The following is a 57,671-nucleotide window of genomic DNA, read 5'->3' as shown; positions in this document are numbered from 1 at the left end:
TGGAGAAACTGGTGATATAACGATTACGACTAAGCAGTTAGTTCTGCGAGATGGAACATTGGTATCGACTGACACTCTTGGCGCAAGCGATGCTGGTGATATCACGATAACTGCCTCAGAATCTGTCACGTTGAGTGGTACATCAACGGTTAATATTGGAACCCTTTCATTTGAGTTGGGCAGCGGAATAGTAGCTTCGACTGAGGGTTCTGGTGATGCTGGGAATATCACCATTTCAACAGGGACATTAACGGTGCAGGATGGTGGGAGCATCTCAGCGTTAACGGGTGATGGGAGTGGCGATGCCGGAAATTTAACTATTCGTGCAGCCAAAGTAGAAGTGAGTGGAGAATCAGCACCCGGAACATTTGATTCTAGTAGCAGCCGTTTATCTGTTCAGAGTAGCGGAACTGGAAATGCAGGAATTTTGACCCTTGAAACTGAACAGTTAATGATACGGGATGGAGGCAATATTTCTGCTTTAACAGTTGATGGAAGTGGCAATGGGGGTGTTATCAATATCCGTGCTAAAGACATTGAATTAATCGGTACAACAGCAGATGGTGTAGATGCCAGTGGATTATCCGCTGGTGTGGGTGAGGAGGCTACAGGAAATGGTGGCATTATAACCGTTGAAACGGAGCGGTTAACGGTACGAGATAGCGCCCAGATATCCTCCTCTACTTCTGGTAACGGCAATGCAGGTGCTGTGACTATTCAGGCTGAGGATATTGAACTGATTGGTGCGACAGCAAATGGTTCTAGTGGATTTTCAGCGAATGTTGGTGAAAATGCTACAGGTTCTGGGGGAAATGTAGTTGTTGAAACTGGGCGCTTAATCCTTCGGGATGGTGCTAAGATATCCTCCTCTACGGACGGGCAAGGTGATGCGGGTTCTGTAACTGTTCAGGCTGAGAATATTGAACTGATTGGGACGAGAACAGATGGTATATTGCCTAGTGAATTTTCGGTTGGTGTTAGTAAAGATACGACAGGAAATGGCGGAACTGTAACCGTTAAAACTGAGCGGTTAATAGTACGAGATGGCGCCCAAATATCCTCCTCTACGTTAGGTCAAGGTAATGCAGGTGCTGTGACTATTCAGGCTGAGGATATTGAACTGATTGGGACGAGAACAGATGGTATATTGCCTAGTGGATTTTCGGCTAGTGCGGTTGAAAGTACAGGAAATGGCGGAACTGTAACCGTTGAAACGGAACAGTTAATGGTACGAAATGGCGCCCAGATATCCTCTTCTACATTCGGTCAAGGTAATGCAGGTTCTATTACTGTTCGCGCTTCCGATATGGAACTAATTGGCACAAGTGAATCTAAATTTACCCGTGAAAGTGGCTTATCGACTCAGACGTTCGGTGCTGGCAATGGGGGAAATATAACGGTTGAAACAGAACGCCTAATTCTGCGGGATGGGGCAAAAATAGCATCGGGGACTGCTGTTGATCCTTTTGCCGAAGTAACTAATGTTGAAAGTGGTAGAGGAGGAACTATTCTCGTGACTGCTTCAGAATTCGTGGAACTAATTGGCACATCGTCCAACCCATCTCCTACTGCCACCAGTATATCCAGTGCAGTGGGTGTAAACAGTACGGGTACTGGGGGAGATGTCATTGTCAACACTGGGCGGTTGACTATCCGCGATGGGGCAGAACTATCAGCCGCTACCGCAGGTATTGGTGATGCGGGTTCTGTGAATGTTCACGCCACAAATGTGGAACTAATGGGTTCTTCATCTGATACTTTATTCCCCAGTCGCCTGTCGGCTGAAGCCCGTTTCCCAACGACCATTGGCAATGGGGGAAGTGTCACAGTTGAGACTGAGCAATTAACCCTTCGCGATCGCGCTCAAATCAATGTCAGTAATCAAGGCATCGGAAATGCAGGTATTCTCAATATTACCGCGAATACTCTGAATCTGGACAACCAAGGCACACTCACAGCAGAAACAAATGCAGGTGAGGGAGGTGACATTACCCTGCAAGTCCCGGAATTATTAATGATGCGCCGCAATAGCCTGATTTCGGCGGAGGCTCGTGGCGAAGGGAATAGCGGTAATATTGGGATCAATACTCAATTTGTGATTGCTATCCCAGAAGAAAATAGCGATATCATTGCTAGTGCTTTTCGAGGTGGTAATATTGAAATCACTGCTCAAGGTATCTTTGGTACAGAATTCCGAGAACGTCTTACCCCTTTAAGCGATATTACCGCCACGGGGACTGTCACCTTTAATTTGCCTGATGTTGATCCCAATCGCGGCTTATTGCAATTACCCACCGGGTTAGTTGACCCGACGAGACTGATTGACCGTTCCTGTAATGCGGGGGGTGCAGCGTTAGCTAGTAGCTTTATTTTCACAGGGCGCGGCGGTATTCCACCAAGTCCCCTGGATGTTCTGGAGAGTGATGCGATTGTCAGTAATTGGGTGAGTTTAGATGAAGAGATTCCAACCCAAACTTATCCAGAATCGGTAACTCCTAATTCAAGTCAACCTCGGCAAATTATTGAAGCCCAAGGGTGGGTTAAATTAGCAAATGGGCAGATAATTTTGGTAGCGGAATCTCCCACCGTAACACCTCAGGGGAATTGGCAAAACCCAAAGGGCTGTAAAATACCTGAATGAAAATTTCCTGATTAAAAACGTTAAAAATTTGATAAGCCTATGAGATTCATTAGTCCGAAAACTGACTTTGCATTCAAAAAAATATTTGGCTCCAATGAGAGTAAGGATATTCTTATTTCCTTTCTCAATGCCATGATATACTCGGGCAATTCGGTTATCCAAGATTTAGAAATTATCGACCCCTATAGTGCAGGTAGTGTAGTTGATTTAAAAGATAGTTATCTGGATGTTAAGGCAGTCTTGGAAGATCAAACGACTGTGATAATTGAGATGCAAATTTTGAATGTTGATGCGTTTGAGAAACGAATTATTTATAACTTGTGCAAAACCTACACGAATCAACTTAAGGCAGGACAAGGATATTCTTATCTCAATCCGGTTATCGCTTTAACTATCACTGATTTTAAACTGTTCCATTCAACGGATAAAGTCATTAATCGTTGTCACTTTCAGGAAGAATCTGGACAGTTCTCTTATCAAGAGCATGAGTTAAAGCTGGTGTTTGTGGAACTGCCCAAATTTACGAAGAAGCTGGAAAATTTGGAGACGGTGATCGATAAGTGGATTTATTTTATAAAAGAAGCACCAAATTTAGAAGTCATTCCTGACAATATGAGGGAAATACCAACGATAGAGAAAGCCCTAAATATAGCGAACCAAGCGAGTATGAGTGTTGAAGAATTGGAAAGAATACAAAAACAGGAAATGTTCTTGGAAGACAGACGAGGTGAGTTGAGTTTAGCGAAGAGGGAAGCAAGAGAAGAAGGACGCGAAGAAGGACGCGAAGAAGGGCGCGAAGAGGGACGAATAGAAGGTGAAAGAAGCTTGCTCTTGCGACAACTTAATCGCCGTTTTGGAGAACTCCCATCTGAGGCTGTCTCATCAATTGAAGCCTTGAGTTCTCAAGATTTAGAACGTTCAGCAGAAGCCGTGTGGAATGTCAATACCCTTGAGGATTTGCTCAACTGGCTGCAAAATAACTCTAACTAAGCCATAGCGCGGCTAACTGTGGTTACACTGCTGGGTAAACCCCCTGTGATTGAGATCCGGATGGGAGATGAGAGTCAACTGCATAAGTCAGTTACTCATGAGAGATAGAACAGAGTGAAGCTTACAAGCTTACCAGTAAGTAACACGAAAAGGACAAAAGCCATGAACATCCCCCTCAAAATCACCTTCGTGACCCTAGCTACAACAGCCACAGCATCGACATTGTTAGGGTTCTGTCCAGTTAGCCAAGCCGAAACCCGGCAAGTAACCATCTGTCGTCCCGTCCAGAAAGTGCGGGTTGTGCAAGACGCAGCTGCTCACCCAGCTGCTTACCGAGATGGCTACCGGGAGGGTCAACAAAGTGCTAGCAAAGACGAACCTTTTGAACCTCGAACGGCGGGAGGTGAATTTGCTCGTGGGTTTGAGGATGGTTATTACGGTCGTCCCTTTACAGGTCAGCAATACGAAGTACAGGATCGCACGGAAACTTACACCACTCAACAATGCGATACCGTCACCATTGAAGAGGATTAGCCACTCTCTACAACTAGAATCCGCGATCGCTGTTTTTGTCTAGTGCAGCTTGGCGGAAAAATCTATCAATTTACATTTGCACTAGGCTAACACTCATCTTTCTACATCCGATTAAGTGTAACTAAAATGAATTATTTCCCCACCCTAATCAGCATGACAGCCGCTGTAGCCATCATACAGCCTCAAATCGTGGCGGCTTTACCCTTCTCTGAAATCAACCAGATTGCTCAAGAGATTACCGTGCAAATCGAAACTTCTGGACGTATTGGTTCAGGGGTAATCATTAACCAAGACGAGAATACCTACTCCGTTCTCACCACCCAATCCGTCGTCCAAGAGATTAAACCTGATCAGCCCGCTTATATTACCACCTCTGATGGTGAAGTTCATACCCTCGAATTCCGCACCCTACAAAAACTGCCCCAAGTCGATTTAGCCGTAGTCCAATTCACTAGCGATCGCACTTATAAGTTAGCAGCAATCGGAGACTCTGATCGCATCACTCAAGGCAGTGTCGTTTATGTAGGCGGATGGTCTCAACCTGGAGGCGCGATCTCCCAAAGCATCTTTGAGATTACTGATGGTAAGATTTCTAGCCGCTTACCGGAACCATTAGACAATGGTTATGCCTTAATTTATACCAACCTGACTCGGACGAGTATGACCGGTAGTCCACTGTTAAATGAAAAAGGACGCTTGGTGGGAATTCATGGTCGCGTTGAGAGCGATTCCCAGGAAGAACCCAGTGCAACTAAACCAGGTTTTAACTTAGGAATTCCCTTAAAAACCTTTTTAGATCTGGCTCCATCCATTAATTTAAGTCTTAATTTACCCCCCCTATTAACGGATGACCCGCCGCTTGTTTCCCAAACCACGTCAACCAACTATACAACCCTGCGTGACTTATTGGCAGATCAACAGTGGCAACAGGCTGACGACTTGACCTTTGATGTCATGCTAGCTGTTGCCGGGATGAAAGTGACAAACCTAGGTAGGGACAGCCAACTCGATATTGAACAAGTTCCCTGTGAAGATTTAAAAATCATTGATGCACTTTGGCTTAAATACAGCAATGGACAGTTTGGCTTCAGTGTACAGAAAAATATTTGGGAAAGCCTTGAAAGTCATGATCCACCCACCTGGACAACCTATGATCGCTTTGGTGATCAGGTCGGATGGCGATCAAATGGCTCATGGCTCAAAACCAATCAATTTGTCACCTTTGATCTCTCGGCACCACCGGGGCATCTTCCCGCAGCGATAACGGAAATGCAAGGACAATTTCTTTCGCAATATCATTTTTCTCAAGGCTGCGAGGGAGGAGTGTTATGTGGTATTGGTGAGGTGGTCAAACATGGAAAAGGTCTACTGTTTTCTCACGCCGCCGCTTGCAATTTAGAATGAGTCGTATCCCTAACTCACATTAGATATGAATAAGCTGTCCGCCATCTAAGGTCATGTTCGTTGCATACTTAGACAGACATGACATCAACTATCAAATTAAAGGCATGGCAGCTTATTTAGTCCTCTTTGATCTGAGATTTACGAATGGGGATTTCGATATATTTTTTAAGCCTCCAGATAGCAGAGGATAATGCATAGGTAGTTGGATTATTTGAGCTAAAATTTTATAGGATTCCGAAACAATTAGGTAGAGGCGTGCCATGGCAGGTCTCTACACTGGTAAGGACTGACCCCTATCTTCCGTTAAAATCGCGTGTCTTCAACCCATCCCCAAACGTTCCCGTTAATCCTCGGTATTACTGGTGCCTCTGGTTTAATCTATGCAGTACGTGCCGTGAAGTTTCTCTTAGAAGCCGACTATACCATCGACCTCGTGGCATCAAAATCAGCCTATATGGTTTGGCAAGCTGAACAAAATACCCGTATGCCTCCAGAACCCGAACAGCAGGCGCAATTCTGGCGTCAGCAAGCAGATGTACCCACAAAAGGCAAGCTAATTTGTCATCGCTGGGGGGATGTGGGTGCAACTATTGCCAGTGGTTCGTTCCGGACGTTGGGAATGGTGATTATTCCCTGTAGTATGAGTACGGTGGCAAAAATTGCTAACGGTTTGAGTTCAGACTTATTAGAACGGTCAGCCGATGTGCAGTTAAAAGAAGGGCGTCAACTGATCATTGTACCCCGTGAAACACCATTTAGCTTAATTCATCTGCGTAATCTCACCACCCTCGCTGAAGCCGGGGTCAAGATTGTGCCAGCCATTCCCGCCTGGTATCACCATCCTCAAACCATTGAAGATTTAGTGGATTTTGTGGTAGCGCGTACCTTTGACCAACTTAATATTGATTGTGTTCCCCTAACGCGATGGCAAGGCGGTTTTCGGGAAACGCTTTGACCCTTTGCTTGGTTCAGGAAATCGGGTTTGTAGGGGCGGGTTTCAAAATTATTGTTTTTTACTTCACCTAGATGTAACTCAACCCGCACCGATGAAATTAGCCACAGCCCCTTTAGTTCACAAGAGCTTAGGGATGTTTCTTGGTGGAATCCAGACGAGGCAAAAGACGTTATTGGCGGATTCCTGAATACCTCAGACTGGGCTACTCTGCACTCCTACTCTCTAACTTAAGGCTGGTGGGTTGAGCGAAGTCGAAACCCACCCTACAGTATATTAAGGGTTTCGGCGATGTCAAAATGCTTATTTCAGTGCCATTTTACTCTGATACCGTGGTTCGTGCCAAAACGCGATAAACATTCACCGTTTGCTGTTTCCCTTTCAAGGCTAAAGCACCCCAGGATTCAACCTCAAATTCCCCTTGCAGATGATCCAGGGTTTGTTGACCAATGAGAATCCGACAGGGAGTCGGTTGACGCTGTTTCTCACAACTCTCTAGCCGGGAGGCAATATTAACACTATCGCCAATTACGCCATATTCTAAGCGGTCTTTCCCTCCTAAACTGCCCACCACAACCGGACCGGTAAAAATGCCAATCCGCATTTGAATCACCGGTAAACCTCGGTGTTGCCAATCCCAGTTCATCGACTCCAGGCGATCGCTAATCGCTAACGCACAGTCTACCGCCGCTTTGGCATCTTCGGCGACTTCGGTTCTGTGCAGGCGTGACATAGGTACACCAAACGCCACCATCACCCCATCCCCGGTAAACTTATTCACAATCCCCTGACGCTGGAGGACTTCACGAGTCACCACTCCCAGAATTTCATTTAACCATTCCAACAACGCCTCTGGGGTCATCTTTTCCGATATGGTGCTGAAATCTTTAATATCGGCAAAAAACATCGTGGCGGTGAGGCGAATCCCCGGTAACTTGCCAGATTTTAGCAAGCGATCGCGACCTTGCCAAAGGGCTTGAGCGACTTCCGGAGAAGTATTCTGTCCCAACAGTTTCATCACGATGCGCTGCTGTTGATGGGCTTCATAAGACCGATGGGTGACAAAAATCGCCACCGTTAACCCAAATCCGAATGCTGGCGCTGCAAACGGAACCCAGCCACCTTGGGTCAATAGGTAAAAACAAGCACTGGATAACACCCCCAAACTACCCGCGACTCCAATAATTAACGCCAAGGGATGATACGTCACCCGTCCTAATATCCCCCCGATCGCAATCCAGCCAATAATCCACAAGATTTCCTCCAGTTCTGACCAAAACCAGAATAAAGGACGTTCACCCGTCGCCGCATCCAGAAATTGACTGACCATTTGAGCCTGCATTAACACCCCAGGCATTTTCGCATTTTTTTCCAAGGCGGGACTAAAGGGTGTGGCGAATAAGTCTTTGAGACTGGGTGCAGTGGAACCAATAATCACAATTTTGTCCTCCACCCAACTCGGATCAACCGTTCCGGCTAAAACATCGGTTAAGGATACTTGTCGCGCTACCTGATAAGGAGAGCGATAATTAAGTAAGACTTGGAACCCGCCCACATCTCCCTTTTGATATCCTCCTGCATCTTCCGTTAAGGGTGACAACGTAGCCTCACCAAGCTGAGGAATGTCTGGGTTATTGGGACTGGGTTGTAGTTCAATCCCACGGGGTTCTAGATAAGCGAGTGCCAAAAGTAGGGGAAATGAAAACAGTACGCCGCTTTCATTCTCCGCCAAATACAAATTGCGACGAACCACATCATCCGGGTCAAGGGGTATATCATTAAAACCAATACGTTCTGGCGATACGTCTGGCGGCGGTGGTGTTCCGGCGCGGATATCAATATTTTGAATTGCAATTAAATTCGGTTGTTGCAGTTGTTTCACGAACTGCTGATGACCTGGTTCTACAGGAAGATTGCGATACAAATCCAAACCAATAACGGCGGGTTCAGCGGCTTGCAGTCGGCGTAATACCTGGGCTAAAACCTGATCCGAGATGGGCCACCGATTTTGAATTTCTAGGTCTTGTTCTGTAATCGCGACAACCAAGATCCGAGGATCAGGTTCCGTTTCTAGAGGTCGTAAGCGGACAAACTGATCATACGCCGCCAGTTCTAGCGGTTCTAGTCCGCCGAAATGTCGCACGCCCAGAAGGGTAATGATCACAGCAATGGTCGAAACGCCCACGACTCGCAGATGTGCCAAATCGGGTAACGCTGTACTAACCGTTCGAGGGATGCGAAAAATCATAGGCATAAATCTCTAAGCTTCTCGGAAGCCGCTGGACAGCAATGGAGAGATTACTCAAACCCGAAGATGCCTTCACGTTGTCCAACTGACTATGGCAGCATAGCCCTTACCGCATTATGCCACAGTTTGTAGTAGGCACTTTAGTGCCTCAAGCGAGTCAATCGCTTACGACAAACGCTTAAGTAGCATGATATTTATTTTTAGTTAGATAGATATACCTAGAATAGGTTATAGAAAAATTAGGTGTGGTAAATTTTTGGAAGATAGCCAACTCTATACCAGGATAAATTCATTTCAAATTGTATCATTTTCATGCTGTCTAGAACTGTAGGCAAAATTTCCACTATATTTCTTGAGCAATTTTCTCAGCTTTATTACTCCAGGATTAACTTCAATACTCTTAGGACTAGGAACTTTACTCAGTACAACTCTGGCAAATACCTTACCCGTAATTTTAGACTTAAAATGTTCTATTGTCTGAGTTAACTGCTCAACAGCACCAATCAAATCCTTGCCTTTTAACTCAACAAAAAATAGATCTTCTCCAGAACTTATATGACCATCTTCCACTTCATCTTCGTCAGATTGACAAATAATTACCAAATAATCACATTTACGCTGTTCTTGACTCTTAATCACACAATCATCAATTTTAACTTTGCACACTTGTTTGCCCGATGGATTATTAAGAATATATTTTCGCTTATTTTCTTGAGCCGTAATTTTCTTGCCATGAGAGCAAACTGTGCAATCGGGATACTTTTTCTGAAACTCCTTGCAACTGCATATCATGCTTAATCGTCAAGTTCAAATAATTGATTAAATGTATCGATGATTATATCAGAAGCCTTATCGATTTCGGCTGACTCAATCAGTCCCATCTCTGAATCAATAATAGAACGAGCCGCGCCTTCTTCCAGAATGTAAGCATCTAATCGATGTGGATCAAGCCACAAATGACGATCAACGACTTGCTCAACTTTTTCTGATTTGTCTGCTCCTAAGTTATAGGCATAGAGAAGATTATTAAAAGATGAGAGAATATAGGGACTGTGAGTCGTTAATATCACTTGATTTTCGTTTTGATTGGCAAGCAGCGCAATTAAATCAATGATTTGCTTTTGCGCGACTGGGAAAAGATGAGCTTCCGGTTCTTCAACCACTAGAAAAACTTGGCGTTGCTCAATAATTAAAAGCAAAATTAGCAAGACAATCCAGACAACTTCCTGTTGTCCCGATGAAGCAAAATTAATTAACGTGCTTTTATCATTGCCAAAATCAATCCACTCTGTACCTTTTTGATATCGGTACGAACCTTTCAAAATCGAGTTCACTAGGTTTTGAGCGAGTCGAATTACTTGCTCAGTGTCAGGCTTTCTAGATTGAGAAACTTTGTTTTTAATGAAAGAATCTAGAGAAATTTGATTAAACAAGGATTTAGCATTGTCAATTCGGTTGATAAAATTCTGCATCAGATAGTCTAGTTTTATTAAGCTATCTGCTTCTGAATCTAGCTCGCTGGAGGTAAATTCATCTCCCATATCAATGTTGTAACGCTGCTGAGATAAGGTGGTAATCAAACTACGACCAGCGGGCAAGAATAGTAGATCTCGTTCATCATTAAAGAGCCGATTAACTTCATCTGTGATCGTTTCAAATAAAGCAGCTTCTTGAGCCTTAATTGCACTGATTTTTCTGGAAGAAGAAAATTCTAGGGATTTCTGCTGTAACTCATCATGTAACTGACGTAATCGAGTGATTAGCTCACGGAACTTTTGCTTAAACTGATCATCAAAAATGATATCTGTGAACCTCTGATCTGGAGAATTACGAATAATAACTTCTATGCCATTTCCATAGTTATACGTTAGCTCCATCTCCGGAAATTGCAATACAGAGCCATAAATTTTGATAAATTTCTGCTTTGACAGTTTGGCAAAATTGGTTATCTGTTCCTCAAATTGATGCTGAATATAACATTGGTATAAATAACTTGTTAAATCATCTCTTAAAGACTTAAAAAAGAAAATAGCTTTACTAACAGTGCTTTTGCCACTTGCTTGCGAACCAATAAAAATAAGTAAATCTTTCAGGTCGATCTGTACATCTGCAATAGGACTAAATCGATGAATCGTTAACTGTTGAGGCATAAGGCGCTCAGAAACGCTACTTCTAAAGTATATAAAATAAAATTGGGCGTGGCAAATGTGCGAACGTATAGACTAAAATAGTCTGAACCTTTATCGATGAAAAAGGATTTCGTATAGACATTGAAATTAGCGATCGCGCTCTAAATCATCGATCACTTTTTGCAAGTACCAATTCTCTGGCATTCCTGGATATTTTTTCTTAGCTAACTCAATCAAACGCACCGCCACATCCCAGTATCCCCCCACCATTCGCAGGAGTTGTTCCTGTAAGTTTCGATCCACCCGCGCATTGAATCGAATTTGCCGTTCTTGATTGATAAAGATGTCTTTTCGATTCAATTCAGCCGAGCGTTTTTTCCTCTCAGCTTCAGCCTTGGCGATTTGTTGCTTCTGCTGATTTAATGCCTGATGATACTTCTGCCAATCCTGTTTCTCAAAATACAGATTCGCCGCTTGTTGATAATCATCCGCCGCGCCTTGGTAATCTTGAAAATCAGCACGCGCCGCCGCCCGGTGATAATAAATTTGCGGATCATTCGGCTGAATCGTTAACCCTCGCGAATAGTCCTCAATCCCTTGGCGATAGTTGCCCAGTTTTGAGTAAGCTTGACCTCGACAAACATAATATTGGGAATTGTCGGGTTGTAACTCAAGTAACTGGGTAAAATCCGCGATCGCGCCCCGATAGTCCCCCAGTTCAATGCGAACCCGTCCCCGATAGTGACGCACTTGGATATCATTGGGATCAAGCTGCATGGCTCGACCTAAATCTTCCATCGCCCCTCTTAAATTCCCCAATTTGCTGCGAATAATTCCCCGATAACAATAGGCTCTCGCATCATTGGGCGCAACGTGCAACAGCCACTGGCAATCCTCTAAGGCTTCCCGATGCTTTCCCCGTTGTAGCTTGTTGATAACTTGAGTCAAATACTTTTGCGTCTCCGCCGCACTCGCCGCCTGGATTTGTGCTGCCTGAATTTGCTTGATACTCTCTAGGCAACTCTGGCAATTGTCTTTATCCTTCTGATCCAGATACAGTTTAGCCGCTTGTTTAAAGGATGCGATCGCCTCTTTGGTTTTCCCTAAGCGACGGTAGGCTGTCCCTTGCAGTTTATACGCCGCCCCCTGATTCTCATCGATTTGGAGAACCTGTTGAGCATCCTCCAGGGAAGCTTGAGCCTCCCCCTGCGCCAATTGAGCCAAACTGCGCCCCAAATAACTATCCAGATGTTCAGGATTCACCTGTAGCGCCTGGGAATAATCCGCGATCGCACTTTGACAATCCCCTAAATCAAAACGAGCCAATCCCCGCCTGTAGTAAGCATCGGCAAATTCTGGATTAATCCGCAACGCTTGCTCAAACTCCTGAATCGCTCCCTCTAAATCGCCTTGTTGCGCCTTCTGTCGCCCGCGCTCGTAAAATTCATGCTCCATTGCCCACGTCCAACTCGTTTGTGCGATCGCCAGTTGTCTTGTCAATCATAATAACCTCATTAGCGATCGCGTTTCCATTTGAGTCGTTAATACAGCAACGGAGTAATAAGGCAATAGGCAATAGGCAATAGGCAATAGGGAACATCCCATTTTGGAAACACCATTCCCAAAACACCGAGCAATCCAATCACATTTAAACCCCGCTGCCAAGCCATCTGCCGTGCATCCCGCTCATCTAAAATAATCAAATTAGCCCCAATTTTTTCGGCGAGAGTAATCGCTTCTTGCTCGCCTAAGTCGAATGGCACTGAAATAAGCATTAGGGAATCACCGAAACCTTTGATGTACCGTAGGGTGGGCATTGCCCACCAACCTTAAGTCAGTGGCATTCCGCCTAAGTCTAATTCAATTAGCCCAACATCGGGTTGATGATCAATTCGTTGAACATCCAGCCAAGCCGGAGGTTGAACTATCCAGCTTTGAACGGGTTCAGGTGCTTGGGGTGCAGATAACTCATGAAGTACAGCATGAGGAATGATCACCTGATTATAGAGTTGAGGCAACAAATCAATTAAGTCAATCAACACCAGATAGCATAACGGTGAAGTATCTGATACAACTGCCATTAACTTTCTGGTGTCTCCTGAGTCATTAGTTTTTCCATCGTTAACAAATCCTGCTCAAAATCAGCTTCATCATAATGTAAATAGGCTCCTGCTTGCTTGAGAAAACTATCCACTTCATAACGCGAAGAGAGGTTGAGCATTCTGCCCACTTGCGCCGAAGTAATCACTCCCTGACGGTAAGCTTCAATAGCTAAACACTCCACGACTTTTCCAGGGACATTATTCCACTTCTCCTGGATTGTGTTGACAATTTCATCAGGTAAATGGATGGTAATTTGCACAGAACATCCTCCAGTTGCTCAGGTTGGGCTTAGGCGACAACGTGGAATCCTCGACTCGACAAGCCGTCAGTAGTGAGGACTTTAGTCCTCTCATGGCGAAGACAGCACCTATGACAAACTCAGTCAGTAGTGAGGACTTTAGTCCTCTCATCAATAATGGCGCTAAAGCGCCTACTACAAACAAACTCGGAGCGATCGCCGATAGACAGAGGAGGTAAACCCGATTCGGCGTGTAAGATATAAAAAGAGATAAATCTTAAAAAAAGTTCATGATTGTGTCCGCCTCTGGCTTTGATCGCTTTAAACAAGCCGTTAAAGATAAAGTCTTTTTTGGCAATGAACCCACACCGGAGTTGATTGCCATCCTCATCGTCTATTTTGTCCAGGGTATCCTGGGGCTAGCCCGTTTAGCGATTAGCTTCTTCCTCAAAGACGAACTGGGTTTGAGTCCCGCCCAAGTCTCGGCGCTAATCGGGATTGCTGCCTTACCTTGGGTGATTAAACCTCTATTTGGCTTTTTATCTGACGGACTCCCCTTATTTGGCTATCGCCGCCGCCCTTATCTGGTTCTCTCAGGCTTGATGGGAACAGTCGCCTGGTTAAGTTTGGCAACGGTAGTCCATACAGCTTGGGCGGCAACCCTTGCCATTCTCCTGAGTTCCCTCTCCGTGGCGATTAGTGATGTCATCGTAGACTCACTGGTGGTGGAACGGGCAAGACGGGAATCCCTCAGCAACTCCGGTTCCCTGCAATCCCTGACGTGGGGAACCTCTGCTATAGGGGGAGTAATTACGGCGTATCTGAGTGGTTGGCTGCTGGAGGCGTTCAACACCCAAACCGTTTTTGGCATTACCGCCACCTTTCCCCTACTTGTCTCTGGTGTGGCGTGGTTAATTGCCGAAGAATCCGTTAGTTCGGGGATAAACACCGCCACTGTCACCAACCAGATTAAGCAATTGCGTCATGCGGTGACTCAAAAAGCCATCTGGTTACCCACCGCATTTATCTTTCTCTGGCAAGCCACACCCACCGCCGATTCAGCCTTTTTCTTCTTCTCCACCAATGAACTCGGATTTGAACCAGAATTTTTAGGGCGAGTGCGTTTAGTCACCAGTTTGGCGTCTCTGGTGGGGGTTTGGGTATTTCAACGCTTTTTAAAGGGTATCCCTTTCCGCACGATTATGGGATGGACAACTGTCCTGTCGGCTGTGTTGGGGATGACGACTCTAATCTTAGTCACCCATGCGAATCGGGCATTAGGGATTGATGATCATTGGTTTAGTTTAGGCGACAGTCTGATTCTGACGGTGATTGGACAGATTACGTTTATGCCTGTACTTGTGCTTTCAGCCAGACTCTGCCCGTCGGGAGTGGAAGCGACTTTATTTGCCCTGCTGATGTCGATATGGAATTTATCGGGATTGCTATCTCACGAATTTGGGGCGTTATTAACCCATTGGCTAGGGGTGACAGAACATAACTTTGATCGCCTGTGGTTATTACTGACAATTACCAACCTCTCTAGCTTATTACCCCTGCCTTTCTTAGGCTGGTTACCAGCTTCTGATCCGCAAACTGAAATTAAAGGCGAAACAGAGTCTAAATCATTACCGCCAGCAGAAATATTTGAACATCATACGTCGGGTTCTTTCTCCGAACAGCCATTTCTACCTGATGTTGTACCAGAGTTTATCCGGGTTGGTAGTGAGGACTTTAGTCCTCTTGTCAATGGCGCTAAAGCGCCTACTACAAACCGAGTTGGTAGTGATGACTTTAGTCCTCTTGTCAATGGCGCTAAAGCGCCTACTACAAACCGAGTTGGTAGTGATGACTTTAGTCCTCTTGTCAATAGCGCTAAAGCGCCTACTACAAACCGAGTTGGTAGTGATGACTTTAGTCCTCTAGATCAATAGCGCTAAAGCGCCTACTACAAACCGGGTTGGTAGTGATGACTTTAGTCCTCTTATCAATGGCGCTAAAGCGCCTACTACAAACCGGGTTGGTAGTGATGACTTTAGTCCTCTTATCAATGGCGCTAAAGCGCCTACTACAAACAGGATTAAATAACGAGGAAATAAACGATGATTGCAACAGAACAAGTTTTAAAATCAAAGTCTTCACTGTCTTTTGACCGCGAAGGATGGAAACGGGGGTATCAATCCCAGCCTAATGAATATGATTACTGGATTGAGGACATTGAAGGCGAAATTCCGCCAGCGCTGAATGGCACGTTGTTTCGCAATGGTCCAGGTTTACTCGATATCCATGGTCAGCCCCTGCATCACCCCTTTGATGGGGATGGTATGATTTGTGCGATCGCCTTTGATCAAGGTCGTGCTTATTTCCGCAATCGCTTTGTCCGGACTGAAGGCTTCCTCAAAGAACAAGACGCCGGAAAAATGCTGTATCGCGGCGTTTTTGGTACGCAGAAGCCCGGAGGCTGGCTGGCGAATGCGTTTGATATTGAAATCAAAAATATTGCCAACACGAATGTGATTTATTGGGGGGGTAAACTATTAGCCCTTTGGGAAGCAGCGGAACCCTATCGGTTAGATCCCAAAACCTTAGAAACCATTGGCAAAGACACTTTAGATGGTATTTTGGCAGAAGGCGAAGCGTTTGGCGCTCATCCTTGGATTGACCCAAGCTGCAATCAAGATGGGGGTGCGCCTTGCTTGGTGAATTTTGCGATTAAACCGGGTTTTTCTACCAAAATCACGATTTATGAATTAGATGAAGCTGGGAAATTGAAACGGCGTAAAAGTCACACGGTTCCGGGTTTTGCTTTTATTCATGACTTTGCGATTACGTCGAATTACTGCATCTTTTTCCAAAATCCTGTCACATACAATCCCTTTCCCTTCCTGTTGGGATTAAAAGGGGCGGGTCAATGTGTAGACTTTAAACCCAATGCACCGACTCGGATTTTAGTGATTCCGCGTCATGGCAATAAACCGATGCAAGTGCTGGAATCTGACGCTGGGTTTATTTTTCACCATGCCAATGCCTTTGAACAAGGGGATCAGATTTGTGTGGATTCTATCTGCTATGAGTCGTTAACTCAAGTGGAACCGGAGATAGATTATCGGGAAGTAGATTTTGATGCGATCGCGCCGGGACAACTGTTTCGGTTTACACTGAATTTAGCGGATGCTACGGTACAACGACAGCGACTATTCGCACGTTCCTGTGAGTTTCCCTGTGTTCATCCCGATCACGTTGGACGCCCTTACCGTTATGTATACATGGGAGTGACTCATAATCCCACAGGAAATGCTCCACTTCAAGCCATTGCTAAGTTTGATGTTACCACAGGTGAGAAACAGATTTGGAGTGCAGCCCCCCAAGGCTTTGTCAGCGAACCGATTTTTGTTCCCCATCCTGAGGCGAAGCGAGAAGATCTGGGTTGGGTGTTGACGTTGGTGTATGATTCGAGTCATCATCGCTCTGATGTGGTGATTTTGGATAGTCGAGATTTGAGCCAAGGTGCGATCGCCCGACTGCATCTTAAGCATCATATTCCTTACGGATTGCACGGAAGCTGGACTTCGACAGTCTTTTAATCTCATTTATCTGTCATTTGTCATTTGATCGGGGCGGGTTTTGCAGCCAAGCTAGGGATAACAATCAATATTAGTCCCTAAACCCGCCCCTACACACAGACGTTTCTGTCATCACCCTGGAACAAGACTTCCTCATCTTCCCCATCTTCCCCATCTTCCCCATCTTCCCCATCTTCCCCATCTTCCTCATCTTCCTCATCTTCCCCATCTTCCCCTGCTTCATCGTATCTACAAAGCTGCTCAAATATTTCCGCCGCGCTGCACTAGGGTTCAATCGCGTAAAATTATGAATATCCATAGCTAATCTTATTGTCCAAATCTTAACCACACCCAAAACAGGTTAAAACAAAATCTGGACGATACCGATTCTTAGATCAGTCGATGTGCATTGAAATTGGATATTTCTGTTCCCTATTCCCCGTTCCCTGTTCCCGTTGAGGAATTTAGACATCCTGATCTAAATGCTGGACAGCTAATCGAGGCAAAATAATTTTGGTGGAGAAGGGTATGAAATTTAGCATCGTCATCACGACTCATAATCGCCTCACCTTGCTCAAGCGGGCAATTGACAGTGCTTTAACTCAAACGATACCGTGCGAAGTAATTGTGGTGGATGATGGATCGTCTGATGGTACGGATATGTATGTCCAGGGGCGAAGGAAAGAACTCTTGGACATGGGTGACACCCGTTTAATTTATCACCGAAATTCGACGAATCTGGGTCACTCAGGAACAGTCAATCAGGGTGTAGCATTGGCGACAGGAGAATGGGTAAAACTGGTGGATGATGACGACTACCTTGCCCCGAATTGTATTGAAGAAATGACTAAGGCGATCGCCGAACGCCCAGAGGCTGTCATTTGCTCCTGTCGAGCCATTCAGGTTAATGAGAATGAGAAAGAAATTAGCAGAAGTCGGCACGTTGGCAAGGGAACACTTGTATATATTCCTCAAGCCGAGATTCATTACGCCATGCTGTTGGAACTCTTGCCATTTGGCACGCCTGTACAAGTAGCCTTTTCCCGTTCAGCTTTCCTTAAGTCAGGAGGATGGGATACCCGATTCGATACGAATTATGATGATATTGATTCCTGGATTAAAATTGCCCAGTTTGGCGATGCTGTTTTGATCAATAAATGTCTGGCTTACCGGACTATTTGGCAAGGTTCATTTAATAGCCAATTTACGTTTGACAAACGCCTGGAAATTAATCTAATTATTAAAGAAAAGATTTATGCGTGTATCAGCCCAAAATATCGTCATAGTTTACCAGAACTATCAGAGATTAAGTCGTCGCTAAAAATTCATTGGGGATTTGCTGCGCTCAAAAAACGAAAATTTATCAGCGCAATACGAATTTGGTTAAAAACGGATTTGTCTATAGCGGCTGCCCGGTTATTTTTAAAACGAATCATTGCCAGAAAATGTTTAGATGAATTATTACAAGAGTCTCAGGCAACGCCCATTTTATTAGTGCGTGAACATAACTGAGTTATTTAAACCTAAAGGTAACTCCAGGAAGCAAGTGCGACCGTATCTGCCCTAACCCAGACAAAATCCATAACAATGGGCAAGGGTTTTGATGTAAAATCAATAGTCCGCAGTCAAACGAAAATGCTTGTAACAAGGGAGATACTTCTATGACCCGGATGTATTACGATGCAGATGCTAACTTAGACCTACTCACTGATAAAACAATTGCAATTATCGGCTATGGGTCTCAAGGTCACGCCCACGCCCTGAATCTCAAAGAGAGTGGCATTAAGGTGATTGTGGGTCTGTATCCGGGCAGTAAGTCGGTGGCGAAAGCGGAGTCAGCCGGATTAACGGTTCATTCGGTTGCTGACGCGGCGAAAGCGGCCGATGTGATTATGATTTTGCTACCGGATGAGGTGCAGAAAACGGTATACACCGAAGAAATTGCCCCGCATCTGAAAGAAGGGAATGTGCTTGCCTTTGCCCATGGGTTTAATATTCACTTTGGTCAAGTTGTTCCCCCACCGGATGTAGATGTAATCATGGTGGCACCCAAAGGACCGGGGCATTTAGTGCGACGGACTTACGAACAGGGAGAAGGTGTCCCTTGCCTATTTGCCGTGTATCAGGATGCCACCGGTCAAGCTCGCGATCGCGCTATGGCGTATGCTAAAGGAATTGGTGGGACTCGTGCGGGTATTTTAGAAACCAGCTTCCGGGAAGAAACGGAAACGGATTTATTTGGTGAACAAGCCGTATTATGTGGGGGGTTGAGTGCCTTAATTAAAGCGGGATTTGAAACCTTAGTGGCGGCGGGTTATCAGCCAGAGTTGGCGTATTTTGAATGTCTCCACGAAGTTAAATTAATTGTGGATTTGATTGTGGAAGGCGGACTTGCCAATATGCGTGACAGTATTTCTAATACGGCTGAATATGGTGATTATACCCGTGGACCTCGCATCGTTAATGACCAAACCCGCGCCGAGATGCGGAAAATCCTACAAGAAATTCAATCGGGTCAATTTGCCCGTGAGTTTGTGTTAGAAAATCAGTCAGGTAAACCCGGATTTACCGCCATGCGGCGTCAGGAAGCGGAACATCCGGTAGAGGAAGTGGGTAAAGATTTACGGGCAATGTTTAGCTGGTTGAAGAAGTAGTTATTCGTCATTTGTCATTTGTCCTTTGTTAATTTTTGGCAAGACAATTGGCAAATGACATCAGCCTTTGTGCCCCAGTTCCCCCTTTCCCTCCGCACCTTGGCTCCTCTGCTTTTAATCACCTCTGTTCTAATTGCTCAACTTCCTTTTCCGTGCGTTCATTCGGGTTTGTGGGATTCCAGTCAGGAAATAACCCGACTAAGAATTGATTGATGCTGGTGCGGGTATTGCGACTCGCATCATCTAGTGGTGCAGGTAGGACGCGATCGCCTAGCGTGATAAACAGCAATGCTAATATCAACAGGGGTCCTAGAAGATTTTTGAAACGCATAGCTTTACTCCCAGTCGCATTAATGAATTGTGCATACTGCTAGTTTTCCCCTAGGTCAAGATAAAACCAGCATTTTTTAATCATTCTTTACATTCTAGTCAAAACCAGGTTCCCCTGCTCCCCCAATCTAGACGCCAGGTCAGATAGTGCGCTATGATTATAGGCTGTGATTTTTTTGAAAAACCATGAATGCTCAAGAGGTTATTCGCTCCATAGAAACGGAACAGCTTAAATCCGACTTACCGACAATCCATGTGGGTGACACGGTTAGAGTTGGCGTCCGGATTCGCGAAGGAAACAAGGAACGGGTTCAGCCCTACGAAGGTACCGTAATTGCCATGCGTAACGGCGGTATTAACCAAACAATTACCGTGCGGCGTATCTTCCAAGGGGTTGGTGTCGAACGGGTTTTTCTACTCCATTCCCCCCGAATTGCCAGTATTAAAATCGTGCGTCGAGGTAAGGTGCGTCGGGCGAAGCTCTTTTACTTGCGAGAGCGTGTGGGTAAAGCGACTCGGGTTAAGCAGCGCTTTGACCGGGGGAAGTAAAATCTTTTTTCGAGATTGGCTTGGTATTCATGCCCTAATTGCGTTACACTAGGTAAAGCATAAGGGGATACATTCACCTTTACCAGCCAACCCAAGCGCTCTTAGTTCAGTTGGTAGAACGCAGGTCTCCAAAACCTGATGTCGGGGGTTCAAGTCCTCCAGGGCGCGTTTGAAGTTTATAGAATATGAAAAGGCTGGGGGAGCATCAGTGGTTCTACCCAGGTCTTGTCAACTTCACGGATGAGTGAAGTCGGTTAACATGAGTTATGAAGGCTGGGTTGAACAATTTTGATAATCAGTAGAAGGGGGTATAGTGGCAAAGAAAACGAAAACGGAAACAGAGTCTCAGCAAAAAGCCTCTGGGTTTAATGTTGTAACGTTTCTTCAACAAACAAAAGAAGAACTCGGTAAAGTCGTATGGCCCTCTCGGCAGCAACTGATTAGCGAATCGGCTGCTGTGTTATTGATGGTCGTTCTATCCGCCACCCTAATCTATTTAGTGGATAACTTATTCTTGTGGGCATCACAACAGGTATTTGGATGAGTTTTGCAGCAAACGAATCATACGATCGCGATCCACAGCTACAAGAAGTCCCATCTGCCCGTTGGTATGCGGTTCAGGTGGCATCCGGCTGTGAGAAGCGGGTAAAGACAAATCTGGAACAGCGCGTGCAAACCCTGGATGTAGCTGACCGAATCTTGAGAGTTCAGATTCCCCAAACCCCAACGGTAAAAATCCGGAAGGATGGGTCTCGCCAGCACTCTGAAGAAAAGGTTTTCCCTGGCTATGTCTTGGTGGAAATGGTCATGGATGATGAAAGCTGGCAGGTTGTCAAAAACACGCCCAATGTGATTAATTTTGTAGGGGCAGAACAGAAACGTCGCTATGGACGAGGGCGAGGTCACGTTAAACCCGTACCCTTGAGTCCCGGAGAAGTCGAGCGGATCTTTAAGCACACCGAAGAACAAGAGCCAGTGATTAAAGTGGACATGGCTGTTGGTGACAAAATCATCGTGCTATCGGGTCCGTTTAAAGACTTTGAAGGCGAAGTGATTGAAGTTAGCCCCGAACGCAGTAAGCTCAAGGCGTTACTCTCCATTTTTGGGCGAGATACGCCAGTGGAACTAGAATTCAATCAGGTGGAAAAAACAGGCTAAGCATGGCAAAAAAAATCGTTGCAGTTATTAAGTTGGCACTCCCAGCCGGGAAAGCCAACCCTGCTCCCCCAGTCGGACCAGCACTCGGTCAACATGGGGTGAATATTATGGCGTTTTGTAAAGAATACAACGCCAAGACCGCCGACCAAGCGGGAATGGTTATCCCCGTGGAAATCTCGGTGTTTGAGGATCGCAGTTTTACCTTTATCCTCAAAACCCCACCCGCATCCGTGCTGATTAAAAAGGCAATCGGAATTGAAAAAGGGGCAAGTGAACCCAACCGTCAAAAGGTTGGCACGATTACAAAGGCGCAACTCCAAGAAATCGCCCAGACGAAAATGCCTGACCTCAATGCCAATGATATTGAAGCAGCCATGAAAATCGTCGAAGGGACGGCTCGGAATATGGGCGTCGCGATCGCGGAATAGTCCCTAGGTTGAGAGTAGAATGCGATCAACCCGAAATTGCCAACCGTTGTTAACCCAATTTGGGGGAGAAGCAAGAGGCTTCGTTCGTTACCCCAGGAGAGATAAATGCCCAGAAAACTATCACGTCGATTACAGGAATTATACGGCAAGGTCGAAGAGCGACCTTACGAACCCACAGAAGCCCTTAACCTGTTAAAAGAAACCGCGACGGCAAAATTCCCCGAATCCGCCGAAGCCCATATCCGCTTGGGAATTGATCCCAAATACACCGATCAGCAACTACGGACAACCGTGTCCCTACCGAAAGGAACGGGTCAGGTGGTACGAGTCGCGGTGATTGCCAAGGGTGAAAAAGTCACCGAAGCCACGAATGCGGGGGCAGATATTGCTGGGTCTGAAGAATTAATCGGCGAAATCCAAAATGGGATGATGGATTTTGACCGCCTAATTGCCACACCCGACATGATGCCCCAAGTGGCTAAATTAGGACGCCTCCTCGGACCCAGGGGCTTGATGCCCTCCCCGAAAGGCGGTACGGTTACCTTTGACCTAACCCAGGCGATCGAAGAATTCAAAGCCGGTAAATTGGAATTCCGTGCCGATCGCACAGGCATCGTTCATGTTATGTTTGGTAAGGCATCGTTTCCGGCAGAAGACTTGTTAGTGAACCTCAAGTCCTTACAGGAAACGATTGACCGCAATCGTCCCTCCGGGGCAAAAGGTCGCTTTTGGCGTAGTATATTTGTCAGTGCGACCATGGGACCGTCGATTGAAGTCGATATCCCGACGCTACGGGACATGAAAACCGCAGAAGCGGCGTAATCTGAACCGTTATTTTGCAGTCTACAATCCAATACTTAATTGGCTTGTACCAAAGACAGCAGGTGTCTATCACTTAATATCCTGCCGAGGTCAACGCCTGAAGTATCCACTGTTACTGTACCGCTAACCGAACGTACAGGTATAAAAGATACTCAGCGAAACCCCGGCACGTCCGGGGTTTCGTTATGGCTGAGGACAGGATTTTTTAACTGGCAACTCTGAAAAGAAACAAGGAGGTGAAACACGAATGGGCAGAACCCTGGAAAACAAAAAGGAAGTCGTCGCTGATCTCAAGCAACTCTTGAGCGAATCCCAACTGGCGATCGTTATTGACTACCAGGGACTTTCCGTGGCACAAATTACCGATTTGCGGAATCGGCTGCGTCCTACAGGCACAGTCTGTAAGGTGACGAAAAATACCCTGATGCAGCGGGCGGTTGAGGATGATGAAAACTGGAAACCCATGACCGAATTTTTGGTCGGTTCCTCCGCCTTCATGTTAGTCAAAGATGATGTAGGCGGTGCAATTCGGGCATATCAGGACTTCCAGAAAGCCACCAAAAAAACCGACTTCAAGGGCGGCGTAATGCAAGGTCAAGCCCTGAGTCAAGACCAAGTTAAGGCAATTGCCGACTTGCCGTCTAAAGAAGAACTCATTGGGCAGATTGCTGGTTCGATTAATTCCATCGCCACCAAACTGGCTGTGGGTGTTAATGAAGTACCCTCATCCTTGGGTCGCAGTGTCAACGAAATTCCCGGATCACTGGGTCGCGTTTTACAAGCGCTTGCTGCTCAGAAAGAAGGTGGTGGTTAATACCCTACCTGGAACGTAAAAAACTTGCCCTGAGCCTAGTCACAGGGTCACACGTAAACAATCAAACAAAGGAGTTTATTCATGTCTGCTACAACCGACGAAATTTTGGAAAAGCTAAAATCCCTGACGTTGCTGGAAGCGTCGGAATTAGTCAAGCAAATCGAGGACACCTTTGGTGTTAGCGCAGCAGCTCCGGCAGGTGGCATGATGATGATGCCCGGAATGGCGGCTCCCGGTGCGCCCGGAGCGGCGGCTGAAGAGGAAGAAGAGAAGACGGAATTTGATGTCGTCTTAGAAGAAGTTCCTGCGGATAAGAAGATTGCCATCCTGAAAGTCGTGCGGACGATGACTGGGTTGGGTCTCAAGGAAGCCAAAGATATGGTTGAGTCTGCACCTAAGCCGATTAAAGAAGGGGTGGCAAAAGAAGCCGCTGAAGAAGCCAAGAAGCAGCTTGAAGAGGCTGGTGCTAAGGTTTCCGTTAAATAGAACCCTGTTGGGGCAACTTGAGCTTGTATCGCAGAAGGCAGAAGGCAGGAGGCAGATGGCAGAAGGCAGGAGGCAGATGGCAGAAGGCAGAAGGTTGATTATTGATGCTTCGCCGTTTCAGCCGTTCACTATGTCCTAACCTTAATGGCAACCGCTATAACTGCCCAAGCTGGCATACATATCAAAATGTCACCGGAGTGAGTAGACCCAAGGCGGTAGGGACTTCAAATCGCAGTCATAGACACGGGAAAAATGGATACCAATACGCTTTTTAAGGAAGTCCTGTCGGACTGTTGTTTATGTAAGGGGGCTTGCTTCCTCCCTATACATAAATGACAGGGGTTTCCATTCGCCCCCTTACCAACCCCAATTTTCGATGAATTGCCCCCACAATCGATTTCATCCCCCGGCTCAACATGAACGGGGGATTTTTTTATGTTTATTAGCTGTGTCACGTTATATAGCGCTACGCGGGGAGGGAATAGGCAATAGGCTTTCTTGCAATAGTGAAGACAAAAGCTTACCTGACAAGGGACTGAGCGATTTGAATTTTTCTTTTATGTCCTAACCTTAGTGCGTAGTGCTATAAGTACCTGGACATAAATTCTGTACGCTGTACTAGGCTAAAGCCTTGACTACGAACCCTTCCTTTGTCAAGGGGAGGAAACTCTCATCCGGAAGAAATGAAAAAAATGTGACAGTTTATTAATAGTCTACTTGCTGCTCACAAAGTCTTAAAACCTAACTATAATCTTTCTATTTATTCTAACTAAGTTTCCCGTTTGTTTCGATTTTTTTGGAAAACAAGCAATTGCTTATTCTGAAAGGCTTGCTGTTCAAGGCATCCAAAGGTTTTGCATAACTAAATCCATTAAAAAATCACTAATCCTGGAACAATGGCTCGATTAAAACCGACTGGAATAGTAACAACGCAACACTACACACTACCTATTGATGGAAGTTACTATGCAACGCAAAATCAAGTCTTTTGTTACCTTTTCTACCCTAGCTGCCACCGCGATCGCGCCTGTTTTATTATCGGCTGATATGGCATCTGCTAGACCGACTGGAACCGATGCTAATTATATCGGTGCTGGGGTTGCCGCAGGCGTGACCAATGGTGGACAAGATAATGATGCCGCAACATTTGGCGGCAATATTCAAGGTCGAGTAACAACCTCAAAAGCGCCAGTTTCTCTGCGCGGTGCGGTTCTATTCAGCGATGATACCAGCGCTATTATGCCGATGGTTTCTTATGATGTTCCGGTTACGAACAATGCCAATGTTTACGTTGGTGCAGGTTATTCCTTCGTTGAAGAAGACGGACAACCTACACCGTTAGGAAACAAAAATGCACCTGTAGTAACCGTCGGTGCTGAAGCTCAATTGGGTCGCAATGTGGTGGTTTATGGCGATACAAAACTCGGTATCGAAGCTTACGAAGATAGTCCAGCGTCTGCGGTGAGTATTCAAGCGGGTGCAGGTTATCGCTTCTAAATGATCAGGGTTATAGCGCTACGCGCTAGGCAATAGGCAATAGTAGAGATGTAGCATGCTACGTCTCTACACTACAGATTTTTCTATACAGAAATAATATTTAACAAAAATTAATCAAGATCACCTGATCAAAAGGACGGATATCTTTACCATAAAATTACAGAAAACTTTGTTCACCAAGATACAGCGCGGTTAAACTTGAAATAGAAAAGCAGCGTAACCAAATAAAGAGGTAAAGATTATGACGACTGAACTCAGCCAAGTTTTATCAATGATTTTGATTGTTTCTGTTTTCTCAATTGTTCTGTCACCCGTGTTGTGCTGGATTCTTCCCAACCGCACTCCCAACAAAATCGTGTAGGAGAAGTGTTGAACCAGCTATCGGAATACTTTAACGCTACATCGACAGGCTCTCAACATCGTTACTAGCAGGTACGAGTGAGCAACGAATTCATCAGGGTCACTATTTCATGAAACTTATAGATCTCTTAGCCCACCGTCTCCCGGTGGGTTAATGCTTTGTTGGGGGACAAGTGTATCAAAATGGCGAGACTTGTCAGAGTATAGTGGGAAGAACATTACGTTTTGGGAACCCATCTCGGAACGCCGCCGATGTATCACAAGCTCAAACAGCTCTGGCTAGCCATTACCAACCACCCAGGCGATAACCATCCGCGATCGCCTGACTCCTCTGTTCACGCTCCGATTCCCCTGTCATTCTACCCTGAGACTCACTCCCAACCTGACCACTCAGACGAGATCCAGGAATTAAAACGGATCAATCAGCAACTGCGGCGCGAGATTGCAGAACGCGAACAGAGGGAGCAGGTATGGCAAGAGCGAGAGGCGTATTATCGCAACATTGTCGAAAATGCCAATAGCCTGATTTTACGCATCGATACTCACGGAACCATTACCTTTTTAAACGAATTTGCCCAACAGTTTTTTGGGTTCCCGGAAGCCGAAATTCTGGGACATTCAGCAGCCGAGACGATTATTCCGGATACGGAGACATCGGGGCGAAACTTGACCACCCTAATTCAAGACATTCTCCAACATCCCGATCAATACCGCTACCACGAAAACGAAAATATGCGGCGGGATGGGAATCGCGTCTGGGTGGGGTGGACAAATAAAGCGCTGATGGATGAATCGGGACAAGTGACGGGTATTCTCTGCATTGGTCACGATATCACCGAACGGTATTTAGCCCAAAACGCTCTGCGCCAGATGAATGAACAACTGGAACAGCGAGTGGTTGAACGCACCGCCGCGTTAACGGTAACGAATGAGCAATTGCGCCAGGAAATAACGGAACGTCAACGAGCGCAGGAAACCGAACAGCAGTTAATCGCCTCATTGCAAGCCGCGAAAGCTCAGTTACAAGCGATTTTAGATGCAGTACCCGGATGTGTGTCTTGGGTGGGAACCGATTTAAAGTACCAAGGCGTCAATCGTTATTTAGCCAAAACCTTTGGATTATCGGCGGAAGCCTTTGTCGGGAAAGAATTGGGATTTATGAATTCTACTCCCGGATTTAAGGACTTTATTGCCCAATTTTTTGCCAGTCCCCTCCAGGAAGCCAAGCGAGAAATTGAAACCTTTGTTGATAACGATTCTCGGTCTTATTTATTAGTGTCGCAGAAATACCAACAGGGTCAAGCAGCGGTTTGTGTCAGCGTAGATATTACGGAACTCAAGCGCACAGAAGAGGCGTTGCGGTTGAGTGAGGAGAAGTTTGCTAAGGCTTTTCGCTGTTGTCCTAACTCGATTACGATTAGTACCTTAGTCGATGGACGATATATCGAAGTCAACGATACATTTGTGCGATATTCCGGTTATCAACGCCAAGAGGCGATTGGTCGCACGGTGGAGGAGTTGAATATCTGGGTACATTCGACTGATCGCGATCGCATGGTTGATCAGTTACAGCAGTATGGTGCGATTACCAACCAAGAATATGAGTTTCGTACCAAATCCGGTGAGATTTTAATCGGGTTACTCTCCGCCGAGATCATCCGTTTGAAAGGTCAACCCTGCTTATTAGCGCTTACCCATGATATTACCCAGCGTAAACTTGCCGAACAGCGACTTAGAGAGAGTGAAGTTCAATATCGGGCAATTTTTGAAGCCACTACGGATGGTTTAATTATTAGTGACTTAGACGGACAACTGGTGGAGGTGAATCCAGCCGCTTGTCAAATGCATGGTTATTCCTATTCCGAGTTTATCCAGCTTGATCCCGAACGCTTTATTCATCCGGACTCCCATCCCATATTTTACGAGTATCTGACGGCGGTTAGACAGGGGGTTCCCTTTCAGCGGGAAGCGGTGGATTTGCGTTCCGATGGGACGCCGTTTCCGATTGAGGTGCGGGGAACTGGGTTTATGTATAAAGGGAAACCCCATCTTTTAGCCGTGGTGCGGGATATTACTGAGCAAAAGCAAGCCGAAGCGAGATTACGAGAAGCCGCCGAACGCGATCGCTTGTTGGGGGAAATTGCGGCTCGTATTCGCCAATCCCTGGATCTGAATGAGATTATGAATACGACGGTGGAAGAGGTGCGTCACTTCCTGCACGCGGATCGGGTGCTGATTAGTTATATGGATGCAGCCATGCATGGCAAAGTTGTGGCGGAATCCGTGGCGGATAGTTTTCCTTCCTGTTGGGATTTAGCGGTGGAAAATGATGAGTATTTGCAGGAGTTAATTGCTTTATTTGAACATACTGATGTGCAAGTGATTGACGATACCCGTCTGATTGAAACCTCCCCGGAACGCGCCGACTATTTGCATCGCTTCCAAGTGAAAGCTGCTTTAGCCGTGGCGATTGTCGTGGATGAGCAAATGTATGGGTTGTTAGTGGCGCATCAATGCACAAAACCGCGTCATTGGCAACCGATGGAAGTGGATTTGTTGCGTCGTCTAGCCACACAAGTCGCCATTGCGATTAACCAAGGACGATTATACCAACAGCTTGGTCAACTGAATCTCAACTTAGAGCATCAAGTTCAAGAACGAACGGCGCAATTACAGCAGAAAATGCAGGAATTGCAGGAACTGAATCAACTGAAAGATATATTTTTACACGCGGTATCCCATGATTTACGCACCCCGGTGATGGGGATGCTGATGGTGTTGAAAAATATACTGAATCGTTACGCCTCAGATGAGACTCAAGATGCTCAGATAAGTGACAGCCAACAACCAACAATTCCCGTTTCCCCTGCAATTATAGAACGGATGATCCAAAGTAGCGATCGCCAACTGAATTTAATTAACTCGTTACTAGAGATTCATGCGGCGGAATCTTACGGAATTCCTTGCGAGTGTGAACCGTTGCAATTGAGTCAACTCATCCAAGAGATTTTGACCGAGTTGCAACCGTTATTAGTTAAAAATCAAGTTACGTTGACAAATCAAGTTCCCGATGAGTTACCGTTAGTGAATGCTGACGCCAAACAATTGTGGCGAGTATTTGAGAATATCATCACTAATGCAATGAAACACAACCCGCCGGGAATTCAGCTAACCCTGAGTACGACAGTGGTAGAAAATGCGGCTGAAGGGGAAAAAGTGCGGTGTGCGATCGCGGATAATGGAGTTGGGATGGATCAACAGCAGTGTGATCGGCTTTTTGATCTCTACTATCGCGGCGCATCTTCTCGCAGTTTAAGTGGGATTGGCTTAGGATTGTACCTGTGTCGCCAGATTATCAAAGCACACGGCGGTGAAATCGGCGTCATTAGTTCTCCAGGCGAGGGAACAACATTTTGGTTTACTCTACTCACTGCTGACGCCAGTCAAGGATAACGGAATTTCATGTAGGGTGGACAAGAGGTAAGCTGTTCGGCATTTAAACCTTAATGTCAATAATGGCTCTCATCCTTGTAGTGCGAGCATCTTGCTCGCTACTAATACCCAATTTAAATGCATGACAGCTTATAAACCCGGAGACTTTTACCTTATCCTTTGTGGTTCTTGCCCACCACACCGTAAAATACTTGTGAAATCTTCCTTGCTTATATTTCATGCGGCTGGAGAAAATTCACTTTTTCCGGAAAGCTAAATCGGTGGTTACGAACTTTGCGAACCATTGCCGCCATTACCATCAGCATCTTAGGGAAGCAGATGCAAACTATAGCACTAAACAGCGTGATCACTAAACACTCAAGCATACATAAAACCTGTATTTCTTAGTTTGGGGAAATGACATCATTGACATTTCCTTGCTCACCTATTGATTATTACAGGAAAATCCCCAATTTGAGATGAAGTAATGGTAAAAAAAACTTTTAGGTATGATAAGTTTTTCTGCTGATACGATTTGTTAAGCAGATAGAGCAAAGAACTGGGGGAGGGCGGGTTTTGCACAAAAGTTATCGGTTACATCCCACAAGTTAGTCCCTAAACCCGCCCCTACAGATTGTTTTGACAATGACGCGATACAATAAACAATCTCTACCGGGTTGATCCATGCTCAAAAACCTAGCCATTGGATTTGACGTTTAAACCGGGCGCAAGCCTTGCGCCCCTACAATTCTCATCCACCAATTAAGGTGATCAGAAGTCTAGCCATTGGAGATGATATTACAACATTCCGTCAAGTCCAAGAAAAACAGGGATTAATCTTGACGGAAGATAGCCAGTTTTTTACCGAATGGATGGCTGAATTACCTGCATTGAGCGAGACAGAGAAAGCACGGTTAGATCAGGTGCGTCGCAACTATCTCTACCAAATTTCCGATGGGATTCTGCTGGAAGAAACAATCAAAATGGTTGTGCTCGCCAACAAGCACTTGAAGCGTTACGGGCTTGGTGTTCGCAAAGGACAGCGTTAACATTGCTTAATTTGGCTAATCCCACGCTGATGCGAAATAATGCAGGTGCAAACTCTAATCATCAACGAGATTGTGATGACTGCATTTTTATTCATAACCGATTTAGATAACACTCTAGTTGGCGATGACGATGCCCTCAAGGAACTCAATCAGCAGTTAGAGCAGCATCGCCAAGATTATGGGACTAAGATCGTCTATGCTACCGGGCGATCGCCTGCCCTCTACCGGAAACTGACTAGCGAAAAGTCCCTGTTGCCACCGGATGCGCTGATTACCTCAGTTGGCACCGAAATTTGCTTCAATCCAGAGGAAGAAATCGTTGATCAAGAATGGGCGGATAGGCTGGCACAGGGGTGGAACCGGGACGCGGTTGTGGCTATAGCTGCCCATTATTCTGACCTGGTGCTGCAACCTGAGACAGAACAGCGCCCTTTTAAAGTCAGTTATGTGGTAAGTGAAGAAATTTCCTCAGAACTTTTGCCCCGTCTGGAATCCTCTTTACAAGAAAAAGGGTTAGATGTCAAGCTGATCTATAGTGGAGGTCAAGACTTAGATATTCTACCTCGTCAAGGAGATAAAGGTTTAGCGGTACAATTCCTGCGGAACAAATGGGACATGGACGCCACAAAAACCGTTGTCTGTGGTGATTCTGGTAATGATATCGCCCTGTTTAGTGCTGGGGAAGAACGAGGTATTCTGGTGGGAAATGCTAAACCTGAACTGCGTCAATGGTATGAGGAGAACAAAAAAGATTATCACTATTTCGCTCAGGCAGATTATGCAGATGGTATATTAGAGGGTCTGCATCATTTAGGATTTCTGGCTTAGGAATTGGGGATAGGAGAAGAGGGAACAGGGAAGATCGCCAACGGTGTAGAGACGTAGCATGCTACGTCTCTACTGATGTAACGGTTAGTCTAAATTTGGATGATCATATTTTAATGAATGATTAGTTATCTCAAGGGAACAGTCGCGACGATTCAGAAAGGGAATGGGAATCGAGTTACTCTGATTCTAGAGGTGAACCAAATCGGTTATGAGGTGCAAATTACTCGACAGCTATCCCAAGAGGTTCAGATTGGATCAGAACAAGTGGTACAAGTTTTTACTCACCTGCAAATCCGGGAAGACCAACAAATCCTCTATGGCTTCGCATCCGCCGCCGAACGGGATTTATTTCGCCAGTTGGTGAGTGTGAGTGGGATTGGTGCCCAATTAGCGATCGCACTTATCGATACCCTGGGACTACAAAGTCTGGTTCAGGCGATTGTCACCGGGAATACTCGCGCCTTAGCCAAAACACCGGGAGTGGGTAGCAAAACCGCTGAACGCATCGCCTTGGAACTGAAAACCAAGTTATCTGAATGGCGAAAATTCGCGGGTGTGGAAACCCCAGCCAGTGCAACGGGACCCTCCCCCGCTATTTTAGAAGATGTGGAAATGACCCTATTAGCCCTAGGGTATGAAACCGCCGAAATTACCCAGGCGCTGAATGCGATTAGTCAGGATGCACTGCTGGCGAAAAACCCCAACGCCGAGGAATGGATTCGACGCGCGATCGCATGGTTGAGTCAGTAGCCGTGGGAGTGATTATCTCCGGTCAAATACCCGGCGTCAAAATGGCGTAAACTCCTTATAGCATGGCAATTATGGGCAATCATCAGGACATGAGCGGATCAGGATTCGATTTGTGCGATCGCGTCTTCTGGTGACATACCACTTTCAAGGACTAATTTAATCCCAGGTAGGTATTTATCCATCATTGTCACGTTGGCATAAACTAAGCGTTGGATGAGGGCAAAACTGAGTCTATCCCCCTCGACATCAATACTGGTTTTGTAGCGAATCTCACCATCGGTGAAGTCTAATTCAAAATTACCAATCATCATGCCATAATTGGCTCTCGCGATAAACTCTCCCAGAGTTCGACGCTTAACTTTTGGCACTTTTATGGGGCAAATTGAGTAAAAAACAAATTGCTCTTCGTCTTCTCTCGCTTTAGCGTAACAGTTCCAGCTTCCATTGTCTCCCTCAAATGCCAGGTACAAAGCGGGTTCTCCTTGAATTTTGGCATAAGACCAATCATCCTCTGTAAAGAAGTTGACCATTGTCTGGAAAATGGGTTGGGTTGTAATGGTGTCTTGAGGTGTTGGTTCCGGTTCATCTTGAGCTAATTCGTGGAAGAAGCTAGATATTGATCCGATTGTTTCATTGGCAAAGTCTTTCGCAACAGTATCCAGACTACCACCGACTAAATCGGTGAAGAAGTTGGTAATACCTTCGGAGATTTCTTCAGAATCCGGTGTTTCTTTAGATAAAGCTTGGGGACTAAGATAAGACCAAAAAGTACGGTAACCTGTTTCGCCTGGTTCCTGTTGCTGTTTGACGGATAAGGCTAACCAACTTTCGGTAGATAGTAGGGAGTAGGAAAATTTGGAATTGTCAGATAGTGCTTCAGTTTTCTGTGTTTCGGATTTTTCGTTAGTAGACTCGGATGTTGATTCAGGGTGTTGTTGGCTGAGATTCACAAGGTAGGTTGCGGCTTCTTCAGCGTTGGTTGCTTTTTCTAATAGGAGGGGGAGTAAGTCGGGTTTGAGAAGAGTTTCGATTTGGATGTCGGGTGAGGGTTGGAAGTCGCCGTTGGTAAGGGGGGTACGGACTGCGGGTTTGAGGTTGAACAGGGCTTCGGTGTCAATAGGGTTGTAGAGTTCGGGGGTTACGCAGAAGGTGAGACGGCACTCCATGATTTCATCATTTTGTTGGGTTATGGAAAGGGAAGAGGCTAGAACAGTTAGAGGTGATTGAGAAGGAGCGTATAACGTTAGTTCATTCTAAGCAATTGCCTCAGCTGGGGACACATTCCTATAAATAACAGACATATCCCTCTTCTGTCACTCTCGGAAAATTCAAGTTATTACTGCGTTTGAAGTTGAGAGGAGAGAGAGTGAAAAACTCCTCAGAAACAGAGGCTCAGAGAGCATCAAAATCCCTCAAGGTTTACCTCATTGAATAACCGGGGTAGGTAATGCTTTATCTGCTTTTGATTTTTTCCTCCTTTAAAGAGCCACGCCTCCTGCCAAGATAGCATTCCTCTGGTCTGAACTAATAGTTCTACATATTCTTTTACCCCAATATCCATCTCCTGTAGTCCTATCTCATCTCCAAAGAGGAACAATTTCTCAGTTATTTTCCCGTTTGCAACTCGAAAGCAAGCCATTTTTCCCGAATCCGGAAAAAAGAAATCAAATGGTCGGATTGACTGATAAAAGGCTAAATCTTCCTCATTCATATCTTCAAACCACACTACATCCTTCCAACCCTTAGAAGGGTTGAAACCCAAGAGAGACTGGTCAAGACTCAATAATTCAATATGACCAGTAATCAAGAGATTTTCTGCTTTTTGATGGTCGATAAATGCGTTCTCTTTCAATTGCCATTCAAAAGATGCTTTACCAACTTCTCCATAAAAATTTATGACTTCTTCAGGTGCTTCAATTTCCCAGTCGGATAACAAAATCTTCACAACCTCAGAACCAGGACCATATTGCAATTGAGATTTGTAAACTTCAAGCAATGGATTATTTTCCAATTCTGCTTTTAGTTCATCTAAAGCTGAAAAATAAGGTCTATAACTCATAACTACATAATTTTATGGTGTTAAATCAATGCTAAATCCATTAGGCTTTTCAATCACTTTTTTGGCTACATAGGTTTTGTCAGAAGTCAAATACTCTTTGTAAGGAATATTTTTTCCCTTTTGTCGGAATACATTTTGAGCATCATTATAGTATTTATCCATAGCTGCGTATACGTCCATACTGTTGTTTTCCTGGCAAGCCGCAGCAACCCTTCGAGCCACATCCTGTGAGAAGCCGAGCTTGCTTTGAAGAAGCTTTCTACCTAATCCCTGAATTTTGACGATTTGTGAACCAGAAGTTGCGCTTTTTAAAGGCTCTGGTGCATTGGATCTCACTTGGTAAGAATCTAGTTGACCATCCCTAAAAGCCTGACCATTTTCCCATTTCATCATTCCCCAACTACAGTCAAAAACCTCTGCAAATTTGTCATGGGGTGGAGCGTGATAAGTCACCCTTACTTCGTACCACATGATAGTGCCAGGTTGATATAGTTTAGGTAATATCTTTGCCTCAACATATTTGTGATGATTGGTATTGGCATTAGCGGTACCTGGTACAAGATTTTGTTTATTTGCAGGTCCATGCATCTGAAAGTGGATAAGATGCATTCTTCTGAATTCGTTGTAAATTGATCTATCATTATTTCGGTTATTGGTGTCAATTTGATCTAAATACGACCATCCAGGTACATCTCTAACGCTATTAGATGCGTCACTACCCTTTGTATTTCCCGGCAGAGCTGTTAGTGGCTCTGCCTTCGCAAATGTAGGAGATGCTGGGAGGTTCCATTCCAGGTGTGAAGTTAATGTCTCTGCACTTTTGTCAACTACACCGATTATAATTAAATTATCTTTTAATTCTTCAAATTCTTTTCCTAGCAGACTTATCAGTCTATTGATTTCTCCCTGTAGTTTTGATAGGGTGATAGCAGGAGTATTTCGGTTTGGAGCGACAGCCTCTTCATATTGTTTGTCAAGCTCTGCTAAATCGTTTTTCTTAGAATAGATTTCGCTTACCTTATACTTGGCAATTGCCAAAGCATTTTGTTTGTTTCTATCAGTTCCAACGTTGGCACGTTGCTCCAAAAATTGTTTTACTTCCTCTTCCTTACTAGCAACTATAAGCTTTGCTTGATTCCCTTGACCTTTAAAGTAAAGCTTATGTGATTCCCCATCCTGAGTTTTAAAGGACTTTTTAAATGAAGCCCAATTTACCAAACTCTTTACTACTGTTTTTCCCTTTTCTTTCACCTTGTTCCCAAATTTCTTAGAAAACTTCTTCGCTTTCTTCAGAACCTTATCAATAGCCTTATCAATCCGGCTGCGAATCTTCTTGACAATACCCTGAACCTTCTTCGCCAAACCACTAATACCCAGCAGTGACGCCAAGAAGCCAATCACCACCGGGAGCGATCGCGCCAAAGCATTCTCCACCAGCTTCGCCGCACCACCAACAGCACCGGATGCGATCGCGGTTATCGCCTCAATTACGGCATTCACCAGTTCTACCACCTGGCTACCCTGGTTAATGAAGAACATCACGATGTCATAAATTGCCATCGCCGCCTTCACAAATGCTGAAGCCGGATTCAACAACCCGATAATCCATTTGATCCCAGCCGTAATCACCTGGGTGATCAGCATCCCCTTGATTTCCTCAATTACCGTCTCCTTCAAGTCACCAAATTGCTCTTGCACCTGTTCCCACAGTCCCATTGGTCCCTGATTCGCGATAATTTGGAATATCTCAACGCTCTTCTCCATCCCAGCGACAACGGGTTCGCCGAACAGTTTCACCGCTTTGCGGCGGATGTAGTTCCATGTCATTCCCAGTATCTGCATCACTAGGCTGAAGATACCCTTGAGACTGAAGATATCATCGGGTAACTGAATCCCCATCGAACCCATCGCCCCCGTCAGCCAGCCAATTAGACCCCCTTGCAGATGGTTCATAATGTTGCCCAGAAAGTTATTCAACCCCTGCTTCACACCACTGACGAGATTACCCAAGAACCCAATCGGATCTTTAATAATTGACCCAATTGCACTCGCTGCTTTGGCTAACACGTTTTGCAGCATGTTCTTGAGCTTATTAATCGTGTCGATTACCCCAGCCATCGCATCAAACGCTTGAGCAAACCAGGGTTGATTCGATGCCTTCATCTCCTTAATCTGAGCATCCAGTTGCTGGAGATTTTCCGTGTACTGCTGTGCCAGTTTATCGACTAATTCCGTCTCTTTATCTTTAACACTCTGTTCTAGATCATCAAACTTGGTCTGAATATCCTGTGCGGCTTCGGTTCCGACTTGCTTAAGCGCTTCAGGTAAACCCGCAACGTACTCTTTAATTTCCTCTCTGCCTTCAGTAATTCTCTCTTTCGCCTTATTAAGTTGCTCACTGACATAGTTGGCAATATCGGTTAGACCTTTATCTACCTCATTTAGATACTGATTACGTCCTTCATCGAAGAAGCCTGTTACTTCAGGGGGTATACCAAATAATTTATCTTTTCCCCAGCGAACCCAACCATCTGGTCCTTCATACCGCTTCATGTACTTTTCCATGTGAGGAGCAACATAGTCCTCAAATTTTTGTTTGGCGGTATCAGCAGTTACCTTGAAACGGTTGGTAACTTCTGTATCTAAACCATTGAGGATACCTTCAACATCTGTTTTAGTCTCCTGGTAAATCCCATCAATGTCTTTAGCGACTTTATCCCGTTCCTGCTCATCCTTCGTTTTCGTCTCATCCTGACGCCCCATCACTTGAGCCAAGAGCTGCTCCCGCTCACCATGCATTCCTTGGAGCTGGGTTTAACTGGTCGTTTGAGCTTCAGACTGGGCTTGATTTAACGTCCCTTGCTCTTGCTGACGATACTCCTGTGGTGCTTCAACGGCTCTTTGTTGAGCGCCTTTCTTCGCATCCAAGGCTTGCACAAATTGGGGTTCATTGGAAGAAGCCAGTTGTTCTGACGTCACATCAGCCTCAGCCATTTGCTGATCAAGTTTCTGACTCTCAGCTTGCATGGGTGCAGAAACTTCGGATTCCGGTTTGGGTTTCGGTGTGGCTTGAGCTGCACCGATATCCCCTGGTGTTGAACCTGCATCCGGCTGCTCTAAGGGTTTTACCTCTTTGGGTTCAATCCCACTGGTATCAGGAGCTTCCTGGGTTTTCTCGGCAACGGGACCTGCGGCTTGTTCTGCTGTTTCTTTCGCCTGATTGGACATATCGCCCTTCACCGAAGAAAGCAGATTGTTGTCTTTAAATTTATCGGCATCTTCTAGGGTTTTGGGAGCCGCCTGGTTCACCTTGTCCATTACAGCAGCTTTAAATGCTTCGGCATTAAATTCCCCAGGAGGTTGCTGCTCCATTTCCTGGACTTGCTTGTCTTGCGCCTTACTTTCTACTTCATTGCTGGGGGGTTCAGAGGCATCCTGGGCTTCCTTTGATTCAGACTCGGCGGGATCATGTTGTTTTTCTTTCTGGGCAACTCCCTTAGCTTTTTTGACTGTAGCTTGGAAATCGGGGTCAGCCTCTGGGGAAGCTGGCGATGCAGCGCCACCGCCAGCCGCTTCACTCTTGGGAGCATCACTTGCAGCCGCTGGCTGAGTACCTATCTCAGTTGCACTCGCGGGTGCGCCACCTGCTGCCATTTCCGGTGCAGCCGCCATACCACCAGGTTCTGCTGTCTCTGGTGCTGCTCCAGTTCCCCCACTGTCTACTTGGGGAGTGGCTGGAGTCATCTCACCACCTGATTCGGGTGCTGCTGGAGCTGGTTGTGCTGGCTGGGGTTGGACGCCTGCACTGGATGGTTCGTCTTGAGGATTTTCTCGGCGTTGGATTTTCGGTTGTGGGATAGAAGTCGGTGTCAGGTTTGGTTTCGGCTGTAACTTATTGCGTTTCGTCGCAACTTGCTTAACCGATTTCGCCTGAACCTGATTGCCATTTTGCTGCACGACATGAGTTAACTCATGTGCCAATAATTCCTGTCCCGGTTTACTATCGGGTTGATATTCTCCCTTTTTAAAGAAGATGTCTTTACCTGTTGTAAATGCCTTTGCCTGTATCGATTTATTCAGTTTGTCTGATTCAGAATCAGTATGAACTTTTACCTGACTAAAATCTGCCCCAAACGCCTGCTCCATCGGCTGACGCACGTTCTCGGATAGGGCTTGTCCACTACCGCGCTTCTGTTGAATGGATTGGTCTAGAGATGGTGTAGCTGTGGCGTCAGAGGATTGTCACTGTGTTTCTTTTTTCTGAACCGTTTCTTCTTCGGGTTCTTGCAGGGGCTGGTTTTGGATGGCTTCATCCTCAGTATTATCCTGACGTTGAACCGTTTGAGCGGGTGACTGATTCAATACAGGATTAACTGGCTTTACAGGTGACTCAATTCGCTGGGATTTAAAGGTATTGAGTCGATTTAATCCGGGGTTAGAGGTAGGTTTTATTGGCTGGACAACCTGATTCGACAACCTGCCCAAATTAACCTGTCTGGGGATCGAAGATGAGGGTGTACCGGGAACGTTTACTGGAATGTCTAGAAAATTATGATACTCTTCTGATTGTTCAGTTTGTTGATCGGGTGTGTCTGAGGTTTCTCCTTGGCGTTGAACCGTTTGAGACTCACTCGATGATATCTCGTCTTCTTCCGCCTCTGGCATTTCCTGGCGTTGGATGGTTTCATCCGATTCCTGCGCCTCTTGTTCAGCTTCTGGCTCAACCTTTTCCTCATTTTCAACAGGCTGCTGTTGAATGGAATTGCCTAATCCTCCGAAGTTTACCTGTCTTTGTATAGAGGATGGCGATGTACCCGGAGCGTTGATGGGAAGTTCTAGGAAATTACGAGCGGGTTGTTTCGCTTTCGCTTGAATTTCAGTTTCTTCTTCTTCTTGATTATCAATGCTATCTGTATCAGATTCAGGTATTGCCTCGGCTTCACTATCAGGTATTTCCTGACGCTGGATACTACTATCTGCTGCGGAAGCATCTGAGGCTTCAGCAAAAGCAAGATCCTCTGGCTTTTTCGTCTCGTCTTGAACGTCTGACGCATCCGCCTGAATCTCTACAGCATCAGTAGTGGGCTGCTGGTTTGCGATCTCACCTGCCTTTGACTGAATCGGACTGGCTTCGGCTGTTGGCGCAGGAGCTTGAATTGGAATCTTTTGGGAGTTATAACCTACCTGGGAAATTTGCTCGGCTTGTTGTTTGAGCTGTAGTTTTTCCTGGGGCGATAATGTCGGTGACAGCACTTTGACACGACGCCTCTGTATCTTGAAGGGATTCGGCACGGGGGTCGAATTGGGCTTTGAGAATCCTTTTTTCCAGAGATGTTCGTGAGAAGACATTGCCGAGTGCCTCAACGATAGCGGTGATTCTGCTGAAGAATTATTCTATTCTACCTGCTTAGTGCTGGAAATTGATCAAATTTTGCTCAAAATTTAGGCAGCTAGCTAAATAAGTTTTGTGAAGGGGCGCGATCGCTTCTCCATCTCACTCAATATTCTTACCCTCTGTACAGGTACGCATTACTTCTACTCTTCATTCTTAATCAATTCACCTAAATACAGTTCAACAAACGTCTCGGCGGCGGCTGGATTAATATCTTTAAGCGCTTTGACGATATCTGCTACCGTCTCAGCCGTGGGATCTGCGCGTTCATGAAACCAACGATTGACGATGGTGCGCTCAATGCCTAATGCCACCGCCAATTTATTCTGGCTAATTCCGTAGGTTTTTAACACCTGCTTAAGGGCTTGTCCTGCTCTTCCCATAAGCTTACCTTGCCCTTACTTTTGATCATCATTCTTAATCAATTCACCTAAATACAGTTCAACAAACGTTTCGGCGGCGGCTGGATTAATTCCCTGAAGTGCCTGGACAATCTCTCTTACCGTCTCTGCCGTTGGATCTCTAACTTCATGAACCCAACGGTAAACACTGCCACGTTCAATTCCTAGTGTCACCGCCAACTTATTCTGGCTGATTCCGTAGGTGTTTAAAACCTGCCTGAGTGCTTCGCCTGCTTTTCCCATGCCTCTAATCGTGTCAGAGGCGGATAAAGAAGTAAATGTAAGCCTACTGGATCACATCCTGGTAGAATTAAGATGTAACCTATTAGGTTTACATCAAGCGGCAACTCAAAATCAGGTGAACCCCAATGTTAGAAGACTTTATCCCCGATATCCTCGAAACGCTTACCGTTCCCCCTTCTCCATCAGCCAAACCAGAACCCACTCCCCACCGTGAACCTGTCAAAATCTCGATTATTGGTTCTCGCCGAGGCGTTAATAGCATCATTCGCACCTTGTACCGCCTCCGATTCGCTGAAGTGATGGAATGGAGTCCCTTGCAGCCTACTGGCAATCCTGGGGAATTTGTGAGTATGTTGATTCGGCAGATTTCTACCCATTAAGAAACGTTTCTAAACCGACGAAAGTCGGGGCGGGTTTAGTCACTTATGGGTGCAACCGAAACGATACTGGTGAAACCCGCCCCTACAAATGCACCCCCAACTTGCCCTCTCCAGCTATCCGCGTCAAAATGAAGAAAAGTAAAAATGCTTATTATTTCGATACATTCTCTGAAAATGGCGCAAGAACAGGCATACAATCAAACCTTGGATTACGATTTGGTCATCGTCGGTGGCGGTATTGTCGGCGCAACCTTCGCCTGTGCGTTGAAAAAGTCCGGGTTGCGGATTGGATTAATTGAGGCAAAACCTCAGTCAGTCGCCGTAGCCAGACGACAAGCTTACGCCCTCTCACTGCTTTCTGGGCGCATTTTCCAAGGAATTGGGGTTTGGCAGACTATTCAGCCGCAAGTTGCTACCTATCGGCAAATTCGCCTCTCTGATGGCGATTATCCCAAATTCGTGCAATTTTCCCCCAGGGATTTAGGTACGCAGGATTTAGGGTATGTGGGTGAACATCGTCCCCTGCTTACGTCGCTATATGAGTTTTTGGCAGATTGTCCGACTGTAAGCTGGTTGTCTCCGGCGGAAGTGGTGGATGTGGAGTATCAAGCCTCTGGGGTAGAGGTTATGGTAAACGTGGATGGAAACTCTCAGACTCTGCGATCGCGCTTAGTTGTCGCTGCTGATGGTTCGCGATCGCGTATTCGTACAGCCGCCGGAATCGGGACAAAAGGCTGGAACTATTGGCAATCCTGCGTCACCGCCCGCATCAAAACTGAGAAATCCCATAATGATACCGCCTTTGAACGCTTCTGGGAAAGTGGTCCGATGGGGGTACTTCCCCTCGCCGAAAATCGCTGTCAGGTGGTGTGGACAGCCCCTCACGCCGAAGCGCAACAGTTAAAAGACTTAGATGAAAAGGAATTCCTTGAACTCCTAGAATACCGCACAGGCGGACTGTTGGGGCATTTAGAATTAGATAGCGATCGCATCGTTTTTCCCGTACAGTTAATGCAAAGCGATCGCTACACCCAACACCGCCTCGCCCTGATTGGCGACGCCGCCCATTGTTGTCATCCTGTGGGTGGACAAGGACTAAATATGGGCATCCGAGACGCCGCCGCCCTTGCCCAAGTTATCCAAGATGCCCATCAACAGGGTGAAGATATCGGAGACGAACAGATACTCAAGCGCTACGAACGGTGGCGCAAACGCGAAAATCTAGTTATTTTAGGCTTTACTGATTTCCTGGATCGAATATTTTCTAATCACTGGTTGCCCATCGTTACCCTACGTCGCCTAGGATTATGGATGTTGCGTCATCTGCATCCTGTTAAGTGTTATGCTCTGCAATTGATGACAGGTTTAAAAGGACGTACTCCTCAAGTCGCTCAAATTAATCGAATGACGCTGACTTAAGTAGAATGTTACGAATTTGGACGTTAAAAAATCAATTATAGGTGATTTGCCGGACATAATATCATTGAGAGTTACATTCATCAGATAGGTGATAACATATATAATGAATGACATCCATATAGCAGTCGCCAAGGCGATTAGGACAAAGCAAAATGCGCCAAACCTTGACCAGTCAATCTTTTCCCTTCTGCCTTCTGCCCTCTGCCCTCTGCCTTTTGCTATAAACCACAAAATAAAGGTAATATTTAAGAATTAGTGATCTTGTTAAGATACGTAATGTTATCCATTTCAGAATACAATTCGTGGTCAGCAATCGGACGATTTTCAACAGGTGGAATGTAAACTGTTACGCCTTGATGGAGAAACTCGGCATAAGACTCTATATCATTAAGGGAAAAAACTGTCAGCGCTGATTGTACTAAGGGATAAGTGGAAGAATAGACAGCAACTAGCTTGTGTTCTGGTGGGTAAAACTTCAGTAAGTAATGCTTAATTCGAGCAAAACGTTCTGGTTTACTCGCTGATTCGGAATATAAGCGGCTTTCAACAGTTCCAATCTGCCACAGTAAGCAAGGAACATCTGATTGTAGCGGACGCTGCCGTAACAGTAAATCCGTTGCTTCATACATTTGAAGACCAACTTTCAGAAATGCTCGATTTTGGCTGTAGCAACTCGTGTATGGAGGAGCTTGGGTGCATCAAAGCATTCTTTTCATCGTCTGTGAGTTTGTAATCCTCCATGGCTTTGTGACAATCGGTAAGTATTAGGTTATGGAAGTCATCATCCAATAACACCCTTAGTAAAAGGCTTCGCATCTGTTCACTTGGCATAACCGATTTTCTAATTACTTTGCACACTAAAAAAGTAGCATTGGTAGCTACTTCAAGCAATAGAAACAGTTAAAGTCTACAGAAAAATTTAACCTCTGTGTTATGTACAGCAACATGGAAGTAAGTCGTCGGACAAAAGAAAACGGCACTGTATGAAGTTTTGTAATGAAAAGTCCTAGTACAAGAAGGCAGAAGTCCGAAGGCAGAGGGCAGAAGGCTATAAGCCTTATGGTAGCTGCTTTTAAGGAGCTTGTTAACTGATTAGTTATTTCTGCCGCGCTGCACTAGATAGCTGGTCGTGGATCAGATGTGTAGGCTGACTTTAGTGGTGTAAATGTAAAAATGTGTCTCTAGCACTACGCCGAAGCCAACTGAATAACCTTTTTTAATATTTGTTGGTGTTCGGTCGATAATGATCAGATATTTTAAGCTAAATATTAGCTTTAACCTTCGGGAGCAATAAGTAGGCGTAAAAGATTTTCTAAGTTGTTCAAATCGCCAACAATACGTCGGACAGGAGGGGGCCACACCCGCAGCAGTGTTGGAGTCGCTGAAATTTGATTAGCTTCCGCCTGTTCGGGATGCTTAAAGACATCAATTACTTTTAGAGTGTAAGGATATTGGAGAGATTGCTCAAGTAACTGATGCAGTTTTTTCAAGATATGTTCTGTTGAACCACTATGTCCCGATACAAATAAACGCAGGACATAACTAGGAGTAGATTCAGGCTGACTCGGATTTGACTCTCTTTCTGAGTGCGAGGAATCCGAAGGCTCAACTCCTGTAGATTGTAGGTGGGAGGATTCTTGCCATGATGTTTGTTGCATCGTCAAACGTTCTGGGAAAGACCAAGGAGATTTGATCAAAGTTGAATCGTCATTATGCCTAGGATTAGCATCAGACAACGTTTCGATACATTGATCCGGGCGATCGCAACGGATAATCAAATCATGATCCTGCCATAGTTGGGGAAAGCGATCGCGATAAGTCTCCAAAACCATGGGATCACAAGACTCTTCCCGCCAAGGAGTGACTTGCCAGACCAGATTTCTAACGCCAAACACCGCATTCAGCAAAGCCTGATAGTGTTGAATCGGCGGATAAAGTTCCGCTGACGTTCGCACCTGTTGGGTATAAGGATCAAGCCAGCGATCAATTGTGCCAGTATATCCCGGTACTAAAAAATGGGGCGGTTCCGGTAATCCGAGAATTTCTTGCAAACTCGCACACAGATGCAAATGCCAATGTTCTTGTTTTTTCGGGTCAACGCTATAAATTAAATCTCCCCCTGGTGTAAATAGGGCAATACCCTTAAATAACTGAGGAAACGAGCGTTGAATCTCGTTCATTGCTGATTGTTGATTGTCGCAAATTAGAGTTTTTTTAGTAAATTAAGGTGGCAGATCACAAGATAAGATTTTCCTTGCTGCCACCTCTTTGTCCTAACATAAGACGCAGCTTGCTTCTTTTAGGGAAGCGAGTATGGCGAATGACGAATGACATAAGACAAATGCCATAAGACGATTAAACACGACCCCGTAACATCATCGCCATTTCATTTTGAGTCGGCGACTGTTCTAGGGCAGTTTCTTCGGTGATACGTCCTTCCTGATAAAGGTTAAACAAGGACTTATTCATCGTGATCATGCCGTCAAATTCATTAGCCGCCATTAATTCATGAACTTCCTCATATTCACCCTTGCGGATATAATCCCGAATCGCTTCTGTATTAATCAGAATGTCATGGAAGGCAGCACGTTTGCCATCCGTGGTGCGACATAACCCTTGGGCAATGATTGCCACCATTGATTCAGCAAAAGCGATGCGGATCGCGTGTTGTTCTTCTGGATTATAAAGGTTGAGAATCCGTTCAATCGTCTTCACCGCACTGTTCGTGTGCAGCGTTCCCATAACTAAGTGACCCGTTTGAGCCGCTTTCAGGGCTGTATTGACAGTTCCCCTGTCCCGCATTTCCCCCAGCAGAATCACATCCGGATCTTCCCGCAAGGAGGCTTTTAACGCATTGTCAAACTCGAGGGTATGAGCGCCGACTTCCCGTTGCTTAATTAGGGCTTTTTGGCTTTTGTGGACAAATTCGATTGGGTCTTCAATCGTAATGATATGCTTCGCCATCTCCTTGTTCATGTAGTCAATCATCGCCGCTAGCGTCGTTGACTTACCTGAACCCGTTGGACCGGTGACCAGAATTAAACCCTTGTGGTAATTACAGACATCCCTGAGGATTGGAGGGAGTCGCAACTGTTCCATCGTCAAAATCTTGAGCGGAATCAAGCGCATGACTATGGCTGGTCCAGTCAGGGAGTCGAAGATATTAATCCGCACTCTGGCAAAGTCATACTGTGCCGCACCATCAAATTCGAGTTCGTTCTGGAAGCGGCGAATTTCTTCATCACTGAGAATTTCCCGCAACCAACACATAAACGTGGATTTATCGGTTACAGGATGTTCTGTCCGTTCCATTTCCCCTCGGTTTCGCATCCGGGGTACTTCACCGACACCAACGTGAACATCAGAAAAGCCCTTGTCATACGCCTCACGGATGAGCTGGGCTAATGTTGGCTGTCCAGGAGAAAGTCCCTCACTGGGGGGTGGTGTTCGGCGTTTAACGCCAGATGAAGGTGGGCGAGAACTAGGCGCTGTTTTAACGGCGGTAGACCCTGATGCGGATTGACCCGCTTTGGGCGGCATCGGCATCGTTTTGGAGGGCATCGCTTGCGTCGCACCCGGAGAAGCTTTCCGGGAACCCGCCCCCTTTGACGATGGCGGTGGGGCTGGAGGAACGCGGGGTGGAGGGGGTGGCGTACTCGGAGATCGTTTTGGATCGGGCATGGTTGGACGATTACTTAAGTTAGATTTTCTATACTGGTGCTTCCAGAATTCCCAAGCTGTAGGGGTTATATATCATTCACGTACACTTACCCTCCACTATAGAACCATATCTAGCTGATCGAAAAGTTTTCGGTTAAGTAATCACGGCAGGATTGCTGTAACGGCGATAATAGTTTCATTGGACTTGAGCTTAACTAAGCGATCGCCACACCCATCTTTGCCGGACAACTTTACAGATTTTAACGATACACTCATGACTCGATTGTCGCTGGTTAGCAACACAGCCGTCTCGGTTTGAGAGGCATTGATGACTCCCATTAACCGATCCGTTGAGGTTTTAAATTGCAGGGCTTGAGTACCGAGATCACCGCGTTTGATGCGTCTGGCTACACCGAGTCCAATGCGTTTGCCATAGCCTTGCTCAGACACCAGTAACAGATTCTGGTTGGGCGCGATCGCCACACATCCAACTAATTCCTCCCGACGCCGCAGTCGTAATGCCTGATTTCCTTGGGCTGTACGCCCCATAATGGGTAAATTTTGGTCGTTAATTTCAAAGCGTAATAAGCGCCCATTACTGGTAGCGATAATCAAATCATCAGTGGGTTGAGCCAGGGTAACATACGCTAGAGAATCCTCCTCTTTGAGCTTGACCACAGTTAAACCCCGTGCCGTTAGGTTGAGTAACTCGGTAGCGGGTAGACGCTTAACTCGTCCCTGTTGGGTGAGCAAAATCAGGCTGAGAGACTCAGTGAGTTCTTGGGGTCGAAAATGGGCGATAACGGTTTCGGATTGAGCCGCATCAGGCAGGAGATGAGTCAAGGGGACGCCTTGCTTGCGTCCTGCTGATGGCGGGATATCTTGCACTTTCAAGGGGTAGGCTTTGCCTCCACTGGTGAGGGTGGCAAATTCTGACTCAGTTGTAGTTTGCTGCGTCTGAACCACAAAGTCGTTCCCCTCTTTGATCGAGGGTTGGGATTTGGGATCAGGGGCACAACGGAGGCGTTGTACGTGTCCTTGATAGGTAAACTCCAGAACCGTTTGTTCGACTTCTGTGTCAATCAGACTTGGCGATGGGGGTTTTGAGGTCGAGGTTTTCGGCTTGTCTGAGGTTTTGGTTTTCTTGCGGGTTTGTTTTTCGGATTTGGGTTGTTTGGGTTCTTTAAGAGATTGCGCTGACCGGATTTTGGTGCGACGCGGATCAGCATATTTCCGTTTAAGCGATCGCAACTCTTTTTTCAGGGTTTTGAGGAGTTCATGTCGGCTACTCAGGAGTTCCTGGAGGGTTTCTATGCGGACGTTGAGTTCCTCAAATTCAGTCTGGAGTTTTTGTCGTTCTAACCCCGTGAGACGACGCATCGGCATGGCGAGAATGGCATCAGCTTGACTCTCACTCAGGTTTAACTGGTCTTGAAAACGAGTCTTGGCGGTGGTGCCATCAGGTGCATGGGTAAGGATTTCAATCACGCGATTGAGTTGATTTAAGCAAACCAATAACCCTTCCACCAGATGACGTCGCTGTCGTTTCTGGTCAAGTTCATAGGTATATTGCCGGGTTAGGGTTTGTTCCCGAAAGCGTAAAAATTCTTCCAGACATTGCCGTAGGGGTAGCTGGCGGGGCTGTCCATTGACCAATGCCAGCATAATCGCGCCAAAGTTACTTTGGAGGGGAGTTTGTTTGTAGAGGTGTTGGAGAACATCTCTGGGATGAGCGTCCCGTTTGAGTTCCACAACCACCCGCATCCCCCGGCGATCGCTCTCGTCGCGCAAATCGGCAATTCCTTCTAAGCGCCCTTGGTTCACCAGATCGGCAATTTTTTCAATCCAAGCCGCCTTATTCACTTGATAGGGTAATTCTGTGACAATGAGTGCCGTGCGGCGATGACGGCGAGTTCGACCAACTTGAATCTCTTCTACCTTGGCGATTCCCCGCACCGGAATAATGCCGCGTCCACTGCGATAGGCATCCCGAATACCCGACGTATCGATAATTTCACCCCCTGTGGGAAAATCGGGTCCGGGAATTAATTTCCATAATTTTTCATCCGCCAGATCCGGGCGATCAATCAAGGCGATTAACCCATCTACAATTTCGCCCAAGTTATGAGGCGGAATATTCGTTGCCATGCCAACCGCAATGCCAGAGCAACCATTGAGCAGTAAAATGGGTAGTTGAGCGGGTAAAACCACAGGCTCTTGTTGAGAGCCATCGAAATTATCGATAAAATCAACGGTTGCCTCGCCAATTTCTGATAGGAGGGCTTCATGACTGATGGGAGACAGCCGCGTCTCTGTGTAACGCATGGCAGCCGGTGGGTCGTTATCCACCGACCCAAAATTGCCATGACCCGCCAATAGTGGATAGCGAGTGGAAAAGTCTTGGATCAAGCGCACCATAGCATCGTAGACAGCTTGATCCCCATGGGGATGATACTTCCCCAAAACATCACCCACTACGCGAGCGCACTTACGGTAGGGTCTATCGGGGGTTAAACCCAATTCGTACATGGCATACAAGATACGCCGATGCACGGGCTTTAGACCGTCGCAAACGTCTGGCAGGGCACGCCCAACGATGACACTCATGGCATATTCAAGATATGACTGTTGCATCTCTGCATGGAGGGGCGTGGGAATAACTTGACCAGTCGCCAGCAGATTCAACTGTTTTGCCATGAGTTCTGTGTCCTAATTTCTAACCACAACGAGATGAAAATTTGATTTTTTTTGTGGCAACATTGCCCAGTCCCTGTCAGACTGATGATCAAATCGCACTTTTGTTGAAAAGACGACTTTCTTGATGCAACGCCCATGAAAACCGTTCTGATTGTAGAAGACGATCCCATTAATCTTCGCGTTTTTTCCAAAATTCTCACGAAGCGGGGTGGCTTGAATGTCAAGGGAACCGAAGATGTAGAGGAGGTCATGAAAATTGCCCACGCGGGAGATGCAGATATTATCTTGATGGATGTTTCCCTGGCTCACAGTGTTTACCAAGGTAAGCCAGTAGACGGCATCAAGATTACCCAAATGCTGAAAGCGGACGCTCAAACCAGCAATCTGCCCATTATATTAGTCACGGCTCATGCTATGGAAGGCGATCGCGAAAACTTCCTTAAGCAAAGTGGTGCTGATGGTTATATCTCTAAACCTGTTGTGGATCATCAACAGTTTGTCGATCAAATCCTGGCACTTCTGCCCAAAGATTAGGCAAACCTGAGTAAGAGCCTCGTCTGGAGATAACCCTGGTTGGTATAGGACGATTCATCCTCTGAAACTGGGTGCTGACATTGCCGAACCATTAGAGTCTTGCTAAAGTACACCTGTACTGTACCACAACCGTTTCGGCAAAATATAGAGGTTCACCAACCTTGTCCTAAAAGGGACAAGGATTGACCAAGCCAGTTTGGACAACGTAAGCGGTGAATAGCCTAAGTAAACCTAGTTCTGGCACAGACTTCCGAATACTTCCCTAGTTCGGACTATCTCTAAGCCTAATTGGTTAGGCGTTGGGTAATGCCAAGACATCTTGGACTGGGTGGGCGAAGGGACTTATTACAGGGGAAGCTGGTTCCTGGGATTATCTCCATTTAAAAACCAGCATTTAATTGTAAAGCTGTCTTATAAAGACAAGGTTTGGGACCCAAAGGAGTTTCGATGAAAAACGTCAGAAAGCCTGCGGTCAGTTTTGTTGATACATTCCCTGATACCATACCTTAGCAACGTAGAGACGCGCCACGGCGCGTCTGGGAACACTCAAATTTTGATTCAAGGGGTAACGTCCACTTGTACAGGAATATTGTCACCAGGGGCAAGAGTTGCCTGGATACGAGGGTTTGCCAAAAACTTTTGAGTATCAGCGATTAGACGTTCCCCCCAAAGATTTTCCTTGAGAAAATCTAAATCACCATAACGCTCATCCGAACGGAGAGCCGTTTCTCCTAGGGCAAGACCCCTGTCTTGTTCCCCCTGAGTATAAAGCGCTACCGCAACAGCCAGCTTCGGTTCAGCCGCTTCTGGATCAATCGCGATCGAGTCTTGCCATTTGTCAATCGCGCCAGCCACATCCCCCTGTTCATACATGACCAACCCGATATTATTAATCGCGGGCCACACGGGCCAGGTATCGCTGGGTTCCTGAGCGGCAGCTTTTTCGTAGGCAGCGATCGCCATTGGATACTGATTCAGCATATAGTAGGCGTTGCCTAGATCAAAAAGCGCTTCGGGAACCTCAGGTTCTATCTTCAAGCCAGCTTCTAAACTAGACACAGCTTTTCGATACTCCTCTTTCTGAAAATAGGCATTGCCTAAGGAAAAGAGAACACCCGCCTCTTCCGGTTTCAAGGATTGAGCCTTAGAGAGCGCCTCAATTCCCTCATCCAATTGCTGGTTTTGGATATACAAGGTTCCCAAAATAAACCAAGTTTCAAAACTATTGGGAGCAAGCTGAGTTGCTAGTTTAGCTCTAGACAATGCCAGATCATATTGCTGGAAACGGGTAAGCTGAACGGCATCCTGCGCTAGATTCAAGCCTTGCTGCTCCAATTCCTCAGCATCGAGCTGTAGGGTATAAGGAAGCAGGGCTTGTCCAGAAACAGGAGCAGGTTTGGTCATCCAAGCCAGCAGAACAAAAATCGGCAACAACAGAATACGTTTGAACACGGCGAAGTCTCAAACCACAACAAAGAATCTTCAGCTACGTTAGCACTCTTACTGGCGTTCTCGTCCAGGGAATAATGTGGAAGACTGAAGCAGCAGGGATGTCGGGGCGGGTTTTATCGCTAATCTGCGGGAGAAAACCGATAACCTAAATTGAGGATGCCCTTCGTTAGTACGGTTAGTATAGGAATAAAGGAACTTGAACGGCTTAGACGGGCGTCGTTGACGTAGCACCAACCGAGATAGCCAAATCAGTGCAACGGAAACAGATGATTGATTGTTTGTTTTTGCGCCTTGGGAGGAAAATAAGTGTTCACTCCTTAAAAGCAAGAATTCTGCTGTAACAGATTAATGGGGGAACCTGACACAGACTATGGGTAAAGTCAAAAATCCTCTCCCTTGGGTAATGGGATTCATCACAGCCAGCCTTGTTGTCGTGGGTGGTGTGGGATATTATTGGGTGGTTGCGGCAAAACCAGACCAACTTAATCTTGATGAACTGACTGTGCCAGTGGATGTGCAGGATTTAGCCGTGCGAATCACGGCAAATGGTACGGTACAACCGATTCAAACCGTTAATCTGAGTCCGAAAACCTCAGGTCGTTTGGTTAAGCTGGAAGTCGAACAAGGGGATCGGGTTGACGCAGGAGACGTGGTGGCGGTAATGGAACAAGAGGATCTTAAAGCTCGGTTTGTAGCCGCCAGAGCTGACCTAAAACAGGCACAAGCCCGTCTCGCTGAAGCCAAAGCGGGTCCTCGTCCGGAAGAAATAGCCCAAGCCAAACAGCGATTTCAGCAAGCCCAAGCCCGTTTAGCCGAAGCCCTCGTCGGTAATCCCAGAGAAATTGACCAAGCGGTGGCTCAAGCTCAGACTGCCAGTTCCCGCTTAGATTTAGCCACGGTACGAGTCCAACGGTATAAGTACTTAGTGGAAGAGGGAGTTGTATCCCAAGATCGGTTTGATGAAGCCTTAACGGAAGCCCGCACCGCTAAAGCCCAACTTGAGGAAGCCAAACAACGTCTAGCCCAAGTCCGCAATACGAAAAACACTGAGGAGCAAACTAGCCCAGAGATTGTTCAACTCAAAGCAGCAGTCAATGAAGCGGGTTTTGCGGTGCAGGAATTGCTCAAAGGAACACGCAAAGAAGAAATTGACCAACTTGAAGCCGCTGTAGAAGCGGCGAAAGCCCAAACCCAAGCTGCCTACATCCAATTACAAGACACGATTATTCGTGCGCCTTTTCCGGGAATTATCACTCAGAAATATGCTACCGTTGGCGCATTTGTCACGCCAACAACCTCGGCATCAAGTACCGCTTCAGCGACCTCAACTTCAATCGTGGCATTAGCCACCCAACAACTAGAGGTTCTGGCTGAAGTTCCAGAGGTTGATATTGGACAAATTCAAGAAAAACAGCCCGTCAAAGTTATTTCAGATGCATTTCCGGATCAGGCGTTTCGAGGTCAGGTAAGGCTAGTTGCCCCAGAAGCTGTTGTGGAGAATGATGTCACCTCCTTTCAAGTGCGAGTTGCCTTAGCCCCTGAAGCACAAGAAAAGTTGCGATCAGGGATGAATGTTGATCTGACATTTTTAGGAAAACCGATTAGCGATGCTCTGGTTGTTCCGACAGTGGCGGTTGTGACTCAAGAGGGCGAAACTGGAGTTATGGTTCCTGATTTTGAAGATCAGCCTAAGTTTAAACCAGTCACGATTGGAGCAACTATTGAGGATAAAACTCAGATTATCCGGGGATTGAGAGAAGGGGAAAAGGTTTTTATTGATTTGCCTGAAAATTATAATCCTGACGAAGAAGAGTAGGAGAAATGTGGAGAAGTTTAAGGGAAACCAAGATCGCTAATTGCCAATCCGTCTTTGTCGCCTCTTTTATCTCTTGGTCTTCTGAAAAACCGTCTCTAGGCAAACATTGTAGGGGCGACCCACCATACTCAATCAACATTACCTACCCCTTAATTTTACCGGGTCGCCCCCCGCTTACAGGTGTAGCTTTTTATTTTAGGGTGGGGACAAGATAAGGGGGACAAGGTGATAAAAAGACAAGTGTATTTAGACAGGGGTGAGTCGATATAGGTTGATTCTTACGCCGCCTACTATGTGCAGCGACTCGCCCCTACAACCACGATAATCCTATAATGACTAATTACTAATTACTAATGACCAATGGATATTGTAGAAAGCATCAAAATGGCATCTACCACGTTGATGGCGAATAAGCTACGCAGTAGCTTAACCATGCTGGGTATCATCATTGGCAATGCTTCGGTGATCGCGATGGTGGGGATTGGACAGGGAGCGCAAAAGCTAGCCTCTGAACAGTTTGAAGCTCTCGGACCCAATGTCCTATTTGTGATTCCTGGCTCTCGTGAAGCGCAACAAACAACGGTTGATTTTCCCAAAACATTGGTTTGGGAAGATGCTAAGGCGATCGCGACTCAAGTTCCAGCCGTTGCTGAAGTCGCCCCGCAAATTAATCTGAGATATTTAATCACCTACCGCAATCGCAATAGTAATTCATTGGTAACCGGAACAACTCCAGAATTTTTATCAGTTCGCAGCTTTAATATTGACAAAGGACGGTTTTTTAACGATATTGATGTCAAACGCAATAACCAAGTGGTGATTCTGGGTTCTGAAGTCGTCGGAAAATTATTTGGCTATCAAGATCCGATTGGTCAATCGGTGCGAATTAAAGATGTTAGCTTTGAAGTTATCGGGGTGATGGAACCCAAAGGTACTTTTTTAGGCAATAACCAGGATGATGCGGTGTTTATCCCTTTGAGTACGATGGCGAATCGATTGCGGGGACGAACTTCGCCTTACGGGGTTCAAGTGAGCTGGATTGCTGTTTCTGCTAGGAATAGAGATAGTATTAGTGCGGCGCAGTTTCAAATTGAAAACTTACTGCGGCGACGCCATAAGATTGTGGGTGAAGATGATTTTGGCGTTCAGACTCAGGAAGATATCTTACAAATCGTCAATACGGTGACAGGTGCATTAACGATCATGCTCGCCGCGATCGCAGCCATTTCCTTAGTTGTTGGCGGTATCGGCGTAATGAACATTATGCTGGTATCAGTTAGGGAACGAACCCAGGAAATTGGACTACGGAAAGCCGTGGGTGCTAGAGAACAGGATATCCTGATTCAGTTTATGATTGAAGCCATTATTCTCTCCGCCGCCGGGGGAATTATTGGAACCGCAATTGGTGTGAGTGGTGTTGTGCTGGTTGGTGCTTTCTCGCCGTTAAAAGCTGGAATTTCTCCCATTGCTATTCTCGTGGCTGTTGGCGTTTCCGGAGGAATTGGTTTATTTTTTGGCGTCGTTCCCGCCAGACAAGCCGCGAAACTTGACCCAATTGTGGCGTTGAGAAGTGCTTAGAGTGCCATGGCACATCTGTCAATTGTAGGGAGGTTAGCGACAATTTGTAGGGAGGTTAGCGACAATTGTAGGGGCAGGTTTAGGCACAATTGTAGGGGCAGGTTTAGGCACAATTGTAGGGGCGGGTTTAGGCACAATTGTAGGGGCGGGTTTAGGCACAATTGTAGGGGCGGGTTTAGGCACAATTGTAGGGGCGGGTTTAGGCACAATTGTAGGGGCGGGTTTAGGGAATAAAGTCAGCTATTCACCGATAATGGAACAACAAAACCCGCCCTTCTCACCGATAATGGAACAACAAAACCCGCCCTTCTCACCGATAATGGAACAACAAAACCCGCCTGCGATCGCGCCACAGCAACCAGACGCCAGAGGGGTGATTCGTAGGGAATTTAATTCTCATGGGTGAAAATAGGTATAAATATCTTCGGCTAAACGCGAACCAATTCCCGGAACTTCAGTAAGCTGTTGTACCGATGCTTCTCGAATATAATCAATAGACCGAAAATGTGCCAATAGCTGTTTTTGACGGGCAAATCCTAATCCGGGAATTTCATCTAAGCGAGAACGGCGTAATGTATCGCTGCGTTGCTGGCGATGGAAACTTACGGCGAAACGATGCGCCTCATCGCGTAAACGCCGCAATAATTGCACCCCCGGTTGTTCCGCGTCGGTGGGGAGGGGAAAGGATTCACCGGGGAGAAAGATTTCCTCCCGTTGCTTGGCTAAACTCACCACTCGGACTTTATCCAACAGGTTCATATCCTGTAATACCGCAACCACGGCGGAGAGTTGTCCTTTACCACCATCAATCATAATTAAATCCGGGAAATCATCAGAGATTTTTTGTTCCCTGGAAAGGGCGGGTTTAGTTAGGTTATCGGTTTGTGGCGAAATGGTATCGGTCAAACCCGTTCCTACATCGGTGTTTCCCTGGTGGTTGGCAAGGGCGGGTTTAGTTAGGTTATCGGTTTGTGGCGAAATGGTATCGGTTAAACCCGCCCCTACGTCTTTATATTTACGAAAACGGCGACGAATGACTTCCGCTAAACTGGCAAAATCATCGGAATGACCAATGGTTACTGTCGGATTTTTTATCTTATAGTGGCGATAATGTTGTTTCGCTGGCGTCCCATTAATAAACACCACCTGAGACGCTACCGGATTCGCCCCCTGAATGTGAGAAATATCATACCCTTCAATCCGATGGGGTAAATCCGGTAAATCCAAAATTGCGGCTAAATCTTGCATCGCTTGGCTATTGCGGTCAGCGAATTTCTGCGTCCGTTCTAACTCATACTTCGCATTCCGTTCCACCATTTCAATTAATTCGGCTTTGGTTTGGCGTTGGGGAACGATAATTGTCACTTTCCGCCCTTTTTGTTCACTTAACCATTCTGCCAATAACTCGGTATCGGTTAACTCATGCTGGACTAAAATTTCACTGGGAATTTCTACCGCGTCAACGGTTTGATAATGGTCTTCTAATACCCGTTGTAAAATTGCCCCTCGTTCAATTCCCCCTGATGGAACTTCCGCAAAAAATCCCAATCGTCCGACTAATCGACCTGCACGAATCTGGAATAATTGAATACAAGCCTGATTAGCATCCGCCGCCAGGGCGATCGCATCCCGTGATACGGTATCATCGGGTAGGGCGACTTTTTGATCCGCACTCAGGGCGTTCAACCCTTTAATCTGATCCCGAATTTTCGCGGCTAACTCAAAGTTCAGCGATTCCGCCGCTTGTTCCATATTTTTGGATAAAATATCAATCAGTTCCCCTGTTCGTCCCTGAAACACCATCGCCATTTTTTGCACCATCTGGCGATACTCTTGGGGGGAAATTAGCTGTTGACAAACCCCAGGACAACGTCCAATATCATAGTTAAGACAAGGGCGGTCTTTAAACAGAGGACGAGGACGTTGACGTTGGGGGAAAATCTGCTTGAGTAGGTGTAATGTACTTCGCAGCAACCCCACATCCACATAAGGACCATAATAGCGATCCTTTTCCTTTCTCAGGTTCCGCTTGCGGGTAATAAAGATACGCGGATAGTCTTCTGACCAAGTAATACAAATATAGGGATATTTCTTATCATCTTTGAGCAGCACATTAAAATACGGCTGATGCTGCTTGACTAAATTCGCTTCTAATGCTAAGGCTTCGGCTTCCGTATCGGTCACAATAAACTCAATCTCCGCCACCTGACGCACCATCATGGCGATCCGGGGACTCAGGGGTTGGGTGTTACGGAAATAGGAACGAACGCGCGATCGCAGCTTCTTTGATTTACCAATATAGAGGATGCGATCGCTCCCGTCACGCATTAAGTAAACCCCAGGTTCAGCCGGGATTTCTTTCAGGCGATGTTCTAGGCGATCGGGATTATTGACTAGAGGGGTTACTTTAGCCGAGGATACCACAGATACTGCTCATCTCGCTTACTCATCTTATCTTTATTTTAATTCATCAGCCATGGAACATTTAATCGGGACGAGAGGTCAAAGGGAAAATCGGACAATTGGAGGCGATTTCCCCCCAAAATATAGCAATCCTATTTGAGTCGTGTCCAAAAATCTGATAATTTTCGGGAATGGGCAATGGGCAATAGTAAATAGTTTCCAGGCTTTTTTCTATTTTTGATTTTTCACAACCTATTTAGGATTGCTATAGATAGTTCTTTTCATTCGCTGACACCCCGAATCAAATTAACTCGTGGTGGACTAAGCTTATGCCAGTAAATTAGCCTCAAAACCTTACTGTTTCCTGTTCCCTAATCTCAACCGTTAACTTTAATTGTGTCCACCCACTTAATTTCGCCATTCAGTTGTCAACACTATCAGGAGTTTGAACCATGAAAAAAATACTCATAATTGCCGCCAGTTTATTTATCATATCAGCAGAATCGGCTCAAGCTTGTAGTTGTATGCCAGCTACGCCTGAGCAACATTTTGAATCGGCTAATGCTGTCTTTTCGGGTCGAGTCGTTAATGTGATCACTCCTCGCCGAACTCGCCAACGTCCCCAATTCTCGTTTCCCAAAAAACGAGTCATGTTTGAAGTGTCCGACGTTTGGAAAGGACAAGAAAGACGTCGATTAATGGTGATGACATCCGATTCCAGTGCGAGTTGCGGTTTCAATTTTGTCGAAGGAAAATCTTACCTCGTCTATGCCTCGCGTTCAGATAATCGCTTAACCACATCTCTGTGCAGTGGCACAAAACTATTAAGCCAAGCCCAAGAGGATTTAAAGATGTTAGAAGACCCAGAAACCCCATCCAATACTGTTGCGTTTGAAACCTTAGAAAAAAGCTGGAATAGTGGACTAGAAGAACCCTTTGAGACCGTAATTCGCGATCAAGCGACATGGGAGCAATTTTGGGCAAATCTTCATTCAATTGATATACCAACGCCATCATTACCTGAGGTTGACTTTACTGAAAATATGGTGATTGGAGTTGGACTAGGCAATAAACCCAGTGGTGGCTATAGTGTTGAAATTAAAGATATCCTGATAAAAGATGATAAGCTGGTGATTAACGCTGTAGAACAGCAACCGGGACGGAACTGCATGACAACAATGGCAATTACTCAACCTTATCACCTAGTTACAGTAGAACAATCCGATTTACCCGTTCAATTTAACCGTAAAACTGAGATCGTGAACTGTGAGTAATGTCAACAAAGGAAACAGGGAACAGGGTATAGGGAACAGGGAACGGTTTGGGTCTGGTGGGTTACGGCGGATAGAACATTTAACGGTTATTTCTCTGATTAAATATCCGCCTAACCCACCCTACTGGCGTGGCACACCTTATTTGGTGGATTAGAATCGTAGGGGCGCACCGACGTGCGCCCAATTTCACGGTCAAATCTATTCCACAATTTTAGCTGTGTCAGTCCACTACAATTACTGTGAGTAATGTCAAGCAAGGTAATAGGGAATAGGAAACGGTTTTTCCATGACTGAAACCCCATTACTCTGCTGTATGAGTCAAAAAGTGTATTCAGTTTGCTCATATCCAGGTTTATTGCTGACGACAAACTCTGCGTCCCTCTGCGCTTACCTCTGCGTCCCTC

52 protein-coding genes, 1 tRNA gene and 1 other annotated feature (1 of these 54 running past the window's edge) are annotated in these 57,671 nt (G+C 45.9%); of the genes, 32 read left to right on the top strand and 21 right to left on the bottom strand.

The features are described 5' to 3' along the window. The 5 genes from RIE73_RS12295 to RIE73_RS12275 all read left to right on the top strand — a co-directional run. Positions 1-2,641, top strand: the 3' portion of a protein-coding gene (locus tag RIE73_RS12295) for a two-partner secretion domain-containing protein (RefSeq protein ID WP_446401444.1). 1,505 nt of this gene lie to the left of the window's left edge; only the last 2,641 of its 4,146 coding nucleotides appear in the window; the start codon falls outside the window, past its left edge; the stop codon is at positions 2,639-2,641. A gap of 39 nt (positions 2,642-2,680) precedes the next feature. Beyond that, positions 2,681-3,631 (top strand): Rpn family recombination-promoting nuclease/putative transposase, encoded by a 951-nt coding sequence (locus RIE73_RS12290; RefSeq protein WP_446401443.1) that lies wholly within the window; start codon positions 2,681-2,683, stop codon positions 3,629-3,631. Between the two features lie 162 nt (positions 3,632-3,793). Further along, positions 3,794-4,165: a hypothetical protein gene (locus RIE73_RS12285; RefSeq protein ID WP_446401442.1), complete on the top strand. Its 372-nt coding sequence runs from the start codon at positions 3,794-3,796 to the stop codon at positions 4,163-4,165. 126 nt (positions 4,166-4,291) lie between these two features. Continuing rightward, a complete protein-coding gene (locus tag RIE73_RS12280) occupies positions 4,292-5,569 on the top strand; it encodes a GUN4 domain-containing protein (RefSeq protein WP_446401441.1) in 1,278 nt (425 codons plus the stop codon). Between the two features lie 313 nt (positions 5,570-5,882). Continuing rightward, positions 5,883-6,524: a flavin prenyltransferase UbiX gene (locus RIE73_RS12275; protein WP_446401440.1), complete on the top strand. Its 642-nt coding sequence runs from the start codon at positions 5,883-5,885 to the stop codon at positions 6,522-6,524. A 316-nt stretch (positions 6,525-6,840) separates the two neighbouring features. Here RIE73_RS12275 and RIE73_RS12270 read toward each other — a convergent pair whose 3' ends face one another. The 7 genes from RIE73_RS12270 to RIE73_RS12240 all read right to left on the bottom strand — a co-directional run bounded on the left by RIE73_RS12270 (position 6,841) and on the right by RIE73_RS12240 (position 13,260). Then, a complete protein-coding gene (locus tag RIE73_RS12270) occupies positions 6,841-8,769 on the bottom strand; it encodes a CHASE2 domain-containing protein (protein ID WP_446401439.1) in 1,929 nt (642 codons plus the stop codon). Positions 8,770-9,063: 294 nt separating this feature from the next. After that, positions 9,064-9,561 (bottom strand): hypothetical protein, encoded by a 498-nt coding sequence (locus RIE73_RS12265; RefSeq protein ID WP_446401438.1) that lies wholly within the window; start codon positions 9,559-9,561, stop codon positions 9,064-9,066. 2 nt (positions 9,562-9,563) lie between these two features. Then, entirely contained in the window at positions 9,564-10,919 is a 1,356-nt protein-coding gene (locus tag RIE73_RS12260) for an AAA family ATPase (protein WP_446401437.1), read from the bottom strand. 126 nt (positions 10,920-11,045) lie between these two features. After that, on the bottom strand, positions 11,046-12,398 hold the full coding sequence (locus RIE73_RS12255; RefSeq protein WP_446401436.1) for a tetratricopeptide repeat protein: 1,353 nt from the start codon (positions 12,396-12,398) through the stop codon (positions 11,046-11,048). A 41-nt stretch (positions 12,399-12,439) separates the two neighbouring features. Beyond that, positions 12,440-12,673, bottom strand: coding sequence for a hypothetical protein (locus tag RIE73_RS12250; RefSeq protein ID WP_446401435.1), 234 nt, complete (start codon positions 12,671-12,673; stop codon positions 12,440-12,442). A gap of 54 nt (positions 12,674-12,727) precedes the next feature. Continuing rightward, positions 12,728-12,979, bottom strand: coding sequence for a hypothetical protein (locus tag RIE73_RS12245; protein WP_446401434.1), 252 nt, complete (start codon positions 12,977-12,979; stop codon positions 12,728-12,730). Continuing rightward, the gene (locus tag RIE73_RS12240) at positions 12,979-13,260 is read right to left on the bottom strand and encodes a UPF0175 family protein (RefSeq protein WP_446401433.1); all 282 of its coding nucleotides are present in this window, start codon (positions 13,258-13,260) and stop codon (positions 12,979-12,981) included. Before RIE73_RS12240 ends, RIE73_RS12245 begins: the two co-directional genes overlap by 1 nt. A 14-nt stretch (positions 13,261-13,274) precedes the next feature. On the opposite strand from RIE73_RS12240, the gene RIE73_RS12235 reads away from it, so the two are divergent. From RIE73_RS12235 to ilvC, 5 genes are all read left to right on the top strand, one after another. Further along, a complete protein-coding gene (locus tag RIE73_RS12235; protein WP_446401432.1) occupies positions 13,275-13,478 on the top strand; it encodes a hypothetical protein in 204 nt (67 codons plus the stop codon). A 51-nt stretch (positions 13,479-13,529) separates the two neighbouring features. After that, positions 13,530-15,173: a folate/biopterin family MFS transporter gene (locus RIE73_RS12230; protein WP_446401431.1), complete on the top strand. Its 1,644-nt coding sequence runs from the start codon at positions 13,530-13,532 to the stop codon at positions 15,171-15,173. Positions 15,174-15,341: 168 nt separating this feature from the next. After that, positions 15,342-16,823 (top strand): carotenoid oxygenase family protein, encoded by a 1,482-nt coding sequence (locus RIE73_RS12225; protein WP_446401430.1) that lies wholly within the window; start codon positions 15,342-15,344, stop codon positions 16,821-16,823. 507 nt (positions 16,824-17,330) lie between these two features. After that, a complete protein-coding gene (locus tag RIE73_RS12220) occupies positions 17,331-18,314 on the top strand; it encodes a glycosyltransferase family 2 protein (protein WP_446401429.1) in 984 nt (327 codons plus the stop codon). Between the two features lie 149 nt (positions 18,315-18,463). Then, the gene (gene ilvC / locus RIE73_RS12215) at positions 18,464-19,456 is read left to right on the top strand and encodes a ketol-acid reductoisomerase (protein ID WP_446401428.1); all 993 of its coding nucleotides are present in this window, start codon (positions 18,464-18,466) and stop codon (positions 19,454-19,456) included. Positions 19,457-19,574: 118 nt separating this feature from the next. Here ilvC and RIE73_RS12210 read toward each other — a convergent pair whose 3' ends face one another. Then, complete coding sequence (locus tag RIE73_RS12210; RefSeq protein WP_446369261.1) at positions 19,575-19,787, bottom strand: hypothetical protein; 213 nt, start codon at positions 19,785-19,787, stop codon at positions 19,575-19,577. 185 nt (positions 19,788-19,972) lie between these two features. Between RIE73_RS12210 and rplS the strand changes: the two genes are divergently transcribed. The 14 genes from rplS to ruvA all read left to right on the top strand — a co-directional run bounded on the left by rplS (position 19,973) and on the right by ruvA (position 31,959). Next, a complete protein-coding gene (gene rplS / locus RIE73_RS12205) occupies positions 19,973-20,335 on the top strand; it encodes a 50S ribosomal protein L19 (RefSeq protein ID WP_446401427.1) in 363 nt (120 codons plus the stop codon). Between the two features lie 95 nt (positions 20,336-20,430). Continuing rightward, positions 20,431-20,503: transfer RNA gene (locus RIE73_RS12200), tRNA-Trp, on the top strand. A 145-nt stretch (positions 20,504-20,648) separates the two neighbouring features. After that, entirely contained in the window at positions 20,649-20,879 is a 231-nt protein-coding gene (secE, locus tag RIE73_RS12195; RefSeq protein ID WP_446401426.1) for a preprotein translocase subunit SecE, read from the top strand. After that, a complete protein-coding gene (nusG, locus tag RIE73_RS12190; protein WP_446401425.1) occupies positions 20,876-21,493 on the top strand; it encodes a transcription termination/antitermination protein NusG in 618 nt (205 codons plus the stop codon). Before secE ends, nusG begins: the two co-directional genes overlap by 4 nt. A 2-nt stretch (positions 21,494-21,495) precedes the next feature. Further along, positions 21,496-21,921 (top strand): 50S ribosomal protein L11, encoded by a 426-nt coding sequence (gene rplK, locus RIE73_RS12185; RefSeq protein ID WP_446392640.1) that lies wholly within the window; start codon positions 21,496-21,498, stop codon positions 21,919-21,921. A gap of 105 nt (positions 21,922-22,026) precedes the next feature. Beyond that, positions 22,027-22,743 (top strand): 50S ribosomal protein L1, encoded by a 717-nt coding sequence (rplA, locus tag RIE73_RS12180; RefSeq protein WP_446401424.1) that lies wholly within the window; start codon positions 22,027-22,029, stop codon positions 22,741-22,743. Positions 22,744-22,774: 31 nt separating this feature from the next. Beyond that, positions 22,775-22,936: a sequence feature (ribosomal protein L10 leader region), on the top strand. Positions 22,937-22,990: 54 nt separating this feature from the next. Continuing rightward, positions 22,991-23,557: a 50S ribosomal protein L10 gene (rplJ, locus tag RIE73_RS12175; RefSeq protein WP_446401423.1), complete on the top strand. Its 567-nt coding sequence runs from the start codon at positions 22,991-22,993 to the stop codon at positions 23,555-23,557. Positions 23,558-23,638: 81 nt separating this feature from the next. Next, positions 23,639-24,043 carry a 50S ribosomal protein L7/L12 gene (gene rplL, locus RIE73_RS12170; protein WP_446401422.1) on the top strand — a complete coding sequence of 135 codons (405 nt, stop codon included), beginning with the start codon at positions 23,639-23,641 and terminating at the stop codon, positions 24,041-24,043. After that, on the top strand, positions 24,021-24,182 hold the full coding sequence (locus tag RIE73_RS12165; RefSeq protein WP_446401421.1) for a hypothetical protein: 162 nt from the start codon (positions 24,021-24,023) through the stop codon (positions 24,180-24,182). The genes rplL and RIE73_RS12165 overlap by 23 nt, the downstream gene beginning before the upstream one ends. Positions 24,183-25,009: 827 nt before the next feature. Next, positions 25,010-25,540 carry an outer membrane beta-barrel protein gene (locus RIE73_RS12160; RefSeq protein ID WP_446401420.1) on the top strand — a complete coding sequence of 177 codons (531 nt, stop codon included), beginning with the start codon at positions 25,010-25,012 and terminating at the stop codon, positions 25,538-25,540. A 585-nt stretch (positions 25,541-26,125) separates the two neighbouring features. Further along, positions 26,126-29,353 (top strand): sensor histidine kinase, encoded by a 3,228-nt coding sequence (locus RIE73_RS12155; RefSeq protein WP_446401419.1) that lies wholly within the window; start codon positions 26,126-26,128, stop codon positions 29,351-29,353. Positions 29,354-30,099: 746 nt separating this feature from the next. Beyond that, positions 30,100-30,381, top strand: coding sequence for a hypothetical protein (locus RIE73_RS12150; protein WP_446401418.1), 282 nt, complete (start codon positions 30,100-30,102; stop codon positions 30,379-30,381). 75 nt (positions 30,382-30,456) lie between these two features. After that, positions 30,457-31,209 carry a sucrose-phosphate phosphatase gene (locus RIE73_RS12145; RefSeq protein ID WP_446401417.1) on the top strand — a complete coding sequence of 251 codons (753 nt, stop codon included), beginning with the start codon at positions 30,457-30,459 and terminating at the stop codon, positions 31,207-31,209. Positions 31,210-31,326: 117 nt separating this feature from the next. Then, positions 31,327-31,959, top strand: a complete 633-nt coding sequence (gene ruvA / locus RIE73_RS12140) for a Holliday junction branch migration protein RuvA (RefSeq protein WP_446380100.1) — start codon at positions 31,327-31,329, stop codon at positions 31,957-31,959. A gap of 98 nt (positions 31,960-32,057) precedes the next feature. On the opposite strand, the gene RIE73_RS12135 is transcribed toward ruvA, so the two are convergent. The 7 genes from RIE73_RS12135 to RIE73_RS12105 all read right to left on the bottom strand — a co-directional run bounded on the left by RIE73_RS12135 (position 32,058) and on the right by RIE73_RS12105 (position 40,054). Then, entirely contained in the window at positions 32,058-33,125 is a 1,068-nt protein-coding gene (locus RIE73_RS12135; RefSeq protein ID WP_446401416.1) for a YbjN domain-containing protein, read from the bottom strand. A gap of 236 nt (positions 33,126-33,361) precedes the next feature. Then, entirely contained in the window at positions 33,362-34,018 is a 657-nt protein-coding gene (locus RIE73_RS12130) for a hypothetical protein (RefSeq protein WP_446401415.1), read from the bottom strand. Positions 34,019-34,030: 12 nt separating this feature from the next. Next, complete coding sequence (locus RIE73_RS12125; protein ID WP_446401414.1) at positions 34,031-36,571, bottom strand: DNA/RNA non-specific endonuclease; 2,541 nt, start codon at positions 36,569-36,571, stop codon at positions 34,031-34,033. Between the two features lie 261 nt (positions 36,572-36,832). After that, positions 36,833-38,164, bottom strand: a complete 1,332-nt coding sequence (locus tag RIE73_RS12120) for an eCIS core domain-containing protein (RefSeq protein WP_446401413.1) — start codon at positions 38,162-38,164, stop codon at positions 36,833-36,835. 96 nt (positions 38,165-38,260) lie between these two features. Further along, positions 38,261-39,367, bottom strand: a complete 1,107-nt coding sequence (locus RIE73_RS12115) for a hypothetical protein (RefSeq protein WP_446401412.1) — start codon at positions 39,365-39,367, stop codon at positions 38,261-38,263. Between the two features lie 186 nt (positions 39,368-39,553). Next, positions 39,554-39,793, bottom strand: coding sequence for a helix-turn-helix domain-containing protein (locus RIE73_RS12110; RefSeq protein ID WP_446401411.1), 240 nt, complete (start codon positions 39,791-39,793; stop codon positions 39,554-39,556). A 15-nt stretch (positions 39,794-39,808) separates the two neighbouring features. Then, complete coding sequence (locus tag RIE73_RS12105) at positions 39,809-40,054, bottom strand: helix-turn-helix domain-containing protein (protein WP_446401410.1); 246 nt, start codon at positions 40,052-40,054, stop codon at positions 39,809-39,811. A gap of 125 nt (positions 40,055-40,179) precedes the next feature. Between RIE73_RS12105 and RIE73_RS12100 the strand changes: the two genes are divergently transcribed. Together RIE73_RS12100 and RIE73_RS12095 are read left to right on the top strand one after the other, a co-directional pair. Next, complete coding sequence (locus RIE73_RS12100) at positions 40,180-40,434, top strand: peptide ABC transporter substrate-binding protein (protein ID WP_446401409.1); 255 nt, start codon at positions 40,180-40,182, stop codon at positions 40,432-40,434. Between the two features lie 144 nt (positions 40,435-40,578). After that, entirely contained in the window at positions 40,579-41,853 is a 1,275-nt protein-coding gene (locus tag RIE73_RS12095) for an FAD-dependent hydroxylase (RefSeq protein ID WP_446401408.1), read from the top strand. Between the two features lie 245 nt (positions 41,854-42,098). Here RIE73_RS12095 and RIE73_RS12090 read toward each other — a convergent pair whose 3' ends face one another. The 4 genes from RIE73_RS12090 to RIE73_RS12075 form a co-directional block, all read right to left on the bottom strand. Beyond that, entirely contained in the window at positions 42,099-42,482 is a 384-nt protein-coding gene (locus RIE73_RS12090) for a hypothetical protein (protein ID WP_446401407.1), read from the bottom strand. Positions 42,483-43,127: 645 nt separating this feature from the next. Further along, complete coding sequence (locus RIE73_RS12085) at positions 43,128-44,033, bottom strand: circadian clock KaiB family protein (RefSeq protein WP_446401406.1); 906 nt, start codon at positions 44,031-44,033, stop codon at positions 43,128-43,130. A 175-nt stretch (positions 44,034-44,208) separates the two neighbouring features. Then, positions 44,209-45,534, bottom strand: coding sequence for a type IV pilus twitching motility protein PilT (locus RIE73_RS12080; protein WP_446401405.1), 1,326 nt, complete (start codon positions 45,532-45,534; stop codon positions 44,209-44,211). Positions 45,535-45,675: 141 nt separating this feature from the next. Next, complete coding sequence (locus tag RIE73_RS12075) at positions 45,676-48,210, bottom strand: DNA gyrase/topoisomerase IV subunit A (RefSeq protein ID WP_446401404.1); 2,535 nt, start codon at positions 48,208-48,210, stop codon at positions 45,676-45,678. 135 nt (positions 48,211-48,345) lie between these two features. Here RIE73_RS12075 and RIE73_RS12070 point away from each other — a divergent pair, with 135 nt between their 5' ends. Beyond that, positions 48,346-48,744 (top strand): response regulator, encoded by a 399-nt coding sequence (locus RIE73_RS12070; RefSeq protein ID WP_446401403.1) that lies wholly within the window; start codon positions 48,346-48,348, stop codon positions 48,742-48,744. 558 nt (positions 48,745-49,302) lie between these two features. Here the strand turns inward: RIE73_RS12070 and RIE73_RS12065 are convergent. Then, on the bottom strand, positions 49,303-50,196 hold the full coding sequence (locus tag RIE73_RS12065; RefSeq protein ID WP_446401402.1) for a tetratricopeptide repeat protein: 894 nt from the start codon (positions 50,194-50,196) through the stop codon (positions 49,303-49,305). Positions 50,197-50,566: 370 nt separating this feature from the next. On the opposite strand from RIE73_RS12065, the gene RIE73_RS12060 reads away from it, so the two are divergent. The 3 genes from RIE73_RS12060 to RIE73_RS12050 all read left to right on the top strand — a co-directional run bounded on the left by RIE73_RS12060 (position 50,567) and on the right by RIE73_RS12050 (position 53,996). Further along, entirely contained in the window at positions 50,567-52,012 is a 1,446-nt protein-coding gene (locus RIE73_RS12060; RefSeq protein WP_446401401.1) for an HlyD family secretion protein, read from the top strand. Between the two features lie 360 nt (positions 52,013-52,372). Next, the gene (locus RIE73_RS12055) at positions 52,373-53,590 is read left to right on the top strand and encodes an ABC transporter permease (protein WP_446401400.1); all 1,218 of its coding nucleotides are present in this window, start codon (positions 52,373-52,375) and stop codon (positions 53,588-53,590) included. A gap of 253 nt (positions 53,591-53,843) precedes the next feature. Then, positions 53,844-53,996 carry a hypothetical protein gene (locus RIE73_RS12050; RefSeq protein ID WP_446401399.1) on the top strand — a complete coding sequence of 51 codons (153 nt, stop codon included), beginning with the start codon at positions 53,844-53,846 and terminating at the stop codon, positions 53,994-53,996. Here RIE73_RS12050 and uvrC read toward each other — a convergent pair. Further along, the gene (uvrC, locus tag RIE73_RS12045; protein ID WP_446401398.1) at positions 53,987-56,014 is read right to left on the bottom strand and encodes an excinuclease ABC subunit UvrC; all 2,028 of its coding nucleotides are present in this window, start codon (positions 56,012-56,014) and stop codon (positions 53,987-53,989) included. The genes RIE73_RS12050 and uvrC overlap by 10 nt on opposite strands. Positions 56,015-56,445: 431 nt before the next feature. Between uvrC and RIE73_RS12040 the strand changes: the two genes are divergently transcribed. Together RIE73_RS12040 and RIE73_RS12035 are read left to right on the top strand one after the other, a co-directional pair. After that, a complete protein-coding gene (locus tag RIE73_RS12040) occupies positions 56,446-57,267 on the top strand; it encodes a protease complex subunit PrcB family protein (protein WP_446401397.1) in 822 nt (273 codons plus the stop codon). Further along, a complete protein-coding gene (locus RIE73_RS12035; RefSeq protein ID WP_446401396.1) occupies positions 57,260-57,421 on the top strand; it encodes a hypothetical protein in 162 nt (53 codons plus the stop codon). Before RIE73_RS12040 ends, RIE73_RS12035 begins: the two co-directional genes overlap by 8 nt. The last annotated feature ends 250 nt before the right edge of the window (positions 57,422-57,671 follow it).

The sequence above is a fragment of the Coleofasciculus sp. C1-SOL-03 genome (assembly GCF_040220555.1).
Classification (GTDB): domain Bacteria; phylum Cyanobacteriota; class Cyanobacteriia; order Cyanobacteriales; family Coleofasciculaceae; genus Coleofasciculus.
The sequence above is the reverse complement of the archived record's forward strand: the minus strand, read 5'-3'. Positions and strand labels throughout refer to the sequence as shown.

What these genes read in the sequence shown, in the direction of transcription:
- RIE73_RS12290 (WP_446401443.1), top strand. Translation starts at nt 2,681, where the DNA reads ATGAGATTCATTAGTCCGAAAACTGACTTTGCATTCAAAAAAATATTT.
- RIE73_RS12285 (WP_446401442.1), top strand. Translation starts at nt 3,794, where the DNA reads ATGAACATCCCCCTCAAAATCACCTTCGTGACCCTAGCTACAACAGCC.
- RIE73_RS12280 (WP_446401441.1), top strand. Translation starts at nt 4,292, where the DNA reads ATGAATTATTTCCCCACCCTAATCAGCATGACAGCCGCTGTAGCCATC.
- RIE73_RS12270 (WP_446401439.1), bottom strand. Translation starts at nt 8,769, where the DNA reads ATGATTTTTCGCATCCCTCGAACGGTTAGTACAGCGTTACCCGATTTG.
- RIE73_RS12265 (WP_446401438.1), bottom strand. Translation starts at nt 9,561, where the DNA reads ATGATATGCAGTTGCAAGGAGTTTCAGAAAAAGTATCCCGATTGCACA.
- RIE73_RS12260 (WP_446401437.1), bottom strand. Translation starts at nt 10,919, where the DNA reads ATGCCTCAACAGTTAACGATTCATCGATTTAGTCCTATTGCAGATGTA.
- RIE73_RS12250 (WP_446401435.1), bottom strand. Translation starts at nt 12,673, where the DNA reads ATGCTTATTTCAGTGCCATTCGACTTAGGCGAGCAAGAAGCGATTACT.
- RIE73_RS12245 (WP_446401434.1), bottom strand. Translation starts at nt 12,979, where the DNA reads ATGGCAGTTGTATCAGATACTTCACCGTTATGCTATCTGGTGTTGATT.
- RIE73_RS12230 (WP_446401431.1), top strand. Translation starts at nt 13,530, where the DNA reads ATGATTGTGTCCGCCTCTGGCTTTGATCGCTTTAAACAAGCCGTTAAA.
- RIE73_RS12225 (WP_446401430.1), top strand. Translation starts at nt 15,342, where the DNA reads ATGATTGCAACAGAACAAGTTTTAAAATCAAAGTCTTCACTGTCTTTT.
- RIE73_RS12220 (WP_446401429.1), top strand. Translation starts at nt 17,331, where the DNA reads ATGAAATTTAGCATCGTCATCACGACTCATAATCGCCTCACCTTGCTC.
- ilvC (WP_446401428.1), top strand. Translation starts at nt 18,464, where the DNA reads ATGACCCGGATGTATTACGATGCAGATGCTAACTTAGACCTACTCACT.
- RIE73_RS12210 (WP_446369261.1), bottom strand. Translation starts at nt 19,787, where the DNA reads ATGCGTTTCAAAAATCTTCTAGGACCCCTGTTGATATTAGCATTGCTG.
- rplS (WP_446401427.1), top strand. Translation starts at nt 19,973, where the DNA reads ATGAATGCTCAAGAGGTTATTCGCTCCATAGAAACGGAACAGCTTAAA.
- nusG (WP_446401425.1), top strand. Translation starts at nt 20,876, where the DNA reads ATGAGTTTTGCAGCAAACGAATCATACGATCGCGATCCACAGCTACAA.
- rplK (WP_446392640.1), top strand. Translation starts at nt 21,496, where the DNA reads ATGGCAAAAAAAATCGTTGCAGTTATTAAGTTGGCACTCCCAGCCGGG.
- rplA (WP_446401424.1), top strand. Translation starts at nt 22,027, where the DNA reads ATGCCCAGAAAACTATCACGTCGATTACAGGAATTATACGGCAAGGTC.
- rplJ (WP_446401423.1), top strand. Translation starts at nt 22,991, where the DNA reads ATGGGCAGAACCCTGGAAAACAAAAAGGAAGTCGTCGCTGATCTCAAG.
- rplL (WP_446401422.1), top strand. Translation starts at nt 23,639, where the DNA reads ATGTCTGCTACAACCGACGAAATTTTGGAAAAGCTAAAATCCCTGACG.
- RIE73_RS12160 (WP_446401420.1), top strand. Translation starts at nt 25,010, where the DNA reads ATGCAACGCAAAATCAAGTCTTTTGTTACCTTTTCTACCCTAGCTGCC.
- RIE73_RS12145 (WP_446401417.1), top strand. Translation starts at nt 30,457, where the DNA reads ATGACTGCATTTTTATTCATAACCGATTTAGATAACACTCTAGTTGGC.
- ruvA (WP_446380100.1), top strand. Translation starts at nt 31,327, where the DNA reads ATGATTAGTTATCTCAAGGGAACAGTCGCGACGATTCAGAAAGGGAAT.
- RIE73_RS12135 (WP_446401416.1), bottom strand. Translation starts at nt 33,125, where the DNA reads ATGGAGTGCCGTCTCACCTTCTGCGTAACCCCCGAACTCTACAACCCT.
- RIE73_RS12130 (WP_446401415.1), bottom strand. Translation starts at nt 34,018, where the DNA reads ATGAGTTATAGACCTTATTTTTCAGCTTTAGATGAACTAAAAGCAGAA.
- RIE73_RS12125 (WP_446401414.1), bottom strand. Translation starts at nt 36,571, where the DNA reads ATGAAGCGGTATGAAGGACCAGATGGTTGGGTTCGCTGGGGAAAAGAT.
- RIE73_RS12120 (WP_446401413.1), bottom strand. Translation starts at nt 38,164, where the DNA reads ATGGAGCAGGCGTTTGGGGCAGATTTTAGTCAGGTAAAAGTTCATACT.
- RIE73_RS12115 (WP_446401412.1), bottom strand. Translation starts at nt 39,367, where the DNA reads ATGTCTTCTCACGAACATCTCTGGAAAAAAGGATTCTCAAAGCCCAAT.
- RIE73_RS12110 (WP_446401411.1), bottom strand. Translation starts at nt 39,793, where the DNA reads ATGGGAAGAGCAGGACAAGCCCTTAAGCAGGTGTTAAAAACCTACGGA.
- RIE73_RS12105 (WP_446401410.1), bottom strand. Translation starts at nt 40,054, where the DNA reads ATGGGAAAAGCAGGCGAAGCACTCAGGCAGGTTTTAAACACCTACGGA.
- RIE73_RS12100 (WP_446401409.1), top strand. Translation starts at nt 40,180, where the DNA reads ATGTTAGAAGACTTTATCCCCGATATCCTCGAAACGCTTACCGTTCCC.
- RIE73_RS12095 (WP_446401408.1), top strand. Translation starts at nt 40,579, where the DNA reads ATGCTTATTATTTCGATACATTCTCTGAAAATGGCGCAAGAACAGGCA.
- RIE73_RS12090 (WP_446401407.1), bottom strand. Translation starts at nt 42,482, where the DNA reads ATGTATGAAGCAACGGATTTACTGTTACGGCAGCGTCCGCTACAATCA.
- RIE73_RS12085 (WP_446401406.1), bottom strand. Translation starts at nt 44,033, where the DNA reads ATGAACGAGATTCAACGCTCGTTTCCTCAGTTATTTAAGGGTATTGCC.
- RIE73_RS12080 (WP_446401405.1), bottom strand. Translation starts at nt 45,534, where the DNA reads ATGCCCGATCCAAAACGATCTCCGAGTACGCCACCCCCTCCACCCCGC.
- RIE73_RS12075 (WP_446401404.1), bottom strand. Translation starts at nt 48,210, where the DNA reads ATGGCAAAACAGTTGAATCTGCTGGCGACTGGTCAAGTTATTCCCACG.
- RIE73_RS12070 (WP_446401403.1), top strand. Translation starts at nt 48,346, where the DNA reads ATGAAAACCGTTCTGATTGTAGAAGACGATCCCATTAATCTTCGCGTT.
- RIE73_RS12060 (WP_446401401.1), top strand. Translation starts at nt 50,567, where the DNA reads ATGGGTAAAGTCAAAAATCCTCTCCCTTGGGTAATGGGATTCATCACA.
- RIE73_RS12055 (WP_446401400.1), top strand. Translation starts at nt 52,373, where the DNA reads ATGGATATTGTAGAAAGCATCAAAATGGCATCTACCACGTTGATGGCG.
- RIE73_RS12050 (WP_446401399.1), top strand. Translation starts at nt 53,844, where the DNA reads ATGGAACAACAAAACCCGCCCTTCTCACCGATAATGGAACAACAAAAC.
- RIE73_RS12040 (WP_446401397.1), top strand. Translation starts at nt 56,446, where the DNA reads ATGAAAAAAATACTCATAATTGCCGCCAGTTTATTTATCATATCAGCA.